General features: G+C 40.9%; 18 protein-coding genes and 1 pseudogene. 11 read left to right on the top strand and 8 right to left on the bottom strand.

Annotation, left to right across the window (positions count from 1 at the left end):
* The first annotated feature begins 44 nt into the window (after positions 1-44).
* Positions 45-206, top strand: a complete 162-nt coding sequence (locus AAGA18_12715; GenBank protein ID MEM9446200.1) for a hypothetical protein — start codon at positions 45-47, stop codon at positions 204-206.
* 198 nt (positions 207-404) lie between these two features.
* Here the strand turns inward: AAGA18_12715 and AAGA18_12710 are convergent, their stop codons facing one another.
* From AAGA18_12710 to AAGA18_12675, 8 genes and pseudogenes are all read right to left on the bottom strand, one after another.
* Positions 405-968 carry an integrase core domain-containing protein gene (locus AAGA18_12710; protein ID MEM9446199.1) on the bottom strand — a complete coding sequence of 188 codons (564 nt, stop codon included), beginning with the start codon at positions 966-968 and terminating at the stop codon, positions 405-407.
* A gap of 361 nt (positions 969-1,329) precedes the next feature.
* Positions 1,330-1,448, bottom strand: a pseudogene (locus AAGA18_12705) (IS630 family transposase).
* A 430-nt stretch (positions 1,449-1,878) separates the two neighbouring features.
* Positions 1,879-9,087 carry an amino acid adenylation domain-containing protein gene (locus tag AAGA18_12700; GenBank protein MEM9446198.1) on the bottom strand — a complete coding sequence of 2,403 codons (7,209 nt, stop codon included), beginning with the start codon at positions 9,085-9,087 and terminating at the stop codon, positions 1,879-1,881.
* Positions 9,087-13,466 carry a beta-ketoacyl synthase N-terminal-like domain-containing protein gene (locus tag AAGA18_12695; protein MEM9446197.1) on the bottom strand — a complete coding sequence of 1,460 codons (4,380 nt, stop codon included), beginning with the start codon at positions 13,464-13,466 and terminating at the stop codon, positions 9,087-9,089. Before AAGA18_12695 ends, AAGA18_12700 begins: the two co-directional genes overlap by 1 nt.
* The gene (locus tag AAGA18_12690) at positions 13,463-16,741 is read right to left on the bottom strand and encodes an amino acid adenylation domain-containing protein (protein MEM9446196.1); all 3,279 of its coding nucleotides are present in this window, start codon (positions 16,739-16,741) and stop codon (positions 13,463-13,465) included. The genes AAGA18_12695 and AAGA18_12690 overlap by 4 nt, the downstream gene beginning before the upstream one ends.
* On the bottom strand, positions 16,738-17,298 hold the full coding sequence (locus tag AAGA18_12685) for a siderophore biosynthesis protein (protein ID MEM9446195.1): 561 nt from the start codon (positions 17,296-17,298) through the stop codon (positions 16,738-16,740). Before AAGA18_12685 ends, AAGA18_12690 begins: the two co-directional genes overlap by 4 nt.
* Before the next feature lies 1 nt (position 17,299).
* Entirely contained in the window at positions 17,300-17,746 is a 447-nt protein-coding gene (locus tag AAGA18_12680) for a hypothetical protein (GenBank protein MEM9446194.1), read from the bottom strand.
* A gap of 30 nt (positions 17,747-17,776) precedes the next feature.
* A complete protein-coding gene (locus AAGA18_12675) occupies positions 17,777-17,983 on the bottom strand; it encodes an MbtH family NRPS accessory protein (GenBank protein ID MEM9446193.1) in 207 nt (68 codons plus the stop codon).
* A 245-nt stretch (positions 17,984-18,228) separates the two neighbouring features.
* Here AAGA18_12675 and AAGA18_12670 point away from each other — a divergent pair, with 245 nt between their 5' ends.
* The 10 genes from AAGA18_12670 to AAGA18_12625 all read left to right on the top strand — a co-directional run bounded on the left by AAGA18_12670 (position 18,229) and on the right by AAGA18_12625 (position 41,991).
* Entirely contained in the window at positions 18,229-19,140 is a 912-nt protein-coding gene (locus AAGA18_12670; GenBank protein ID MEM9446192.1) for an ABC transporter ATP-binding protein, read from the top strand.
* A 32-nt stretch (positions 19,141-19,172) separates the two neighbouring features.
* A complete protein-coding gene (locus tag AAGA18_12665) occupies positions 19,173-22,787 on the top strand; it encodes a peptidase (GenBank protein ID MEM9446191.1) in 3,615 nt (1,204 codons plus the stop codon).
* A 24-nt stretch (positions 22,788-22,811) separates the two neighbouring features.
* Positions 22,812-24,209: a thioester reductase domain-containing protein gene (locus AAGA18_12660; protein MEM9446190.1), complete on the top strand. Its 1,398-nt coding sequence runs from the start codon at positions 22,812-22,814 to the stop codon at positions 24,207-24,209.
* Positions 24,206-25,078 carry a class I SAM-dependent methyltransferase gene (locus AAGA18_12655; GenBank protein MEM9446189.1) on the top strand — a complete coding sequence of 291 codons (873 nt, stop codon included), beginning with the start codon at positions 24,206-24,208 and terminating at the stop codon, positions 25,076-25,078. The genes AAGA18_12660 and AAGA18_12655 overlap by 4 nt, the downstream gene beginning before the upstream one ends.
* Positions 25,075-26,547, top strand: coding sequence for an aminotransferase class III-fold pyridoxal phosphate-dependent enzyme (locus AAGA18_12650; protein ID MEM9446188.1), 1,473 nt, complete (start codon positions 25,075-25,077; stop codon positions 26,545-26,547). Before AAGA18_12655 ends, AAGA18_12650 begins: the two co-directional genes overlap by 4 nt.
* Positions 26,531-31,060: a beta-ketoacyl synthase N-terminal-like domain-containing protein gene (locus AAGA18_12645; protein ID MEM9446187.1), complete on the top strand. Its 4,530-nt coding sequence runs from the start codon at positions 26,531-26,533 to the stop codon at positions 31,058-31,060. Before AAGA18_12650 ends, AAGA18_12645 begins: the two co-directional genes overlap by 17 nt.
* A 15-nt stretch (positions 31,061-31,075) precedes the next feature.
* Positions 31,076-32,146: an LLM class flavin-dependent oxidoreductase gene (locus tag AAGA18_12640; protein MEM9446186.1), complete on the top strand. Its 1,071-nt coding sequence runs from the start codon at positions 31,076-31,078 to the stop codon at positions 32,144-32,146.
* Positions 32,133-40,019, top strand: a complete 7,887-nt coding sequence (locus AAGA18_12635) for an amino acid adenylation domain-containing protein (GenBank protein ID MEM9446185.1) — start codon at positions 32,133-32,135, stop codon at positions 40,017-40,019. The genes AAGA18_12640 and AAGA18_12635 overlap by 14 nt, the downstream gene beginning before the upstream one ends.
* Positions 40,016-41,365 carry an MATE family efflux transporter gene (locus AAGA18_12630; GenBank protein ID MEM9446184.1) on the top strand — a complete coding sequence of 450 codons (1,350 nt, stop codon included), beginning with the start codon at positions 40,016-40,018 and terminating at the stop codon, positions 41,363-41,365. Before AAGA18_12635 ends, AAGA18_12630 begins: the two co-directional genes overlap by 4 nt.
* A gap of 317 nt (positions 41,366-41,682) precedes the next feature.
* Positions 41,683-41,991 carry a tyrosine-type recombinase/integrase gene (locus AAGA18_12625; GenBank protein ID MEM9446183.1) on the top strand — a complete coding sequence of 103 codons (309 nt, stop codon included), beginning with the start codon at positions 41,683-41,685 and terminating at the stop codon, positions 41,989-41,991.
* The last annotated feature ends 151 nt before the right edge of the window (positions 41,992-42,142 follow it).

Genomic DNA, 42,142 nt, shown 5'->3' with positions numbered 1-42,142 from the left:
ATGTCTTTAGCTAAGTTGTTTCGTGATAGATGTAGTTTAGATTAATGAAAAAGAAAACCATAGTATTCACATTAGCTGCTTGTTTTGTATTGAGTATCTCTTTTGTTTGGGCTATGTGGTCGCCGGAAGATTATACCGTCCATGTACAAGTAGTAGATGAAGAGGAATCTCCTATTGAAGGGGTTGAGCGTGCTATCAAAAATTAGGATTCCATTTAGAATGCGTATTCAAGAGGGTTTTAGAAATGCAGTAAAATTAAGATGGCTCCGCAATGCTTACGATTAAGTGGAATATGAACCATTCTGCATTTGAGGATGAGGTAATTTACATGAGTAGGCAGAAAGATGCCGGCTTTGAGAAAAGAAATTCTCAAATGATAGTTCTTTGAAATATTGAAATAATGATTAGGCGGCCTGCCGGTAATAGTAATTGAGCAAACCGCCAAGACGAGAGGTCTTTTTGATTTCGCCTTGCTTTTGACTGATATGATCCTTGGGAAAAGGAATGACATTGTTAATTCCCTGATGATTACGTTCTGTGTTGTAAAAAGCTTCGTATTCCCGCAGGGCACGAATCAAAGACCTTTCCCCAAGTAAGAGCAAGTGATCTAAGCATTCGGATTTAATACTCAAAACAAACCTTTCGGCAAAAGCATTGAGGTTCGGTGAACGCATTGGGAGTCGGATAGGTTCAAAATCAATGTCAGCAAAAACCTTACCGAAGGCATCCGAATATTTGGAGTCGCGATCATGAATGATGAAGCCTTTGTTATCCAGAAACGCATCTTGAGAAGAAATATTTCTGGCCTGTTGAAGCATCCAATCTTCATTGGGTTTTTCGGTAGCACTCGCAATGATGACCTTTCGCGTATGGATATGAATAAAGAAGAGAATGTAGTACGTCTTAATGCCTGAAAATTCCCAGATATCCTTGGTAAACAAATCGGTGGCCCAAACGTGAGGATGCATTTTTAGAAACTGATGCCAAAAAGAAGATAGTTTGCGTTCAGGAGATGGTGGGACATTGGCTTTGCTAAGAATGTTGCCAATACTTTGGTGCGATATAGTAAAGCCCAGGTTTGCAAGAACACCGACAATCCTTTCATAGCCCCAAGAAGTATTTTCCTTGGCTATTGAGATAACAAGCTTGCAGATTTTATGGGGAATGCCAGGTCTTCCTACAGATTTACTTGAAACAGGAGTCTCTTTTTTAAGAACGAAGCGACGGATAGAAATGTTGAGTAATATAGCTTACAAACATTTCTCCGCCCATTGCGCCATCAACAAGTAATGGTGCAGTCAGTGCGTTATATATTAATGCCGCCAAAAACGTGAGGCTATTCCAATGACCGTATGGAACCTGGTCATGACAACGTTCTCCTGGCAATGCCCTTCCATAGAGACGAGTCATTTGGGTATTACACCAGTCTCATCTAGAAAAATAAGTTTCTGGTTGTTCCATATAAGCAGATCCCATTTCTATTGTTGGCGTTTGGCTTCTATATCGGCACGTCCACGTTCGCTGGCTCGAAACGTTTTTTTAAAGCTATAGCCCATTTTATATGCTTGAAGTTTACTTTGAAGATGGCCTCCCGGTTGTTTATAATAAATTTCTCCCTTTTGTTTATACCTTTTTCAATAATTTTTTCTCTTAAATCTTTACTATAAGCTTTCATCCCTAAGTTTATAATTCTTCATACTCATAATCTACAGCTTGTTGTTATTTAATTCAAAAATGCTCTAATCTAATAGACAAGAGGCTATATGAAAAATCTGACTTTATTATTCATGAAATTCATTGGTAGTAAAATAGGAGAAAGCTTTATCATACCTTGATAAATAAATGATTATGGATTTATATGAGTATTAATTAAGGGCATCAGTGACTATTATTTAGTAGTTTTCTAAGCGCGGCGTCAACATTCTCATCGGAAAGGTTAGAGACTTCAGTATCTACACGGTCGACTCGCTGGATTTTTTGCTCTATGAGGAGTGAGGGCTCTAGTGAAGTGAGAAGTTGCACTTGATCAGCCGGTGTCAACGCATTGAAGAGGTTAGTAATGGTGAGATTGGGGTAGCCTTCATTTCTCAGTAAGCTCAGTAATTGGATAGCTTGGAGTGAGTTTCCTCCGAGTTGGAAAAAGTTATCATGGAGACCAACTTTTTCTACACCGAGTAGCTGCTCCCAATGTGCAGCGACAGTTTTTTCAAGTGTAGTTTGAGGTGAAACATAGTTTTCCTGATTTGAGCCTAAGGGAGCAGGCAGGGCTTTATGGTTCACCTTTCCATTTGGTGATAAAGGGATTTTAGATATAATTTGGAAATGGCGTGGCACCATATATTCGGGGAGTTTTGAAGTTAGGTCGGATTGAATTTTCTCTATGAAAGAAGAACTACTTCCGGATTCTATAGACATCCACTTTTTAGACCAAGATGGTTCAATGACTCCACCAATTAAACTATGAACACATAGTTGATCTTTAGAAAGGTCGAGACTTTCTTGAAGTTTGATAAAGCTGGGTTCATTTGCCGGACAAAAACCAATATTCAAAGTATGCGCTTTTTCCATCAAAAGCTGGCTTAAGTAGCCCGCTTCCAAATGAGCAAAATCTCGGGCACGATCTCCATAGCTTTCTTGAATTTTTGCGATATCAGCAATAAGAAAAAGGTAAAAAGCACTTTCTTGAGCTACATCTTGGTTGATTTTAAAGAGGTCATCAGGACTAGATGTATTGTTGGGTTTGGTGTGTAGAAGTTGATGCTGAATTGGATCATACTCGTACCATCCAGAACGAACGCCAGTAACACGGCTTTCCTTTAAAAAGAGATAGCTTTTGACGGCATAGAGGCTGCCAGCGGATGGATAAAGGTACTTGGGAAAAGGTGCGTTATTTACAGGGGTGGCTTTTAGAGCACTTAGTAAGTCAGCGAGCGTTTCGAGCTCTATTGTATCATCCAAAAATCGTCGATGGCTTTGACGGGTAAATAACTGAGAATTATCTTTAGAGTCGGGGAGTGCTACTCTAGGTCTGTTGTCGTTTGTAGGGTGTGGTGATGTTTTGGCAGAGAGTTTTGTTAAGGAGCTGGTGGTGGTATTTGTTTTAGGTATGATATAGGCAACAAGTTCTGGTGGTTTTGTTTCAGTAGCAATCACGGTAGCTTTATTAAGGGCGGGATGGCTTTGAAGGCAGGCTTCGATTTCACCAAGTTCAATTCGGTATCCATTAATTTTGATTTGAGAATCTTCACGTCCAAGAAATTCTAGGCAATACTCTGTTGGTTTAGAAGGATTGGGTCTTAGTCGCCCCCAGTCCCCAGTACGGTAGAGGTATTGACTATTAGAGGTGCCTTTATCAAACGGATTAGCAACAAAGCGTTCTGCAGATAGTTCGGGACGATTCCAGTAACCCAGTGCAATACCTTTGCCTCCTATATATAGTTCCCCTGGCACCCAGGGCGGGCGGGGCGCTCCATTTTCATCCAGAACATACCAGGTTTGATTATCCATTGGCTTCCCATAGGGAATACTAGGCCAGGAAAGAATAGGTTCTTTAATAGGGTAGATGATAGACCAAATGGAAGCTTCTGTTGCACCACCTAAGCTAAAGAGTTCAGCCTTAGGGAATTGTTCATGAAGAATAGTGGGGAGTTTTACAGGAATCCAGTCTCCACTCATGAGTACTGCTCTAATAGGGGAGCTAAGTGAAATATCATTAGTTTTCTTTTGCGAAATAGTCTCTTGAACAAAAAGCTGTGCGAGAGCTGGAACAGAATTCCAGATGGTAACTTGGTCTTGATTGCATCGTTCATACCAATATTTGGGATCTTCAGATCGTAAGGCGTCAGTGCCCATAACAATGGCGGCTCCAGATATAAGTGCCCCAAATAAATCATAAACAGAAAGGTCAAAGTTGAGTGCAGAAATACTATAAATGCGATCACTCGGTTGAATTTTGAGTCTTTGATTAATATCAGTAATGGTATTGAGTGCCCCACGGTGATCGATCATGACTCCTTTTGGCATACCCGTAGACCCAGAGGTGTAGATGACATAAGCAAGGTCATTTTGCTTTTGAATAGATTTTGGAATGGTTAGGGTTACATTTAAAGGTGTGTTTAGCTTTAGCTCTATTTGAGTTACTTCGCTGGGAAAATGATTTGGCTTATTTTCGGATACGATAACAATTTTGGCTTCGGTATCTTCTATGAGCTCTTTTTGTCTTGCAGTAGGAAGGCTTGGGCTGATCGGAACATAAGCTGCTCCAGCAGTTAAGATACCCAAACAGGCGACGACTTGCTCCCATCCCTTGTGGGTAGATATTGCAATGAGATCATTTGTCTTAACATTAAGTTTTAATAATTGTTCTGAGAGTTGAATGCTTCTTTTGGCGATTTCTTCGTAGCTGAGATTTTCTGAATCCGTAAGAATAGCAGGAGCGTTAGGCTTTTTGAGTGCTTGTTCATAAAACTGCGTATGTAACAAAGCTTGAGGCTTAACAGAGATACAAGTTTCAGAAATAGCATTAAGTTTTTCATATGTAGCAAGAGATGAGAGAAGGGGTTGCTTATTCCAGCATTCTGGATGCTTAGCAAGGTCTACAATAAAGTGCTCATATGTTTTAAACATCTCATCTAAAACGCCATCAGGCCATAGTTCTTCTATGACATCCCAATTGATGACAAGATGGCCGTCTATTTCAGAAACTTGATGATCAAGATAAACTTGAGAAGTTTGACTGACTCCATAAACGAATGTTGCACTCCAATCATTCTCAGGTTTCTTAACAGAAAGTTGCCCTAAGGTGCTAGTGAAGACAACAGGCATGAGAGCTCCCCCATTTGATGAGAGCTCTTTACTCATTTCTCGGATGATTTTAACACCACTGACAGAGCGGTGTTCTAATGCCTGCCATAAAGTTGACTGTACTCGAGTTGCTCGTTCGGCAAAAGTTCCGCCACCGCGCTGGTCACAGTCAATCAATGTTGAAGAAGTGAAGTCACCTACTATAGAATTAATGTCTTCATGTACCTGAGGTCGGTTGAAAAGGGTTAGGTTGATTGTGAAAGCAGGATGTCGACTCCAATTACCTAGGATTTCTGAAAAAGCTGCAAGTATAATAGCTGATGGTGTTAGCCCGCTGGATTGTCCCTCTTGTTGAAGCTTTTGCCAGAGGCTAGGTGAGAGTTTAAAGTTTCTTCTTCTAACCTTAGGGAGTGTTAGTTCGCGTGGGTTTTTAATGAGTGGAAGCTCAGGCGCTGGAGGAAGTGTCTTAATTTTTTCTTTCCAAAAAGCCCAGTCTCTTCGAGCGATTGCGTCATTAGCCCAAGCTTTTTCGGCAATGACATAATCACGGAAGCTTAATGAAAGTGGTAAGAGCTGAAGGTTCATAATAAGTTGAACTATTTCTTTGCCGAGAATTTGTAAACTCCATGCGTCCCCCAAGAGAACATCGAAACTGCAAAGATACCGAGTCGTATGGGGTGAAATTTCTATTGCCTCTAGATGGAAAAGCGGCCATTGATTTGTAGCAAAGACTTGGTGGGATAAGGCTTCACGACGAGCCATGATGGTTTCTTCTGTTTTTTCTGGGCTAATCGATGTCTTGTTAATTTTGTAATATGGAACTTCTTCAAGAATGCGTTGTTGTCCATCAGTTTCAACTATGACGCGGAGCATATCATGTCGTTTGATTAGTTGATTAAAAAAAGTTTCAATTTTCTCGTGAGGAATCCCTTTGAGATTAATTTCTCGATAGCCATGTGTTCCGATATTCCCTAGCTCGAAAGCTCCATGACGCCCGAGCCAATAAGCTTGTTGGATATCTGTAAGAGGAAATGGCTGATGACGGCTTTGGGAATCTGTTTTGATCTCAAATTGCTCTGCTGCAGGTAGTGCATCATTGGTTTCCTGGATCATTTTAGAAATAGCTTCAATAGTAGGATTCTGGAAAAGGTCACGCAGTGGAACGCTGACTTTAAAATGGCTCTCCATTTTTGAGACAAGCTGAATAGCTAAAAGGGAATGTCCGCCAAGTAAAAAGAAACTGTCATGAATACCGATTTTTTCTTTTTGAAGAAGATTCTGCCATAGCTCAACAAGTTGATGCTGGGTATCATTTATCGGAGGCTCATACGTGTTTTGGCTTTTTGGGTTATTAGGTTGAGGAAGTGCTTCTTTATTGACCTTGCCATTTGGAAGCCTTGGAATTTCTTCAAGTGTATGCCAAAGGGTTGGAATCATAGCTGAGGGTAATTGATCGCTTAAGTATTGATGCAACTTCTCGTGAGTAGGAATGGTTTTTCCTTCCTCTCCCACTAAGTAAGCTAATAAAAGAGTCTCGCGTTTATTGCGATAAGGCATAACTACTGCATCAAGAATATTTGTGTGAGAGCGAAGGCGTGTTTCAATTTCTCCGGCCTCAATACGAAAGCCTCTCACTTTAAATTGATAATCAATACGTCCGAGGAATTCAATTTCTCCTCGCTCATTACGACGGGCTCGATCGCCTGTTCTGTATAGGCGACTAGGTTGAGAGGAGATGGGATTAGGAATAAAACTTGTTTCTGTAAGCTCTTCCCGGTTTAGATATCCTCTAGCTAGGCCATCACCTCCTAGGTATAGTTCTCCTGAAAGACCATTTGGTTGAATACGTTGATGTTCATCAAGAATATAAGCTACCGTATTATCAATTGGGTATCCGATTGTGATGATTTCTTTCTGTGAATCAAATTCACCTCTTAGCATAGATACCCATGTAGAATAGGTGGTGTCTTCAGAAGGTCCGTACAAGTTGTCGACACGCTGAATACCCAACTTGTGTAGATCATCAACCAGGTCAGAGGGCAGAGCTTCACCTGCTAGATTGACATTTGTGATGGACTTAGGCAGTTCGTATTCTGCTAATAGACTTCTGAGTAGGCTTGGGACCGTATTGATCAAAGTCACTTTATCTTGGGCTGGGAGCTTAGGAAGGGAAAAGAGAGTGTCGGCTACTATGATTGATCCACCAGTTGTCAGAGGGACAAAGATTTCAAAAATAGAGAGATCAAAACAGATAGATGTAGAGGCTAGAACACCTTGTAGTTCATTGTCTGTATAGTAATCCCTTGCCCAACGAATAAGAGTCGTTGCAGCTTGGTGCTCAATAGCAACTCCTTTAGGTTTTCCGGTCGATCCGGAGGTATAAATAAGATAGGCGAGTGATTTAGTTGAAGGTTTTTTTGAGGTACTTGTATCATCATTGAGTGTTTGTTTTCTCCGCTTTAATACAAGGCCGTTAGAGGATTGGTGATAAATTGCTGCGCAGTTCGAATCCTCAATAATTAAATCTAGCCGTTCTTGTGGATAATCAGGATCGAGAGGGACATAGGCTAAGTCTGCTTTCAAAATTCCAAGTAGTACAGATACTAGTTCGATAGATTTTTTAACACAAATGCCAATACGAGATTCCGGACTAAGTTTAAGAGCTTCAATTTCCTTAGCTCTAGCATCAGCTAGCACATTTAGCTCTTGGTAGTTAATGGACTTATAACCATCGTAGATAGCTATGTTATGAGGAGTTGTATGAACTTGTTTCTCAAATAAGTGATGCAATGTCTCTTGTGAGGTAGCAACTTGTCTGCCAAAACTACTTTTAAGAATGTCCTTTTGCTCTGTAGAGGAGAGTATGTCAAATTTGGTGAGTGGATGATGTGGGTTAGCGACGATGTGGCCCATCATGTTGATAAAGTGCTGGCCCATACGTTGAATTGTTGCTTCTTCAAATAGAGATGTTCGGTATTCGATTTGACCGGAAATACATTCATCGTCTTCTTGAAGATTGAATCGGAGATCATATTTGGCACTTTTATCAATTGTTGGAAAGCTTTCAAGGGTGAGCTCTCCCAATTGTTTCTCAGTAATGGGAATCTGTTTCAGGTCAAATTTGACCTGAAACAGAGGGATTAACTGATTGACATCTCGTTCTGGGTTTATTGCTTCAACTAATTTTTCGAAGGGTAGATCTTGATGAGAAAGAGCCCCTTGAACATTTTCTTGAACCTGTTTAAGAACTTCGAGAAAGGTTAATTCAGAGGATAGTTGGGTTCGGATAACTAGAGTATTTACCAAAAGGCCAATTAGGCCAAAGCTCTCATTGCGGTCACGATTGGCTACCTCACTTCCAACAACAAGGTCAGTCGCGTCAGTATAGCGATTGAGAAAAACCTTGAAGCATGCCAAGAGGAAAGTGAAGAGACTGACTTGTGATTGATTCGCTAATTGCTTAATTTTTCCAGACAGCCCTGAACCTAAAGTAATGGGAAGGTGATTTCCTTCGGTTGTTAGAGTTTGTTTTTTACTTCTAAAAGGGAGTCCTAGCTGGGGGGCTGATCCTTCTAGTTGTTGTTTCCAGTATGCCAATTGTTTTTCTGCAAGGCCCTCCGAGAGTTTTTTTCTTTGCCAAAGAGCCCAGTCTGGATATTGAATTTGTAAGGATGGCAGAGTATTGCGATCGGCGACTGTATAATAAGTAAGCAGCTCACGCATAAATACAGTGACCGACCAACGATCACAAATAATATGATGCGTAACAAATGCTAGGATATGATCTTTAGGGTTAAGGGAAAAAAGGTAAAAACGAAGTGGTGGATAGGTTAAATCGAAAGGTGTGTTTTGTGACGCTTCAATTTGTTGTTTAGCATATTCTTCGGGGTTAGAAGTTTCTGTGAGATTCTCTTTTTTGAGTGAGAAAAAATCCCCGGAGTGGATTTTTTGTACAGGAAGTCCTTCACTATTCTTGTGAAAGCTAGTTCTTAAAGACTCATGACGATTTACGATTTGAGTTAAGGCAAATTCAAGTTTGATAAGATCTAGTGATCCATGTAATCGGACAGCACTACTAATATTATAAGCTGTATTTTCAGTGTCAAACTGTTGAACAAACCATAGTCTTTCTTGAGCGGGTGATAAGAATAGTTCTTCATTTGGTCCACGTCTTTGGATAGAATCAGGCTTTGAAATTTGCAAACCCTTTTCACGCATGCGCTTCTCAAATAATGCTCTTTGCTCAGGCGAAAGTTGATTTAGTTTTTCGTATACGGAGCTCATCAGTCTTTTTCCTGTATTTGAGCTTTTGCTTCTTCGGGAGTGAGTTGCTCAATTTCTTCAAGTAGCTTTGCCATATCATCGAGTTGATCATTCGCTGGTAAGTCTTCTTTTAGAACAGCTGCTATACTAGCTGGAGTTGGGTTATCAGAAACTAAGTGGCGCAGTTCAATCTCAACAGGGAAGCTTTGTCGCAGTTTTCCAATAATTTGGATGGCAAGAAGTGAATGGCCTCCCAAAGCAAAAAAGTTATCTTCAACACCTATCCCTCTGACTCCCAAAAACTCTTCCCAGATTGTGACAATTGTTTTTTCAACTTCGTCTCGAGGTGCCACATATTTATTCGGTAAATCAGGCCTTTTATGGTGGCTTGTTTTTCCTGCTCCAGCATGATCTTTTGCTTGAGGTTCAGGCTGCACCCATTGAGCTAAGCGTGATGCAAGAGGAGAAGTTGTTGCAATAAAAGTTCCGGCGATCCTTTGGTCTAAAATAGTCTGTGTCAGCTTCCAAGCTTCATTTTGAGACATAGTATTGACATGATCTGCAGCAAAAGCTTGCGATGTGTCTTCGATGGATGACTCATCTTCAATTCTATCCCAGTTAATACTTATCCATGGGATTTTCGAAGTTTGATTTTTGAAAGCAACCCATCGGTCTAATTCATCATTGGCTGAAGCATAAGCACCAAGTCCAATGCCACCCAAAACAGATGACATAGAAGTTTGGACACAGACAAAACTGGGTTGACTGTTCTCTATTAATGGAGCGATTGTTTGAAAGAGATCGCGTTTAACAAATCTGTTATATTTCCAGTGAGACTCTGAGAGTAGTGCGATGGGGGATGCTGATTTTTCGTTAGTTGTGGGTGTACACAAAAAGACTCCGTATGGACTGCCGTGCTCTTGTATTGCTGCTTCCCATGATTCATCGAAAGAGGCTAGTGAAGTTGTTGTCGCGAGTTGAGCTTGCTTAGTCCAGCGTTGCATTAGCTCTAGCTCGGGATTAGTATTGAGTAGTACGACTTTTGTATGAGAAGACGCACATAAGTTTCTACTCCATATTTGACCTAGTTCTGAGGTGAAATCTCCGGCAATGAAATAGGTTTTATTTTCTTCAAGTATACTTTCGGAATCAATGGCTTCGAAGCTTTCGTAAGTGAGTTCAAACTGTGCTTTGCCACGCAATGCAATGCAGTGAGCTAGTTTTTTCTGACGGAGTTGATGAACCAAGGTGTTGACAAGATGAGAACTGTATTGATCAGCTGTTATATCAATGGTGCGGCATCCTAAGAGAGGAAATTCCTGGCCTATTACTAAACCAAGAGCTCTAATACTTGAGTCATTGGGACGATGGACTTCATTGCCCAGAACATTTTCTGCTCCTTCGGTAATGAGGTGGAGCTGAATAAGTGCTTTGATAGATTCGGCTAGGGCAATAGAGAGATCTTTGAGTGCATGTGTTTCACTCCAAAAATAGACAACCTGTTGGGGGAATGTTTCTCTTTCACTGAGTTCATTTAAAAGTTTGGAGAAGCTTTGTTTATCATTAGGATTTAATATAAAGCGTCGGAATCCGGTGGAGGCAAATTGATCACCTTTTTGAACAACAAAAACATCATCGCCTGAACTTTCTAACAAAGAGGGAATAGAATTGGAGAGCTTATTTTCGGATGCGAAAATGAGCCACCGCTGACGTTTCCCAGGTTGTGTGTCAAATTTCTTGAGAGGTACACGTTTCCAGGAAGGTACATAAATTCGAGTATCTCCTTGGTGAAAATCTGTGTGAATTTGTTTGGATGATAATGCGCTATAGAGGTTTAGTTGTGGAGGAATAAAAAATCTTTGGCGTTCAAAGGGATAGCTAGGTAACTCAATGCGATAAGAGCTTTGAGTGTTTTGTCGAATTGATGTCCAATCGATGACAACACCTGCTTCCCAAAGCGAGGCTGCAAGTGCTGGAGGTGTTGTTGTGGAATCTAATGAGATTTTATAGCTTTTTTTCTGCTGAAATATAAAGTTGATCGATGTTGCAGTTGAGCTTAGCTCAAGGAACAGGGGTTCTTTATATTCTAGAATTTGACTAGCTGCTTTATTAAAGTTAACAGGCTCAATTAGTTGATTGGCCCAGTAATGGGGACTAGTTACTTCTTCATCAGTTAGCCATTCACCTGTTTTACTAGAGACTATGGGAATTCTGAGGCTATTAAATTCAAAATTCTGTAGTTCATTGAGAAGTGCAGTGGCCGCTGGTTGCATGAACCTTGTGTGAAAGGCTCCTTTGCTTTTTAGCTTTCGAAACGGAACGCTTTTTTCTTTTAGCTTTAGGCTGAATGATTCAATGGAATCTATGGGACCAGATACATTAATCCAGGTAGGGGCATTATGGGCAGATAGAATGACTTGTTCATTAAGTAAGGCTTTAATTTTATCTGGCGTGCTTGCTATCGCGAGCATGGCGCCAGGAGTTGCAGAGTCCATAAGTTGACTTCTTCGAATTGTAAGTTTTATTGCACTTTCCAAAGAGAATGTGCCAGCGATACAGGCGGCTGTAATTTCCCCAAAGCTATGTCCTAGAAGGGCTGTAGGTTTAGCTCCGAAGTGGAGAATAAGCTGTGATAAAGCGTATTGTTGGATAAAGAGGGCTAAGCATTCTTGTTCAATTTCACCAAGATCTGTAGAGCACAAAGATTCAGCAATGCTCTGACATTTTTTCTTGGCATTTTGGTATATAGAATGTTCTTTTAGTGATTCAGAAAAACCGCCAAGAGGCGTGCCTTGTCCAGGGAAAATAAGGACTAGTGAAGGGTTATCCAAAGCGATGGTAGGGTCGACAGATGAATTAAGTTTTTTTAGCGCATCAGAGTTACAATTGCTATGGACACAATCACGATACGCGAACGCTCTACGACCTTCTTGCAAGGTGTAAGCAATTTCTTCGAGCTCTAGGTTATCATTTTTTTTCAAGAAATCTGCGAGATTAGTTTTTGCTTGTTTTAAGGCGGACTCAGATTTAGCAGAGACTGGAAGTAAGAAAGTTTTATCTAATTGATCATTTGAGCTGTCACTGAGAATTTTGTTTGGAGCTTCTTCGAGAATCATATGACAATTTGTGCCTCCGATTCCAAATGAACTGATACCTGCTCGTTTGAGGTTATCATTCGTCCATTCCCTGAGTGAGTTATTCACAAAAAAGGGTGAATTTGTAAAATCAATTTCGGGATTCGATTCTTTATAGTGTAGGCTGGCGGGTATCTTGTTATGTTTTAATGAAAGGACCGTCTTAATAAATCCCGCAACTCCTGCTGCTGCATCAAGGTGTCCTATATTTGTTTTAACAGAACCAATAGAGCAAAATTGTTTTTGATCTGTTTGTAGTCGGTAAGCTTGTGTGAGTGCTTCTATTTCAATCGGGTCTCCCATGGAAGTGCCCGTTCCGTGAGCTTCCAAATAGGTGATAGTATCAGCAGGCACTTCTGCAGAAGCTAGTGCATTAGATATAGCCGCAGATTGGCTTTCGATTTGAGGGGCTGTATAACTGACTTTATTAGCTCCATCATTGGTTACAGCAGATCCTTTAATAATTGCCTGAATATTGTCCTTGTCTTGGATTGCATCTTCAAGTCTTTTAAGAACGACAACGCCTACTCCGTTTCCACCGACAGTTCCCTTGGCTTTTGCATCAAAGGCTCTGCAATGTCCATCCGGCGAGTGAATGCTACCTTGTTGGGCTCGATAACCAATCTGTTTGGATAGCGAGATTCCTCCGGCTAGTGCAAAGTCACATTCTCCGCTAAGTAGTGACTGACAAGCAGTATGAATAGCTACGAGGGAAGAAGAACAAGCTGTTTGGATACTCATGCTGGGTCCTCTAAGGTTGAGTTTGTAAGAAACCCTAGTTGCTAGAAAATCTTTGTCGTTGCTGACAAACATTTCATAAGGTGTAGTTGAGTGGTGAATTTCTGAGTTAGTGTAAAGATTGAGGAGATATGTATTCATTCCGGCTCCAGCAAAAACACCAATAGGTCTGGATTCGCGATTAGAGTCATATCCTGCATTCTCGAGAGCTTGCCAGCAGCATTCCAAAAAGAGCCGCTGTTGGGGATCTAGAATTTCTGCTTCCTTTGGGCTATAATTGAAAAATTGATGGTCAAAGTAGTCAGGCTCTTCGAGAATCCCTCCTCTTTTTATGTAGTTGGGATCAGAAAGATCTTTTTCGGAAACACCCTGTTCTTTAAGATATTCATTACTTAAATCAGTAATGGATTCTTTGTTGTGCACTAGGTTTTTCCAGAAGGCCTCAATATTTGGAGCTCCAGGAAAGCGTCCAGCCATCCCGATCACAGCGATTTCTAGACCAGTTGTTTGACTCGTATTGTTGTTCATACTTTTACAGTTGGTTGTTGAGAAGGTCTTTGAGTACGGCGTTGTTTTAAGCGCAGTTTGCCAGCGCTTAGTGCATCTTGCCGGTCTTGGATCATATTACTCGATTCATTGAGTTGTGAGAGGTGATTTGCCAGAGAATGCAGCGTTGGGTAATTAAAGAAATCGGTAATGGCTAATTCAATGCCGAGCTTCTCTCGGATTTCACTTCTAGCTCTGAGAACGAGTAAAGAATGTCCCCCAATTTCGAAAAAATTATCATGGATGTTAGGCGAGTCGATCTGTAGAATCCTATACCAAATTGTGGCGAGTTGTTTTTCAACCTGAGTGCGAGGAGGTGTTTTTTTATTGCTTTTAGAGAGAATTTCCAGTTTTTCCAAAGCTCTACGATCAATCTTTTTATTAGGCGTTAGTGGAAAGCTTTCAATCGGATGATAGACAGTTGGAAGCATATAAGTTGGCAGTTTTTCTAAAAGATAGTTTCGTAGTTCTTGATTTAGTTCTTGCCCATGAAAAGAAATCTTGGTCTTAATTGCAGCCAATAATCTTGCTTCTGGAGTTCCTTTGTGTTGCAAAACAACTATAGCTTGGTCAATAGATGGATGGCTTTGCAGGGCGACTTCGATTTCAGCTAATTCAATTCGATGTCCACGGAGTTTGATTTGACCGTCTGTTCTGCCTAAAAATTCCAAAGTTCCATCTGCATGATAACGGGCTAGGTCACCGGTTTGATAAAGGCGAGTGAATTCTCCATTAACGTCAATTGAGCGGTATCTCTCTTGGTTGAGATCATGTCTGTTGTGATAACCGGGGCTTAGGCCTAGACCTCCAATAAAAATTTCACCTGTCACGCCAGTTGGAACATGTTTGTGCTTGGAGTCCAGCAAATAAAAGCTGGTATTATTTAGAGGAGCTCCAATAGGGACGAAGTCGTTGGCTAGGTTTTCGTCATTAAGCTGTAAAGCACCTGACCATATAGTGGTTTCGGTTGGTCCATACACATTCCATATAGATGCTCCAGTAGCGCATAATTTCTTTGCGAGGGTTAAATCTAGAGGCTCTCCGCCACAAAGAATTGTGAACTCACTTGGCTTATTACTAGGAAGCATTTTGGACCAATGCGGAAGAATGGTCTGCCAACCAGAAGGAGTAGATTGAAGTGTATCGATGTTGTGCTTTTGGATTAACTCAACGAGCTTTTCACCATCTAGGACTTCTTCCTTACTGGCTATGATGACAGTTCCTCCGGTAGTTAGTGGTAGTAGAAGTTCAAGCACGGCTATGTCAAAAGCAATGGTGGTTACTGCTAAGCAACGGCGCTGAGCACTAAAATCCAGCCGCTTCTGCATAGACACTAAAAAATTAGCCAAATTTAGGTGAGAGATTTTTACGCCTTTAGGTTTACCAGTTGTTCCACTGGTATAAATGGTGTAGGCAAGTGATTGAAGGTCGTTATGAGGTAAATCAAGAGGTTGATTTTTTGATGTTTGAGATAGGTCTATTAGAGATAGGTTGATGAGGTTTGTTCCATTGTCCGAAAGAATAGATTTCGACTCATGATTGACAATAAGGACTTTCATGTTGCAATCCTCTCTAATCATTTCTAGACGAGCTTTGGGGTGAGATGGGTCCAAAGGGATGTAGTATGCTCCAATACGGAACGTTGCTAGAAGAGCTATAACTATCTCAAGCGAACGAGGTAAAAGAATTCCTACGGGGTCCCCTTCTTTGATGCCTAGTGAATGAAGGTATTGGGCTAGACAATCAACACGTTGTGTAAGTTCAGAGTAGCTTATGGATTCATCTTGGAAGATCAGAGCCTTTTTTTCAGGGTAACTCTGAGTCTGTTGCATGAATGCGGCATTTGTGTTTATTAGACTATGTTTTTCTAGTCTCGGTCCAATACTTTGAACTGGGGGTTGAAAAGTGGGAAGGAGGTTTTTAATTTCGCTGGTGTAGGTTTCTAATTTTGCGATAGAGCGGAGGATGGAGAGATAGCTATCTAGGAATGCTCTTATCTCTGTCTTAGAAAAATGATTTTTAGGGAAAAGAAGACGTAGCTCTAGGCTTTCTCCCGCTATAGCATAGAGGCTTAAGGGGTAATTGGTTTGCTCTGACAGGATGACATCCGAAAAGGCAAGAGAGGGATCATTTTTGAGCCGAGAATTAAGAAGAGGGTAATTTTCAAAGACAACGACGCTATTAAAAAGAGGCTGATCTTTAGGTGATTGGCTTAGAGCCCTTACTTTGGCAAGAGGTGTTGATTCAAAAGGTTGTTGCTCTAGTTGTTGCGATTGCAAGGTTCTGAGCCAATCGAATAATGATGCGTTTTGATCGACTTGAGTTCGAATGGGTAGGGTGGTAATGAAGAGTCCAACCCCGTGTTCGTATTCAGGCAATTCTGGAGGCCTTCCTGAGCGGGCGAGTCCAAAGATGATATCTTTTTGGTCGCCGTATTGTGAAAGTAAGAGTGCCCATGCGCCTTGGATGATAGTGCTTAGGGTGAGATGTTGTTTTCGAGCATGCGCTGAAAGTTTTTTTGTAAGAGTTTTGTCAAGAGATTGCTCTAGTTTGGAAACACCTATTGATGAGTCTTCGTTCTGTTTTAAACCTAGTCGGGTAGCTTCATAAGCACCGGATAGTAGCTTTTTCCAATAGTCTTCCGACTTAGATTGGTCATAGTTTTTGAGCCAGCTAATATATTTTTTAAATGAGGGTGGAGAGGATAGTTGCAATTTGGTTCCAGAAAGGATGGATTTATAAATTAGAGTCCAATCTTTAAGAAGAAGAGGTAGAGACCAACCGTCGAGTATTAGGTGGTGATAGCTCCAAACTAAATGATAAAAATTTGTTTGGAGCTTCATCAGGGTGAGTCTCATCAGAGGGGCCCGGGTGAGTGTGAAGCCTGATTTTCGATCAGATTCTTTCCAATCTTGGTATAAACTCCAATTTTCTAAATGACCGGGAGCTCCTGCAAGTGAGTACGCATTTTGCCAATCGAGTTCTTCGAATGGAATCCTAGCTGTTTTGCCAACTACTTGTAGAGGGGCTTCTACTTTTTCCCATACAAAGGCAGTTCTAAGCGTCTGGTGTTGCTGGACTAGTAATTGCCAGGCTTCTTTTAAGACACTAACTTTGATAGCTCCCCTAATAGAAAAACCGGCTTGAACAATGTAGACCCCTGAACCTTGCTCTGCGATGCTGTGAAAAAGCATGCCTTGCTGTGTTGGAGACAGCGGGTAGAGGTCTTCAATGGAGTCTGGTAGTACTTTTTTCAATTTTGGTGAATAGGGCACCCTGATATTTTTTTGGGTGCTATAATGTTACTGCGGTTGCGGAGGTACATATCTAGAATATCAATGGCTGAGTTATTTTCTGTGCGAATGCTTCCGTTTTCACTTCCTACGAACCGTTTACAGACAGCTCGATGGGAGTTAGCGAGAAATTCGTAGGCTTTGTAAAAGTCTCGATGGTACGGGTGAAGTTCTTGAGGAAGATTTTTGAAAAAAGGTCGAAGCTCATACCAAAGCCGAACAAGCGCAGAATGATCACGGGACATTAGACCACTAAAATTATCATTGGGCATTTGAGGTGCCTGCATAGTAGGCCTTACCTCTTTTTCATATTCGGCTTTTGAAAATTGCCCCGCCATTTCCATGGAAGCTCCGGATGCTCGAAGGAGAGAAACAGCGGTTTTAAATTCGATTTTTGCTTCTTCAATTTGATTTGCTTGCAGTGCGTTTTTTAAGCGGCGCAAGCAAACCAATAGTCCCTGGGTATTGATAAAAAATAACCAGTGAAATTGTTTCCATAATGTTAAGGCGGGCGTACTCACTCTAATGCGAAGAAGGCTTGAGCATCCGTTCAAAGAGGTCTGCATAGCTCAAGAGTCCTTCCTTTTGAATTTTTATATGATGGGGGTTTAATTCAGGGACAGAAATGATGAGATCGAAGAAGGCCTTAGCCGATGTGATAATGCTTCTTAGAAGCGTCGGAAAGGGGGTTTTTGTTTGAGCACGGGTTACATCAAAATAATGGTCAAAAATATCCACATCACTTTCGGTTGTTGAGGGGGGGGGATCCGTTATCTCTTGGCTAGAGGTTTCTTCCTCTAATAAACCAAGTACCTCGTTGATTTTCTCCAATCCGGCCTCTGACTTTTCAGCCCTTAAGGCAATTTTAAAGAGTTCTAGTCCACGTAGTAATTTTTCTTGTTCGTTGGGGCAATAATTCGCTGAAAGCGAAGTTGGTAAATTGCGAGGGGGGAGTAAATTGAGGGCCATATGACTACTTGATTAGAAATTTGAAAAGCTCTATTCACCATCCATTTGCTTTCTAAGGCTAATGGGGCGCATATCAGTCCAGACCTTAGATATATGCTTTAAGCATTCATCTTTTGAACCTCCTTTACCCTCTGCTTTCCACCCCCAAGGAATGGTTTTGTACTCGGGCCATATGGAATATCGGCCTTCTTCACTTATTACTACCAGGTATTTTAATGTGTCATTTGTTGTTGTCATCATACTTCGAAAGGTCATGTAGGGCCGCATCTAAGTAGTGCACTTAGCCACGTGCTAAATAATTTAGGATAGATTATTTTTTATATTGTGAACATTGCTGGCAGGTTTTATTATAATTGAGACTGAGTTTCAATAAAAAAGCGCACTACATTATAATGCTGTCCAAAATTAATGATTATAAAAGCAAGTCTTTCGCTAGAGAAGTGCTAGCAATTTCTGCTGCTTAAAGAATAGGGGCTCTAACTATGTTGACTATCAAAAAATTGAACAAAACATACACTAATGGCATTAAGGCCCTCTCTGATGTGTCCTTAGAAATTCCCTATGGTATTTTTGGACTCTTAGGTCCTAATGGTGCTGGAAAATCAACACTCATGCGCACGCTTGCAACCTTGCAAATAGCAGATTCGGGGGTTGTGAGGTTGGACGAAATGGATTTGTTTGAAAATCCTCAAGAATCTCGCAAGCAGTTAGGATTTCTACCTCAGGATTTTGGAGTCTATCCAAACGTTAGCGCCGAGGAAATGCTAGAGCAAATTGCTGTTTTTAAGGGCTTTACACATCCCGCTGTAAGGAAAGAGATGGTTAAACATCAACTAGATTTGGTCAATCTTTACCAGAAAAGAAAGCAAAAGCTTGGAACTTTTTCAGGTGGAATGCGTCAGCGGTTTGGTATTGCTCAAGCCATGTTGGGTTCGCCTAAGTTAATGATAGTAGATGAGCCGACTGCTGGCTTGGATCCTACAGAGCGTATTCGCTTTCACAACTTACTTGCTGCGATTAGTGAGGATCGGACATTGATTTTATCCACGCATATTGTCGAAGATGTCACAGATCTCTGTTTGAACATGGCCATTATGAGTTGCGGAAAAGTTGTTCGTAAAGGAAAGCCATTAGAACTTATTGAATCTCTGAAAGGAAAAGTATGGACGAAGGAAGTAGATTTTAAGTCTATGGAAAAGTGGAAAGTGGGTTACCCGACTCTCATACAGAAAATGAATCAAGGTAAGCCTTGGGTTCGCATTATTCGTGATGAAGCTCCTGAAGATGATTTCGAGCAAACGGAAGGCAATTTAGAAGATGTCTATAATGAAGCTTTGCTAGGTAATAACTATAGCTCACAACCTGATGAGAGCGACGCGTTATCTATTGCCTAAAGTCAATAAAGAGAATTTAAGAGTTACAAGTGATGTTTCAGTCTATTTTTTTATTTGAATTAAGATATCACCTGAGAAGGCCAGCATTTGTCCTTATCAGTCTTATTTTCTTTGTTCTTGCCTTAACCGATGTTTTAGCGAATGCCAAAAGTGGTGATGCTTTCTTTTTTGTAAATAGCCCGAGCCAAATATTTGAAACAACCATTCTCTACACGGTTTTCTCGGCTCTTGCTGCTACGGCCTTTATTGCTGAGACATTTATTCGAGATAGCAGATTTCAGACTGATGCTCTCATTTTAGCTACGCCACTTGCGAAGTGGCATTACTTACTAACGCGTTTTCTTGCTGCATTCATAGTTACTTTAATATCGTTCTCTTTCTACTTACCAGGTATGATTCTGGGAACATTATTTCCTGGCCTTAATCCTTTTGCATTGGGTCCGTTGAGACTCGAAGCTTATTTCATTGCTTATCTCCAATTAGTTATTCCCAATCTGTTGATTGTTTCGGCGTTAGTATTTTGTTTAGCGAGTTTGACTCGAAGTTTAGCTGTTTCCTACGCGGGGGCCATCGTGCTTATGATGCTTTATCTCGGTAGCTTGATGATGACGGGTATAGATCTCATAGATTTTGAGAATTATTATATATGGGCGCTAAGCGATCCATTTGGACTTTATGCTGTTTTGGAAAAGGCGTTCACTTGGACCATACATGAACGCAATACAGTCATCCCTACTTTTAGTACTAATCTTTTTTGGAATCGAGTCATTTGGATAGGCTTTTCTTTGATTATGATGGCTTTGGCCTATGCTCGTTACTCCATGTCGCTTGAGCCTAAGCGCAAAAAAGCACCTGTTGTCAGGATTGCTTCTGCATCAGCTGTTTTGGTGAATGAAGAAAATAAAATTTACCCCTCATCTGAAAAGTTTCGAGAATTTGGATTGGCCTTTCAATTTAGGCAGTGGCTGAAGTTGAGTATCTTTGATTCTCTTTGGGTGCTACGAAGTCGAGCCTTTTTACTTATATCGCTATTTGGTGCACTCAGTATGTGGATGACAGCTAGTGGGACACGATCTTTTTATTATTCAGACCCCAGTACGGATTTGGTCATTCATACTGCGAATATTTATTTAGAGAGCATTCTGCTAATTATTATTGTGGTTTATGCTGCGGAATTAGTCTGGCGAGATAGAACACTCCGCATCCACGAAGTGATTGATGCCACGCCAGTTTCTAATGCCATTCTTATGCTTTCTAAAGTAAGTGCACTATTCATTATCATAACCGTTTCATTACTGTTTTCAATTCTGGTGTTGATGTTTTACCAGACGTCAAAGGGCTATACCAACTATGAAGTTTCACTTTATCTACAAATGCTTTTTGTGGAGCATGGTCCGCACTTCTACTGTGTTGCAGCAGCAGCTATTTTTATGCAGGTTATTGCACGGCATCGTTATCTAGGAATGGCTTTGACGGTAGGACTTGTTCTATCACCCATTATTTTGAATACACTTCATCTCTATCATAACCTATATCGATTTGCGCAGACCAACGATATTGATTATTCACCTATGAATGGCTATGGCAGTTTGCTTACTGGACATTATTGGTATTCATTTTATTGGTTGCTTGTATCCACACTTCTTTTAATTGTGACGTATCTCATCTGGCCAAGAGGCACTCTCTTTAATACTCGGATTGCGAACATCATATCTAGATGGAAAACAAGTAACGTGACTTTTAAAAGCCTTACGGTCGCAGTTACTCTAATGGCTTTAACAACTGGTGGTTGGATTTATTATAATACATGTGTTTTGAATGAATTTCAATCGCTCGGTAAAGACCAGATTGCAGCAAAAATTGAGACGGATTTCAGAAAATATGAAGACTTACCTATGCCAGTAGTCACTGGAACAAAGCTCAATATCGAGCTTTATCCTGAGGAAGAATATTTTATAGCTCAAGGTCAATATGAGCTTCTCAATGAAACGGGAAAGCCTATTCACGAAATCCATCTGTTAACATTTATTAATCTTTATTTAGAGCGCTTTGATTATCCTGGTGCCACTTTGAGAGAGGAACATAGGGAGTTAGGTTATTTTATTTATGATTTAGCAATCCCACTCATGCCTGGCGAAAAGCAGAAGGCTCCATTTACTGTAAAGACCTTGAAACGGAAAGGTTTTCTCAACCAAGTTGATGCTGATGAAATCTATATGATATCGCCAAATGATGTTGTGCACAATGGTACTAATCTTTATAGCCCATTTATTTTACCCTTTATCGGTTACACCAAGATGGCAGAACATAAGAAAGCTTGGATGCGTCATAAGTATGGACTGCCATCTTTGGAAGAACGAATGAAAGCGCATAATGATCCAGATGGTTTGTCAAAAGCTTTTATGGCAAGTCACTTAAGTTGGGGCAGCACTGATGTTACCATTAGCACTTCAGATAAGCAGATTGCAGTGACAGCTGGTAAATTGATGCGTCAATGGGAAAAAAATGGACGGAACTATTTTCATTACAAGTCACAAGTGCCAGTTAGAGGTATTTTTACCATCTGTTCTGCGGAGTATGAAATCTATCGGGATGGCGAGCCAGGGCAGATTCCTATCGAGTTATACTATCACCCACAACATGATCGTAATTTGGAATTGATTGTTAAACATCTACGAGGTGCTCATGATTTCTATGCCAGTGTTCTTGGGCAATACCCTTATGGATCTATCAGGCTCATGGAGTTTGTTTATTACGATGGAATGTTAGCTTACAATGGTGGAGCTTTAGGATTGCCCGAGGCTTTAGTCTGGAAGAGTATCGCGGAAGGTTTGGGTAAGGAAAATCTTATTAAATGGTTGAGTTATACACTAGCGCTTAGTTGGTGGGAGGATCAGATTATTTCAGCTGATGTAGCGGGGTCGATGAGTATTCGAGAATCTTTGGCTTATTATATGTGTGGTTTGTATCAAAGATCATTGCGGACAGATCAAGAGAATCACGAGGCGAAGCAACATTTGATGCGTAGTTTTTTTCGTCAGCGTGGCAGAGTCAATTTTGAAGAACCGGCTTTAGATAATGTTTATAACGAACTTCCAATTGCAAAGTATAAAGGTGGTATGACCCTTGAGCTTATTGAATATCTGATTGGAATAGAAAATCTTTTGAGTGCATTGAAAGAATTTTACGAAAATCACAAATTTAATGAAGCACCTTATGCTACAATTCTTGATTTGCGTGATATTGTTTTGGCTAAGACAAGCACTACTTATCACAATCAAGTACAACAACTTTTTCACGAGGTTATTACCTATCAGCTTGGTATTGAAGAAGCTACCTGCATGCAAAAGGAAAAGGATCAATATATTACGACATTGAAATTAACAGCAGAAAAGCAGTTCTTCAAAGGGCTAGGAGAGCAAAAATCGACTTCACTTGATTTGCCAGTGAAGATTGAATTGAAAAAATTTTCTGAAAATGGAGTAGATAAGGTCATTGCTAGTAAGCAGTGGGTAGCAAATCAAAAAGATGAAAGCATTGAAATCATCACTGAAGAAAAGCCTGATTTTGCATGGATAGATCCTGATTATACTTTTCCATCAGTATTTCTACAGAATAACCAAAGAAGGGTGCAATTCATCCGTTAGCAAATCGACTGAATGAAGATGTTTATGATGAATTTAGAAAAGCTCTTATCTACTTTGAAATCTTTGGATGTCCGCCTTTGGGTAGAGGGATCGGCTTTGCGATGTGATGCTCCTCAAGGAGCTTTAACAAATGAACTCAAAGATGTTTTACGTTATCATAAAAAGGAGTTAGTGGATTTACTTAGTCCTTCCAGGACTTCAGGTGTGGTTAATGCTTGGGAAGCAGATATTGTTTTATCTGATGAGTTCAGATTTGAGGGTCAACCAGATCATGCCGAAGTGTCTACCGAAAAGAGAATTTTCCTCACTGGGGCCACTGGTTTCTTGGGTGCTTATTTATTATCGGAGCTCATCCAACAAACACAGTCGAATATCATTTGCTTGGTTCGAGGTAATACTCAAGAAAAGAATGAGGGTCTTTCTGCATTTTCTAGAGTAGAAAAATCACTTGCCCATTATGGTCTATGGCAAGATGGTTACAAAGAGCGGCTTTTAGTATTGGAAGGAGATCTGTCAAAAAAGCAACTGGGTCTCAGTAATGAAAGTTATTTAGATTTAATTACAACGGTTGGTTGTATTTTTCATAATGGTGCTTATGTTCATCATGGACTACCTTATACTTCACTGAGAGCGACTAACGTTAAGTCAACTAAGGAATTATTGAGGTTAGCTTTTCAAGCTCGTTCAGATTTTCACTATGTATCTACACTTGGAGTGTTGCCTCCGTTAGCAAGTGAAAAGCATAAGCGTTTTTATGAAAAGGATTCTATTTCCCTAATGCCTCCACCAAGAGGTGGATATAATCTTTCTAAATGGGTTTCAGAACGGTTAGTCGAAGAAGCTGCGAGTAGGGGGTTGGCTGTCACTGTTTACCGCCCTGGGCCTATTTCTGGTGATAGCACGACAGGAGTCTTTAATGATCAAGATTTTTTATGTCGTTTAGTTCGAGGTTATATGGCTTCTGAAATGGCACCTGAGGGCAAGACTCCGCTTGATTTATTACCAGTTGATTATGTTGGTAAGGCAGTTGTTTGGCTTAGCCAGTTGAATAGAAACAATAACAGACCTGTACAACGGTATCATCTCATCCATCCTCGACCTGTTTCTTCTGAAAAAATTTTTCAAGCATGTCAAAGAGCAGGGCTGAATATCAAACGTGTTCCTTATCAAACATGGTATGATCAATTGGCAGAAGTTGTTCGAAAAGGGCGAATTGATCATCCTCTATACCCATTGGCGGGTCTTTTTGCTTCAAGAGCTGAAGGTGGAGTAAAACAGTCTGTAGATATTAAACTTCCTTTTGATATTACTGAGGTTGAAGAGGCTTTAAGGGATGCTCCTTTTCTCTTACCAGCTTTGAATGCAAAATTATTCGATAAATATTTAGAAGTAATGTTAGAGCAAGAGTTGGTTCAAACATGAGCGAGAGATATGATCAATACGACAGCTGGGCATGGCTTTATGATCAAACGGTTGGTCCAGAATATGGTCGTGAGCAATTTTCCGTTCTTCAGAGGGTATTGATTCCTAAACTGAAGGAGGGAGCTAAGTTATTTGACTTATGTTGTGGTACGGGACAACTCATTGAGCATCTGTTGAGAAAAGGTTATGAAGTAGTCGGGCTTGATGGTTCAGAGGAAATGCTCAAGAGAGCGGAAATTAATGCACCAAAAGCGGAGTATGTTCTCGAGGATGCACGAAAATATAAGAAGCCTAATTATTTTGATGCGGCTTTTTCTACAAGTGCCGCTTTGAATCATGTGCCAAGTGTTGAAGACTTAAAGCAAGTTTTTGAGAATGTTTATGCCTCATTAAATGAAGTAGGGGTATTTGTATTCGATTTAAATCATCCAGAGCAGATGGAGAAATGGTGGAGGGGTAGACCTCTTGAAGGGATGATCGCCCCCAAATGGGCTTATATGGTAACGCCTTTTTACCAGAGCGATAAAAAGGAAGGGTTTTTCCGAGTTCATATGTCTCGTCAAGTGGTTAGAGATAAAGGTATAGGTGCTTTAATGCGCCCCATTAAAGATGCTTTGTATACATTTTTGAGCCGTGCCCGGTTGGTTGGTTTGAGAATCCGGTTGATCAGAAAAATTCGCGAAGTAGAACCTGCTTGGGATCATCAAGAGAATGATTTTGAGGTCACTGCGCACGAAATTAATGCTGTTCAAAATGCGCTAAGAGATGTGGGATTCTCGAAAGTTAGTATCCAGACTTTGGAGGGTGACTCTAAGATTGACTCAAATCATTCAGCTTACTTCATTTGTGAAAAAAGAGGTGCAGTATGAAGACAGAATCAGATGGGGTACAAGATTTAGTTACTGCTTATCTCAAGCGAACAGAAGGTTCTTATCGCTTTGCTGAGGAGAGCTCTGATTTTCATGTTGATAAAAGCTCAATTGTATTTGGAGCAACAGAAGATACTCAAAAGCTAGCCTATCCTTTTGTGATCGAACGCGCCGAGGGGTCACGGGTATGGGATATAGATGGAAATGAATACATCGATATCTTGCAAGGACTTGGGGCAAATCTTTTTGGTCATAATCCCTCGTTTATTCGAGAACGATTGTCAGAAGCCATGAAAAAGGGTTTTGCCATAGGTACTCAGACGACACTCGTGGCGGAAGTTTCTCGACTCATACATGACCTTACTGGAATGCCTAAAGTCTGTTTTAGTAACACTGGTACTGAAGCTATTATGACTGCTATTCGGATTGCTAGAGCAAAAACAAATCGATCTAAGATTGTGATCTTCAAAGATTCTTATCATGGTCATGTGGATTGGGTCATCATGCGTCCCAGCATTGCAGAAATCGTTAGGCAAAGGATTGTCTCTCGATTGGGTGAGCTAGGTCTTTCAGCTATAGGAAGTGTATTTAAAGGGCTTCATTTCACAAGGGCAATTCCAGCGTCTGTAGGTATTCCTAACTCGATGGCTAAAGACGTGATGGTCTTAAACTATGGCTGCTCTAAGTCTCTAAACATTATCAAAAAGCATCGTAGTAAAATAGCTGCTGTTCTTGTTGAACCCGTTCAAAGTAGAAAGCCTGAAATACAGCCTAAAGAATTCTTGCAAAGCCTTCGAGAAGTTACCAGTCATGCCGGTATAGGATTAATTTTTGATGAAATGGTAACAGGTTTTCGTACCCATCCTGGAGGTGCTCAAGCTTACTTTGACGTGAAGGCAGATTTAGTCACTTATAGCAAAATCGCGGGTGGAGGTTTGCCTTTATCAATAGTGGCTGGGAGAGAAGACTTTATGAGTTATCTTCAACCAACTGCTGGTGTAGAGCGTGATAGGAGCATTTTTTTTGCAGGCACTTTTTGCAAGCATCCTCTTTCACTCGTGGCTTCCCATGCTACTATGCAAGAATTGATTTCACGAGGAAACTCTCTTCAACAAGGCTTAAATCAAAAGGTGGCGAACATGATTGAAAATCTCAATGACTTAACAAATTCTTACAAAATACCTGTCCGTTTTACACACTTTGGTTCTTTCTTTTCAATCTCCTTAAGTGAAAGCCGGATGAGACCATCGCAAGTGAATCAACTTTCCTATTACCTACGTTATAGTGGAATTCATCTTAGGGGAGGGGATCGAGGTGGATTCCTCACAACCGCACACACAGATGATGAAATTAGGACAATTAATCAAACCTTTATAAACGGACTACGATTTGTCTATGGCCAGAAATCTTGGGCTGAAACAAAATCAAGCGGAACATTGGAACATCAAGAATATGAGCGAACTTACTGATTCTAAACGTATACTCGATACACTGCGTGCTGCTCGCGAGCAGATTGAGAAACTGAAAAAGCCTAAAGATCAGCGCATAGCTATCATCGGAATGTCTGGACGATTTCCAGGCGCCGAAAATTTAGATGAGTTTTGGGAATTACTGCGCGAAGGTAAATCGGGTATTCGTGAGGTGAGTGAAACTGAGTTGAAAGAAGCTGGAGTTCCCGAATCTGAGTACGCTGACTCTAACTACGTGAAGCAATATGCGAGTTTTGATGACCCAACCTCATTTGATGCTGGATTTTTTGGCTATTCTCCTGGAGAGGCTGCCATGTTAGAGCCACAACATCGTGTCTTTTTAGAATGTGCTTGGACGGCATTAGAAGATGCTGGATACGATTCGCATCAATATGAAGGCCGTATCGGTGTGTACGGAGGAACAGCACTTAATAGCTATATTCTTAACCTCAACAATGATTCCAGTACTTCTAAGTCTGTGAATGAGGTCCAAGCAGTAGTGAGTAATGTCATGGGTCTTATGCCAACTCGTGTATCCTATCATATGGATTTAAAAGGACCGAGTTGCGGTATTCAAACAGGTTGTTCGACGTCTTTAGTCGCTTTGCACGAAGCGTGTCGGAGTTTGGTTGATGGTGATTGTGAATTAGCCTTAGCAGGTGGTGTAACTATCGGTCGAGCTGAACCTGAGGGTTATTTACATGAGCCCGGGGGGATTGCTTCGCCTGATGGTTGTTGTCGTGCCTTTGATAGGGAAGGCAAAGGAACACTTTTTGGTAATGGAGTTGGCGTTCTTATTCTAAAAAGGCTAGAGGATGCTGTGAAAGACGGTGATACGATTCGTGCAGTTATTCTTGGAACAGCGATCAATAATGATGGTGCTGACAAAGTAGGACTTTTAGCACCGAGTGTAAATGGTCAAGCTGAAGTTATAAAAAGTGCTTTTAAGCGGGCAAACGTTTCTCCTTCAACGGTTAGTTATGTTGAAGGACATGGAACAGCTACAGAGCTTGGAGATCCTGTTGAATTTTCTGCTTTGACTCAAGCTATGGCTGCAAGTTTACAAGCTGAGAATAAAAAATGTCGTATCGGTTCAGTAAAATCTAATGTGGGCCATTTGGATGCAGCAGCTGGTGTTGCCGGAGTGATTAAAACGGTACTGGCCCTTCAGCATGAAACTATTCCAGCTACTCTTCATTTCAATGAACCCAATCCTCAAATCGATTTGGTAAATAGTCCTTTTTCTGCTAGCTGCGAAAATCATGCATGGACAAGGTCTGAAGAACCAAGAAGAGCAGGAGTTAGTTCCTTTGGTATGGGTGGAACAAATGCACATGCCATTCTGGAGGAAGCGCCTCTTTTGGGTAATCACCAAGAGAGTATAGAAGATGATACTTATATTTTTCCACTATCGGCAAAGACAAGCACAGGTCTCAAAACACAAGTACAGCAATTAGGTGAATATCTACAGGCGAATGAAACCTCTCTTAAAAATATTGCTTATACCTTGCAGGTTGGCAGACGTTCCATGGAGCATCGTTGTGTCGTTGTGGCTAAGAAAAGGAATGAGCTTCTCAATCAATTACAAAAGGCCAAACCGAACTTAGTTGAACAAAAAGCTCCAGTTGTATTTCTTTTTTCAGGGCAAGGAAGTCAATATGTTGGTATGGCCAAAGAGCTCTACGAGCAAAATGAAGTTTTTAGAGCTAGTATGGAAGCATGCGCTTTTTTTCTTTTACCTGAGCTCGATTTGTTTTCGCTATTATTTGAGAATGAGTCTTCATTGCAAGACACTGCACATGTTCAACCTGTACTTTTTGCTGTGGAATATTCGATGGCTCAACTTGTTAAAAGCTGGGGCATAGAACCTGATGCTATGTTAGGTCACAGTTTAGGTGAATATGTTGCGGCCTGTTTGGCAGGAGTTTTTTCTTTAGAGGATGCATTGAAAATTGTCTGTAAAAGAGGTCAACTCATGCAATCTTGTCCGAAAGGTAAGATGCTTGCTGTTCGAATGAGAGTCGAAGCAGCTAAAGAAATTCTTACGGAGAGGCTGGAAGTCGCAGCTGTTAATTCTCCTGAACAAATTGTTATCTCTGGAACGGAAGAAGATATCCTTACACTTAAAAATGAGTTGGAAAGAAAAGGTATTGTCTCACAGGTTCTTGATACCTCGCATGCCTTCCATTCTCATTTAATGGATCCGGTGCTTCAAGAATATAGATCTTTTTTGAATACCATCATCTTTCATACACCTAACCGAGATATTATATCTAATAGAACGGGGGTGTGGTTGACATCAGACGAAGCAACTTCTCCTCAATATTGGGTTGAGCATCTTCGGAATACGGTTTTATTTGCTAACGGACTGAAAAAACTGCAAGAGACGTTACCAGATGCAGTTTATTTAGAGTTAGGGCCAGGAAATACATTATGTCGTTTAGCGAACATGACACTCGGTAATAATTGCACCACCATCTCCACTCTAACAGGAATTTATGAGTCCGACTATGGGATTCCAACCTACAAAAAAGCCAAAGCAATGCTTTGGTTAAAAGGAGTTCCTATCCAATGGGCGAATACTTATGATGAAGAGGTACGACGTGTCCCTCTCCCAACCTATCCATTTGAGAGAGCGAAACACTATATACCACGTAAGAGTCAGCCAGATATTCCGGAGGTAGATCATTCTAAAAAACAACCGATTGAGAATTGGTTCTTTGCTCCCAGTTGGAAGCAGCAGCCATTCGTTGTATCAACGCAAAGACAGGGAACTCAAGAAAAAGATAAGTATATCATTTTCGGAGATGTGAACCTGAAGACAGAATGGCAAAAGGCGTTGTCTAGTTTCGATTATGTTTGGGTAGAAGCTGGTGGTGAATGGCAAAAGACTGAGAGTAGTTTTGTGATTCGTGCTAATGAAGAAGAGGACTATACCAAGCTGGTCGCGACGTTAGATTTCTCACCAACCCAATGGGTTCATGCTTGGACATTTGGAGAGGAAGACTTAGTAGATAGTTTTGATAGTCTTGTGGCTTTAGGGCAAGCACTTGCTAAAGCAAACTTTGGTAGTCAACAGTATCTTAACGTTGTGACCTCTAATCTTTTTGAAATAACAGGGTCAGAAAAAGTGAATCAGGAGCGAGCAGCACTTCCTGGTTTGGTTAAAGTGATGCCGCAGGAAATTTCTCATTTAAATTGTCGCCTTATAGAAGGCAGGCTTAAAGATACACATTTTCCTAATTATCTTGCTGAGGAGTTAGCAAGCCAAAGCTCGGATCAAGTGATTGCTTATCGAAATGGAAATAGATGGATTCGATCTTACGAGAGTCTTGAATTACCTGAAACAAAACCTGAACTACTCAAAGAAGAAGGTTATTATCTGGTTATTGGAGATCTAGTGGATGGTTTAGGAATGGTTTACGCCCAAGCGCTTCGCGATTATCTGAATGCAAAAATTCTTGTTTTAGGTCGAGAGGGCATTCCTGAGCCTTCAGAATGGGATGCCTGGTTTGCAACTCATGGCGCACAACACCCTCTTAGTAAAACTGCGCAGAAGATTAAAGCATTGGGTCGGGAAGGAGTAGACTTTGTCATGGCTAGCGTTGATTTAAAAAACTCGGATCAAGTTCGAGTAACTAGCCAAGCACTGATGGAACGTATGAACGTTGAGGACCTTTCAGGTATCTTCTATGCTGATGTGATGGGTGGAGAAGCGAGTTGTGCTTTCATTGACCTAGACCATGAAGATAAAGAGAAAATTTTTGAAAAGAAAATTCGCTACTTGGACTCGGTGAGCAATCTTGTGGAAGTACTAAACCCTGAGTTCGTGGTCATGCAATCATCGCTCTCTTCGATAGTAGGTGGAGCTGGTTTTTCTGCTTATGCGGCAGCCAGTAGTTATTTGGATGGGTTTATTGAGCGTCAGAAACGTTCAAACTTTTTTTCTATGAACTGGGATGCGTGTCGAATTGATGAGGATGATATGCATTTGGATTCAGATCTCATGGCGCTTGCTTTTGATTCTGAAGAAGTATGGGAGGCAACGAGACGTATGGTAGGGCAACCTCAATTATCACGAATCGTTGTGAGCCCTCGTTCGCTTGACGACCGCCTTAACTATGATCCAAGAAAGGTTTGTGATGAAACAAATGAGAATAGCGCAGAGCGCCTGCTTGATAACGAGTATGAAGCACCAGAAACAGACATTGAAAAAGCGGTGGCGAAAGCAATGGGAGATTTGCTAGGTATTGCTAAAATAGGACGTCACGATGACTTTTTTTCCATGGGAGGTCATTCTTTATTAGCGATTCAAGCTATTACCAAACTACGTAAAGATTTTAAAGTAGACGTCCCTATGCGAGCGATTTTGCAAGGAACGCCCACGGTGGCTGGAATTTCCAAGGTGATTGAGGAGAATATGGGAGATCTGAGTGAAAATCAGGTTTTAGCTGTAGAAGATCTTCTAGACCAAATTGAGAATGAAGAGAATCAAGAATTAGCAGCAAAGTAGAAGAGAGGTATAAAAATGAAGTATAGTCTATTCTTTTTTGATGGAGATGGAGCCAATGTAAGTTCTGGAAGTTATAACTTGTTGATTGAAAGCGCAAAGTTTGCAGATGCTAATGGTTTCACAGCAGTATGGACTCCGGAACGTCACTTTCATGCTTTTGGGGGGCTTTACCCGAACCCAGCACTTACTAGTGCGGCTTTGGCCATGGTCACGAAAAATATTCAACTTCGAGCAGGTAGCACAGTGCTTCCACTTCATCATCCAGTTAGAGTTGCTGAAGATTGGTCAGTAATTGATAACTTATCAAATGGTCGAGCGGCTATAGCTGTTGCTTCAGGGTGGACCATGGACGAATTCATTCTTTCTCGAGACCCCCATGGAAATAGAAGAACAGTTATGTGGAAGAATTTGGATCAAATTAAATGTCTTTGGAAAGGAGAGGCTGTTCCTTTTGAGGATGCAAACGGACGTTCAGTAAAAGTCAAAAGTTTACCGAGACCTCTTCAAAAAGAACTTCCTATTTGGATTACCTGTCAATCTACGGAGTCTTATATTGAGGCAGGACGTATTGGTGCAAACGTGCTTACTTCACTTTTAGGCGGAACACTTGAGGATCTAGCACCTAAGCTTGCTAAATATAGAGAAGCTTGGAAAGCAGCAGGTCATGAAAAAGAAGCAGGAATAGTATCACTCATGGTGCATACCTTTTTAGGAGAAGATGAAGAGCAAGTAAAACAGGACATTCGCGAGCCTTTTGCAGCTTATCTTAAAACACATTATGGGCTTTTAGAGAACTTAGCAAAAGGTATGGGTCTTGACGTCAAGCTAGAGGATTTCTCCGATGATGATTTGGATGCTATTTTGACCTTTGGTGTAGAGGGCTTTATCAAACAACGCTCATTGATTGGTACTCCTCAGGGATGTGTTTCTCTTGTAAGGGATTTTGCTGAAGCAGGGGTAGATGAGCTCAATTGCCTGATTGATTTTGTTCAAGATGATCAAGCGATTTTGGGTGCAATGCCCTACTTGAAGGAATTGATGGATTTGACTTCATCGGAATTAGTTTTAGAAGATGTCGCAAATTGATCCAGTTAAGCTGGCAGCGCTTCGCGCAAGAGTTTCTGATCTCACGCCAAAGCAACGGGAACACTTTCGTTCTCAGTTAGAAACACAAGGGATTAGTTGGGCATCAATTGTTCAGGCAGATACTTCCAAAGAGTTAAGCCTGTTTGAGCTAGAGGAACGTCCCGAACGACTTCCTCTTTCCCCATCTCAATCACACGTTTGGTTGCTACACCAGCTATTTCCTAAGCTATGTTCTTACCATATTGCCTTTGGCTGGCGTTTCGAAGGCTCCTTGAATCCAGAGTTGGTGGAAACAGCACTTAATCAATTAGTTGAACGTCACGAGGCGCTTCGTACTGTTTTTCGGCTAGATGATAAAGGTCAGCCTTATCAGTACTTAACACCTCCAGCTTCTATGGTCTTAGAGGTGAAAAATTCTCTTAATGTGGATCATACCGATTATGTTGCTGAACCTTTTGATTTGGCAGAAGGACCACTTTACCGGATGGAGTTAGAGCGTGAGAATGAAACAAGTTGGCTACTCAAGATTGTAATTCATCACTTGGTAGCGGATGGGTGGTCTAGAGGAATTCTCATGAGAGATTTTATCTCTTTTTATCGCAAAGCAATAGGTGATGGGACTGTTGAGCTTACACCATCTAATGAAGTTTTGTCTAAAAAAACATATGCTGTTTATCAATCGGATCAAAGCTGGTTCGAAAGTGAAGAGGCCAAAAATCAATTAAAATACTGGAAAAAACAGGTAGATGGCTTAACGCAAATAGAGCTTCCAACTGATTTTCCAAGAACTTCAAATCTGAGTTTTGAAGGTAAGACTTTAACAGCGCAGTTGCCTTTATCTTTGTCAGAAAGGATTGAAGCTTTGACCAAAAGATCAGGCGCAACAACCTTTATGATTCTCTTAGCGGCTTTTAAATATCTTTTGTATCGTTACACCGGAGAGAAAGATATTTCCTTGGGTGTTCCGGTTTCGGGAAGGCGTCATGAAGAGTGTCGTGATATCGTAAACTTTTTTGTAAACACGCTTGTGTTACGCACACAACTTGAGACCGAAAAGCCTTTAAACTTTCTTGATTGGGTGGGCGAAGTGAAGAAAACAGTTCTTGGTGGCCTAGCCAATCAATTTGTTCCTTTTTCGCAGGTAGTTGAGGCTAGTGCCCCAGATCGTAGCTCGAATCGTAACCCTTTATTTGAGATTATGTTTCAAGCTCAGACTGAGGGGTATATGATGCAAAATGCATCTTCTCCAGATCTAGCATTGAGAGAGCTTAAACTTTCACAAATCCCCTTATCCTTGCCTGAAACCAAGTTTGATTTAAGTTGGCATCTTTTTAAGCGTTCTGAAGGGTTCCTTTTAGCTGTTGAGTATAGGAGTGCTTTATTTACTCAAACGAGGATTGAGCGAATGATGAAGCACTTTGAAAATCTTTTGAAGGTGCTTGTTGAAAATCCTGAAATCCCGCTCTCGAGAGTAGGAATGTTAGATGAACAACCAAAGGACTTAAACTTTCTTACAGAAGAGGAGCACACATTACAAAGCGATTGGGAAAAGGGAGAATATAGAGAATTAAGAAATTCTTCTATATTGGATGGTTTTGCTCAACAAGTGGCACGACAAGCGGAGAAAATTGCTTTTATCATTCCAGAGACTGAGCATGGCCAAGAAATTTTATTTGATTACAAAACCTTGGCACGCCAATCAGATTCTCTTGCTGATTACTTAAGACATGTGCGCAAATTAAAACGCGGCGATAGAGTGGGTATCTATTTAGAACGTTCTTATTACTTGCCGATTACATTATTAGCGGTCTGGAAATGTGGAGCTGCCTATGTCCCGCTTGATAAAGAATTTCCGGAGCAACGTCTCCGTTTTATGGCTGAGGATGCCGAGTTGAGTCTTATTCTACATGAATTAGACGATCACCAGGCTAAAGAAATTTTTTCTGAAGTTTTAGAAAAAGATAAATTTCTGGCCTTGAGTGAAGAACAATTTGAGAGTCATGTAAGTAACAATGGTGTCGATTTTCATATTCAACCATGTGACTTAGCATATCTTATTTACACAAGCGGTAGCACTGGCCAGCCTAAAGGTGTTACAATCACACATGAAAATCTGCTTAACTTCATGGAGGCAATGTCTGATGCACCGGGTCTAAGAAAAGATGAAGTGCTTCTAGCGGTGACAACTATTTCTTTTGACATCTCACTCTTAGAACTGTTTCTCCCTTTAGCGACTGGTGCAACTTTTGTTTTAGCTCCTGCAGGCGCTGCCCGTAATGGCGAACTTTTGAGTCATTTGATCGAGAAGTATCAAGTTGATGTGATGCAGGCAACGCCAACGACTTGGCAAATTTTACTAGAAACGAGCAAGCAAACCCTTTCCAATCTTCGCGTGCTTTGTGGGGGGGAAGCTTTGAGCTATGATTTAGCTAAGCGTTTACTAAAGTCGGCTCAAGAGCTTTGGAATCTTTACGGTCCAACTGAGACAACAGTGTGGTCTGGTGCTCTACGCCTCACTCCTAAGCTTCTTCAAAATGAAACTGTCCCAATTGGTAACCCGATTTTGAATACGTCACTTAGAGTTTTGAGTTCTGAAGGTAATGTGGTTCCAATTGGAGTAGTAGGTGAGCTTTGGATTGGAGGGAAAGGAGTTAGCCCAGGTTATTGGAAGCGTACAGAATTAACTACTGAAAAATTTCAAGACGGTTGGTATACAACAGGTGACCTAGTCCGTTGGCGCGAAGATGGTTTACTCGAGTTTGGTGGGCGAATGGATGGGCAGATTAAGCTGAGAGGGTTTAGGATTGAGGTAGGTGATATCGAATCTGCCTTAAGAAGGCACTCCGAAATCTCTGAAGCAGCGGTGATTGTTTCGGAAGGTGATCAAAAAAATAAGGCTCTAGTTGGTTTTGTGAGCCAGAAACGAGGGACTGATGAGACAGATTTAAAGAATTTTCTAAGAGGTAATTTACCATCATATATGATTCCTCATCGGATCATTTCACTTGAATCTTTGCCTCTCACACCTAACCGAAAAGTAGATCGTAAAGCCCTTGAGAAATGGAAAATCGAAGCAAATTATTCTTTGATAGAAGAAGGTTTCTCTTCTACCGAAGAGGAACGTGTTGCAAAAATTTGGGAGGAGGTATTAGGAGTTACAATTAGTTCTCGTAGGGATCATTTCTTTGAGATGGGAGGACATTCTTTAGCGGCTACTCGAGTGGTTGGTAGAGTGCATGAGGTATTAGGAATTAGGGTGCCTTTGATTAACCTTTTTGATCATCCGCAGTTAGCGGATTTTACGGATTCATTTTTAAAGACATCACAGATTTTGCAGTCTCCTATTAATCGTTGGAATGGGGGAACAGATAAGCTTCCACTTTCAGCAGCTCAGAAGAGGCAGTGGTTAATGTCAGGATTAATGTCCGATGTTTCTACTTATGTTATTCCATCAGCGGTTCGTATCAAAGGTGACTTGTCTATAGAGAGTTTAAATAAGAGTTGGGAACAAGTCGTCAATAAACACGAGGGACTACGTCTTGTTTTTAAGGATGTGATGGGAGAACCTTGTGCCGATGTAATTTCCTCTTGGCAGTACAAGATAGAAGAGGTCGATCTTACAGATCAAGATTCAGTAGAGCGGGAGAAAATCTGGCAAGAACGCGCTAAAGAAGAGTCTAATAAAGGTTTTGATTTATCCCAGGCACCTCTATGGAGAACCGTTCTCTTTAGGCTAGCTCCTCAAGAGAATATTTTTTTCATTTGCTTTCACCATATATTGGTTGATGGATGGTCGGTTGGTGTCGTGGTCAAGGAAATGATTGCTGCTTATCAAGGGTATCTCAAGATTCAAGAGAATCAGCTTCGTTATGTTGATTATGCAGAATGGCAAGCCAAGCAGGACATGAAGCCAGGTCTAGAGTATTGGAAAGAAGCTTTAAGAGACTTGCCAACAGAGCTTTCACTACCTCTTGACTTTCCGAGGCCAGCAGAAATCTCTTCTCGCGGCGCTACTTGGAGATTCCAGTTGAACAAAAAACAAACAGATTCACTTCATAGGGTTAGTCAAGATGCTGGAGTGACTCTTTTCATGACGCTGCAAACCGTTTTAGCAGTACTACTTTATCGCTATGGTGCTGGAAGAGATATTGCGATTGGCACAGGTTTGGCTAATCGTTTAAAATCAGAATTAGAGTCAATTGTTGGACTATTCGTTAATACCCTGGTGCTACGTAACAGGATTGAGGGCAATCCAACTTTTAGAGAATTATTACTTCAGTCTAAAGATATAACTTTAAAAGCTTATCAATACCAGGATGTTCCCTTTGATGAGATTGTTGAGCTTCTAGATGTTCCTCGTAGTCGTTCTACGACTCCACTTTTTCAAGTTTTGTTTGCGTTACAGAATGCTCCTTTTGATCGTGCGCAAGCGGAAGGTTTAGAATGGGAACCTATCTCTTTAAATACTAATACGGCGAAGTTTGATCTCAGTCTCCTAATGCAAGAGGTAGAAGATGGTGTCATTGGGAATTTTGAATATCGCACAGAATTATTTAGAGAAGAGACAATTTTTGAACTAACAGAAAATTTTATTCACTTAATTAATGAAATTCCCGAGGCCTTGGATCAGCCAATTTCTTCTCTGATGTGTCTTGATATGTTGAAGCAAGGTCAACTGGTCTCTTGGGGTAGAGAGGCAAGGCCTTCCCAATTGCCAAAGCAAACGATAGGGGCTTGTTTCCAACGTCAGGTTACTGAAACACCTCTTAAGATTGCTATGGTGCAAGGTAATCAACAAATCACTTATCAAGAGTTAAATCAGAGTACGGATACTCTAGCAAAAGAACTAGCAAGATTAGGGATCTGTACAGAAACCAAAGTTGGAGTGATAGCAAATCGCTCAATCGAAACTATTGGAGCGATGCTGGCTATCTTAAAAGCGGGAGGTGTTTTTGTTCCACTTGATCCATCTTTGCCTCAGGCTCGTTTGGATTGGATGATAGAAGATGCCGAGATCGCCTTCATCTATGCTGATACGAGAGAAGTATTGGAGACCTTTCTCCCTGACCAGGAAGTAGAAATATTTGATCAATCAAGAGGTTTTTTCGTCATGAGTGATAGAAAGCCAGTTGAGGTTTCCAATCATCAAAACGATGCAATATTCCCAGCTAATCTAGCCTACATCATGTACACATCTGGATCTACGGGAACGCCCAAAGGAGTTTGTGCAACACATGATGGAGTGGTTAGACTTGTGCGGGAGACTAACTATGTGCCTTTGTCTTCCGAGCAGATTATTTTGCAAGATGCACCTCTTGGATTTGATGCTTCTACATTTGAGATTTGGGGGGCTTTGTTAAATGGGGGATCTCTTATTCTAACTGGAAGAGGTACTCCGACCATAGAGGAGATTTCAGACCTTATTTACCAACATAAAGTTACCATCTTATGGATTACAACAGGATTGTTTCATCTACTAATTGATGAGGGCATTGAGACTATTCAGTCAGTGAAGCATATCATGACAGGTGGTGAAGTATTATCCATGGAGCATTTGCGAAAGGCGAAAATATTACTGCCGCATACGCAAATTATTAATTTTTATGGTCCGACAGAAGGGACAACCTATTCCACTTTTTATCCATGTGATCATGACGAAATTGACAAGATGTTTCGAGCACCGATCGGCCATGTCATTTCTAATACAGAAGTTTATATTTTGGATGAAGATCTGCAATTAGTTCCTAGAGGAGCCGAAGGCGAGTTATATATTGGAGGAAGAGGGCTTACCCGAGGTTATCTCAAACAAGCTGCAAGAACTGCGGAAAACTATATACCAAATCCTTTTGTAGATCCTGAATGTGATGAGCCGACTGATGCCAATTTAACACTTTATAAAACAGGTGATCGAGTTCGTTACCGTGAGGATGGAGAGATCGAGTTCCTAGGGAGAATGGATCAGCAACTTAAGATTCGTGGCTTTCGAATTGAACCAGGAGAGATTGAATTGGCTTTGCGAAAGCATGCTGAAATTGGTGAGGCTATCGTCGTAGGTAGAACTGATCATTCCGCTAAGAAACGACTTGTCGCTTATGTTGTGTCTGAAAATGATGCGCTAGAAGAGAGTGCATTGCGTAATACGCTTTCAGACAAGCTACCGCCTCAAATGATACCTACTAAGTTCGTTGTATTAAAGCAACTACCTCTGACAAAAAATGGTAAGTTTGATCGTAGCCAACTTCCTGAGCCAACATGGCAATCAGATCAAAATATTTCAGAAAGTGGTGGGGAAATTGAAGAACTGCTGCGTTCAACATGGCAATCGGTTTTGCCTGTCAAAGAAATAAGTTTACAAGATAATTTCTTCGAATTAGGGGGCGATTCTATTATTGCTTTGCAGATTATCAGTCGCCTCAAGAAAGCAGGTTACCAAGCAACACCTGCTCAATTATTCCAATATCAGACCATCCAAGAATTCGCAACCATTGTTGAGAAGGATGTCTCTACTGTACCGAGCCCTTTAGCTGAGCCTAGTGGAGAGGCATTTGAGAAACTTCCTGTGCAACAGTGGTTTCAAGAACTTCACCTTACAAATCCTCATCACTTTAATCAGGCAGCTTGTTTGAGAACAGCTGTAGCTTTAGATAGAGATCGCTTGGATCGAGCTCTGGTCGCATTGTTCAAACATCATGATGCACTACGTATCAGATGGAAAGAGTCGAATAAAAGTAAGCTTTATTACGCAGATGTTTCTGCGCCTTCTATCGAATGGTGTGATGAGAAGGAATTACATGAGGTAGTGCAGAGGGTTCAATCAAGTTTTCATTTAGAAAGGGGTCCGATCTTTCTTGTTGCAGGTTTTACAGGAGCAGATGGTTCAACTACTTTACTTCTAGTAGCTCACCATTGTGCGGTCGATGCTGTTTCGTGGAAAATTTTGCTGGAAGATTTCTATGAAGCTTATGACCAGGCTGAAACGACTGAATCGATTCTCTTGCCTGCTAAAACTCTGAGCTATGAGGCATGGACAAAACATCTGTGTCACATGACAGAGCAAATTTCTGAAAGCAAAAACTACTGGAAAAAAGTTGTTGGGAATAGTGCAACATTAGAGAGCTTTTCACTTAAACATGTCATCGAAAGAAAAAAAAGTGGTGTGACTAAGATGATTCCCTTACACCTTTCTAAAGAAGAGACAGATTCATTTAAGAGGAACCCTATCTTACCTCTTTTACTTACTGCGTTGGGGCGATCTTTTGCAAAACGAACAGATAAGAAAAGCATGACTGTGATGCTTGAGTCACATGGTAGAGATTCTGAAGCATTAGGTCAAAACCTTGATTTATCAAGGACCATAGGCTGGTTTACCTCCCTTTATCCTTTTAATTTGGCTATTTCAAATGAAATGGAAATGGAAGCTTATGTTAAGCAAATTCAGGAGAATTTAGATCAAGTTCCTCACAAAGGATTGAGTTATGGCATGTTGCGTTACCTTGGAAAAGATGAGTTGCTATCGCTTAGCCCTATCTTAGCTTTTAATTTTTTAGGAGTAATCGATGCGGGTATGAATTTAAGTTGGTTTGAACGTTTGCCAGTTCCAGGAGATAGCGTGGCAAAGGAAAATGTTTTACAAAATCCTATAGTCATCGATTGTTGGATCGAAAAGGATGAATTTCAAGGGAAGTGGTCTTATAATGCGTCTCTGTTTCATGAGGAAGAATTAATTCTGTGGGCTGATGAGTTTTTGACCCATATAATAGATATAGGTAAAAGCCTAGAATCGAACAATGAAGTGGATGCTGATTTACTTGGCGTGGACTCAAGTCAATTAAATGATATCTTCTCACAGGTCAGCTTCGGCGAAGAATCATGAGTGAAATTGATCGCACTCAGAAAACACTCTTTCAACTCAGTTGGCCACTTCTCTTGACTGCCTTGAGTGGAATGATTGTCATGTTGGTTGATACCATGATAATTAGTTCTTACTCCGAAACAGCCGCTGCATCTGTCAGTCTGGCTAATCAAATTTTATTAGTCGCTTTTGATCTCTCAGCTTTTTTTGCTGCTGGGTCTGTGGTTATGATCTCTCGCAAATTGGGCTCGAAAGAGCCTAAAGAGGCAGAGCGTTTTGCAGAAGCCTCTTTTGTGGGCAATGCACTGCTCGGATTTCTTCTGGGAGTCATTATTATGGCTGGAGCACCTTGGTGGGTGGCTGCTTTGAATTGTCCAGATGAAACGGTTGTGGGTGCAGAAATCTACCTTAGGGTTGGAGGGTTTACCATCATCTTTAATGGTATGATGATGGCAGGAACAGCTATGCTGCGTGGTTATGGGGAAACTCGAATCATGCTCGTCTTAGGGATTACCGCTCAAGTAGCTTATTTGATTCTGGCCTATGTGTTAATTTTGGGCATGGGTCCTATTCCAAGCCTGGGTGTTCTAGGTTCCTCTTTAGCAACTTTTATCATACGAGTGGCTGCAGTTATCGCTTTACTTATTGTTTTAGCGAAACGCTTATCCTTTTTTCCCACCTTTTGGAAAAGAACTTATCCTGATTTCCTTGCACGTGCAAAACCGATGTTTCAATTAGGTTGGCCCTTAGCTTTAGACAATTTGGCTTACGGATTTTATCAAATGCTTTTGGTGAGCTTCATTGCAGGTATGGGAGTCACTATGGTCTTGAGCCGATCTTTTACTTGGGCACTTTCTACGGTTTTAACTGTCCTCTTGATGTCTCTGAGTCAAGCAAATGAAGTTATGATTGGTTATCGTTATGGGGCAAAGAAGTGGGATGAACTGACCCGTTGCATGTGGAAATCCTCTGTGGTAGCTATTATTGTCACAACACTTGGTGCGATTATTTTGGCAAGTTTCGCGAAACCTTTATTAGGCCTTTTTACCAAGGATCCTAAGATTATTCAGATGGGTCAGAAATTGCTTTGGATAACTGTTTTTGCACAGCCTTTTAGTGCGGTAAATACGGTTCTTTATTTTTCTAGTAAGACCATAGGTGATGTTTTGGTTCCTGTAGCTGGCACTCAAATTATGATGTGGTGTATCAGCGTCCCCATTGCTTATTTGTTTGCAGTTACTTGGGGATTGGGTGTTATAGGCTTATGGTATGTTTTACTTATGGAAGAAGCACTTAAAGCAGTCTTTTTGAGCATCCGTTGGTGGATGTATTACGAACGCAGGAAACATCTTTTAGAGCTTAACTGAGTATGAAAAATTACTTACTATTCAGGAAAATCAGCAACCTAAGCGGGGATACAACGAGAGTTATGTGAACCTCTCAAATATATACTTAAAAAATGATAATCCTGCTGGGGCTTTGAATATGTTAGAGAGAGGTTTGTCGATATTCCCTGAAGATAAAAAGCTAAAGCAACAATTAGATTCCTTTTACGCCCAATATGAGATTACTGAGGAATAGTAAAGCAGTGTTAGCGTTTGGGAATGCAACACTTTAATCGAATTCAGCTCCTTATAGGAAGAGGTCCCTATAAAAGCCATCATCGCACTTTCATCAAACTTTATTGGTTGAAGGTGTAGATGGCTGTGAACAAGTACCATTCTTGAATGCTCAGGGGACTAGGATTAAGCCGAGTCGGATTACTCACCAAGTGAGTCAATGTATTGATAAAGCCGATATTGGCAAATCTGGAAGCTGTCATTTATTTAGGCATAGTATTGCCACAGGTCTTCTTGAAAATAGCTGCGATATTCGACATATTCAAGAGATGCTAGGTCATGAGCATCTAGAGACCACACAGGTTTATACGCACGTCAGCTTGCGCGAACTCCAACAAGCTCATGAAAAATGTCACTCTGCTAAAGACAACTAGAGCATTTACTAATTAAGTAACAACAAGCTGTACATTTAAGAGGTTTGAGATTATAAGCTTAAGGATGAAGGCATATAGTAAGGATTTGAGAGATAAAGTCATCCAGGCCCTTGAAGGTGGAATGAGCCAAAGTCAAGCAGCTCATAACTTT

The sequence above is a fragment of the Verrucomicrobiota bacterium genome (genome assembly GCA_039192515.1).
Lineage (GTDB): Bacteria > Verrucomicrobiota > Verrucomicrobiia > Methylacidiphilales > JBCCWR01 > JBCCWR01.
Note: the sequence above shows the minus strand (reverse complement) of the source record. Positions and strands in the feature narration are given on the sequence as shown.

Bases quoted from the DNA above. Each gene is read 5' to 3' on its own strand.
- AAGA18_12700 (MEM9446198.1), bottom strand. From the start codon at position 9,087: ATGAGCTCCGTATACGAAAAACTAAATCAACTTTCGCCTGAGCAAAGA.
- AAGA18_12640 (MEM9446186.1), top strand. From the start codon at position 31,076: ATGAAGTATAGTCTATTCTTTTTTGATGGAGATGGAGCCAATGTAAGT.
- AAGA18_12630 (MEM9446184.1), top strand. From the start codon at position 40,016: ATGAGTGAAATTGATCGCACTCAGAAAACACTCTTTCAACTCAGTTGG.
- AAGA18_12660 (MEM9446190.1), top strand. From the start codon at position 22,812: ATGATGAATTTAGAAAAGCTCTTATCTACTTTGAAATCTTTGGATGTC.
- AAGA18_12675 (MEM9446193.1), bottom strand. From the start codon at position 17,983: ATGACAACAACAAATGACACATTAAAATACCTGGTAGTAATAAGTGAA.
- AAGA18_12680 (MEM9446194.1), bottom strand. From the start codon at position 17,746: ATGGCCCTCAATTTACTCCCCCCTCGCAATTTACCAACTTCGCTTTCA.
- AAGA18_12670 (MEM9446192.1), top strand. From the start codon at position 18,229: ATGTTGACTATCAAAAAATTGAACAAAACATACACTAATGGCATTAAG.
- AAGA18_12665 (MEM9446191.1), top strand. From the start codon at position 19,173: ATGTTTCAGTCTATTTTTTTATTTGAATTAAGATATCACCTGAGAAGG.
- AAGA18_12695 (MEM9446197.1), bottom strand. From the start codon at position 13,466: ATGAACAACAATACGAGTCAAACAACTGGTCTAGAAATCGCTGTGATC.
- AAGA18_12650 (MEM9446188.1), top strand. From the start codon at position 25,075: ATGAAGACAGAATCAGATGGGGTACAAGATTTAGTTACTGCTTATCTC.
- AAGA18_12715 (MEM9446200.1), top strand. From the start codon at position 45: ATGAAAAAGAAAACCATAGTATTCACATTAGCTGCTTGTTTTGTATTG.
- AAGA18_12655 (MEM9446189.1), top strand. From the start codon at position 24,206: ATGAGCGAGAGATATGATCAATACGACAGCTGGGCATGGCTTTATGAT.
- AAGA18_12710 (MEM9446199.1), bottom strand. From the start codon at position 968: ATGCATCCTCACGTTTGGGCCACCGATTTGTTTACCAAGGATATCTGG.
- AAGA18_12645 (MEM9446187.1), top strand. From the start codon at position 26,531: ATGAGCGAACTTACTGATTCTAAACGTATACTCGATACACTGCGTGCT.
- AAGA18_12635 (MEM9446185.1), top strand. From the start codon at position 32,133: ATGTCGCAAATTGATCCAGTTAAGCTGGCAGCGCTTCGCGCAAGAGTT.